At 34.8% G+C, this 57,671-nt stretch carries 56 protein-coding genes, 2 tRNA genes and 1 other RNA gene (2 of these 59 only partly in view); 48 read left to right on the top strand and 11 right to left on the bottom strand.

From position 1 onward, the window contains the following. The 20 genes from F5ESL0230_RS02930 to F5ESL0230_RS03020 all read left to right on the top strand — a co-directional run. Window positions 1–554, top strand: the 3' portion of a protein-coding gene (locus F5ESL0230_RS02930) for a YebC/PmpR family DNA-binding transcriptional regulator (RefSeq protein WP_090093156.1). The gene continues 172 nt to the left of window position 1, outside the view; 554 of the gene's 726 nt are visible here — the last part of the coding sequence; the start codon falls outside the window, past its left edge; it ends in the stop codon at window positions 552–554. 269 nt (window positions 555–823) lie between these two features. Beyond that, window positions 824–1,744 (top strand): nucleoside hydrolase, encoded by a 921-nt coding sequence (locus tag F5ESL0230_RS02935; protein WP_122021514.1) that lies wholly within the window; start codon window positions 824–826, stop codon window positions 1,742–1,744. Between the two features lie 11 nt (window positions 1,745–1,755). After that, window positions 1,756–3,162 carry a C4-dicarboxylate transporter DcuC gene (gene dcuC, locus F5ESL0230_RS02940; RefSeq protein WP_122021515.1) on the top strand — a complete coding sequence of 469 codons (1,407 nt, stop codon included), beginning with the start codon at window positions 1,756–1,758 and terminating at the stop codon, window positions 3,160–3,162. A gap of 186 nt (window positions 3,163–3,348) precedes the next feature. After that, complete coding sequence (gene comGA / locus F5ESL0230_RS02945; RefSeq protein WP_122021516.1) at window positions 3,349–4,323, top strand: competence type IV pilus ATPase ComGA; 975 nt, start codon at window positions 3,349–3,351, stop codon at window positions 4,321–4,323. Beyond that, the gene (locus F5ESL0230_RS02950) at window positions 4,289–5,293 is read left to right on the top strand and encodes a type II secretion system F family protein (protein WP_122021517.1); all 1,005 of its coding nucleotides are present in this window, start codon (window positions 4,289–4,291) and stop codon (window positions 5,291–5,293) included. Before comGA ends, F5ESL0230_RS02950 begins: the two co-directional genes overlap by 35 nt. Window positions 5,294–5,304: 11 nt before the next feature. Beyond that, window positions 5,305–5,655 carry a competence type IV pilus major pilin ComGC gene (comGC, locus tag F5ESL0230_RS02955; RefSeq protein WP_122021518.1) on the top strand — a complete coding sequence of 117 codons (351 nt, stop codon included), beginning with the start codon at window positions 5,305–5,307 and terminating at the stop codon, window positions 5,653–5,655. Next, window positions 5,627–6,067, top strand: coding sequence for a hypothetical protein (locus tag F5ESL0230_RS02960; protein ID WP_122021519.1), 441 nt, complete (start codon window positions 5,627–5,629; stop codon window positions 6,065–6,067). Before comGC ends, F5ESL0230_RS02960 begins: the two co-directional genes overlap by 29 nt. A gap of 19 nt (window positions 6,068–6,086) precedes the next feature. After that, the gene (locus F5ESL0230_RS02965; protein ID WP_147440866.1) at window positions 6,087–6,332 is read left to right on the top strand and encodes a hypothetical protein; all 246 of its coding nucleotides are present in this window, start codon (window positions 6,087–6,089) and stop codon (window positions 6,330–6,332) included. Next, complete coding sequence (locus F5ESL0230_RS02970) at window positions 6,292–6,792, top strand: ComGF family competence protein (protein ID WP_233551640.1); 501 nt, start codon at window positions 6,292–6,294, stop codon at window positions 6,790–6,792. Before F5ESL0230_RS02965 ends, F5ESL0230_RS02970 begins: the two co-directional genes overlap by 41 nt. Before the next feature lie 4 nt (window positions 6,793–6,796). Then, window positions 6,797–6,937, top strand: coding sequence for a hypothetical protein (locus F5ESL0230_RS08475; protein ID WP_199692495.1), 141 nt, complete (start codon window positions 6,797–6,799; stop codon window positions 6,935–6,937). 60 nt (window positions 6,938–6,997) lie between these two features. Then, window positions 6,998–7,999: a class I SAM-dependent methyltransferase gene (locus tag F5ESL0230_RS02975; RefSeq protein ID WP_122021521.1), complete on the top strand. Its 1,002-nt coding sequence runs from the start codon at window positions 6,998–7,000 to the stop codon at window positions 7,997–7,999. 44 nt (window positions 8,000–8,043) lie between these two features. Beyond that, window positions 8,044–9,228 carry an acetate/propionate family kinase gene (locus F5ESL0230_RS02980; protein WP_122021522.1) on the top strand — a complete coding sequence of 395 codons (1,185 nt, stop codon included), beginning with the start codon at window positions 8,044–8,046 and terminating at the stop codon, window positions 9,226–9,228. Window positions 9,229–9,261: 33 nt separating this feature from the next. Next, window positions 9,262–9,735 (top strand): HIT family protein, encoded by a 474-nt coding sequence (locus F5ESL0230_RS02985; protein WP_122021523.1) that lies wholly within the window; start codon window positions 9,262–9,264, stop codon window positions 9,733–9,735. A 307-nt stretch (window positions 9,736–10,042) separates the two neighbouring features. Further along, window positions 10,043–10,855, top strand: a complete 813-nt coding sequence (locus tag F5ESL0230_RS02990; RefSeq protein ID WP_122021524.1) for a Cof-type HAD-IIB family hydrolase — start codon at window positions 10,043–10,045, stop codon at window positions 10,853–10,855. Between the two features lie 54 nt (window positions 10,856–10,909). Next, window positions 10,910–11,275, top strand: a transfer-messenger RNA (tmRNA) gene (gene ssrA, locus F5ESL0230_RS02995). A 530-nt stretch (window positions 11,276–11,805) separates the two neighbouring features. Beyond that, complete coding sequence (locus F5ESL0230_RS03000; protein WP_122021525.1) at window positions 11,806–12,516, top strand: hypothetical protein; 711 nt, start codon at window positions 11,806–11,808, stop codon at window positions 12,514–12,516. 220 nt (window positions 12,517–12,736) lie between these two features. Next, entirely contained in the window at window positions 12,737–13,705 is a 969-nt protein-coding gene (locus F5ESL0230_RS03005) for a type I phosphomannose isomerase catalytic subunit (RefSeq protein ID WP_122021526.1), read from the top strand. Between the two features lie 25 nt (window positions 13,706–13,730). After that, complete coding sequence (locus F5ESL0230_RS03010; RefSeq protein ID WP_122021527.1) at window positions 13,731–14,120, top strand: SdpI family protein; 390 nt, start codon at window positions 13,731–13,733, stop codon at window positions 14,118–14,120. Window position 14,121: 1 nt separating this feature from the next. After that, window positions 14,122–14,847, top strand: coding sequence for a response regulator transcription factor (locus F5ESL0230_RS03015; RefSeq protein ID WP_199688756.1), 726 nt, complete (start codon window positions 14,122–14,124; stop codon window positions 14,845–14,847). Between the two features lie 2 nt (window positions 14,848–14,849). Next, the gene (locus F5ESL0230_RS03020) at window positions 14,850–16,304 is read left to right on the top strand and encodes a HAMP domain-containing sensor histidine kinase (RefSeq protein ID WP_122021528.1); all 1,455 of its coding nucleotides are present in this window, start codon (window positions 14,850–14,852) and stop codon (window positions 16,302–16,304) included. A 157-nt stretch (window positions 16,305–16,461) separates the two neighbouring features. On the opposite strand, the gene F5ESL0230_RS03025 is transcribed toward F5ESL0230_RS03020, so the two are convergent. Continuing rightward, window positions 16,462–18,645, bottom strand: coding sequence for an LTA synthase family protein (locus tag F5ESL0230_RS03025; RefSeq protein ID WP_122021529.1), 2,184 nt, complete (start codon window positions 18,643–18,645; stop codon window positions 16,462–16,464). Window positions 18,646–18,788: 143 nt separating this feature from the next. Here F5ESL0230_RS03025 and F5ESL0230_RS03030 point away from each other — a divergent pair, with 143 nt between their 5' ends. The 3 genes from F5ESL0230_RS03030 to F5ESL0230_RS03040 all read left to right on the top strand — a co-directional run bounded on the left by F5ESL0230_RS03030 (window position 18,789) and on the right by F5ESL0230_RS03040 (window position 22,168). Then, on the top strand, window positions 18,789–19,385 hold the full coding sequence (locus tag F5ESL0230_RS03030) for a VanZ family protein (RefSeq protein ID WP_122021530.1): 597 nt from the start codon (window positions 18,789–18,791) through the stop codon (window positions 19,383–19,385). A 108-nt stretch (window positions 19,386–19,493) separates the two neighbouring features. Continuing rightward, window positions 19,494–20,843: a glucose-6-phosphate isomerase gene (locus tag F5ESL0230_RS03035; RefSeq protein ID WP_122021531.1), complete on the top strand. Its 1,350-nt coding sequence runs from the start codon at window positions 19,494–19,496 to the stop codon at window positions 20,841–20,843. Window positions 20,844–21,088: 245 nt separating this feature from the next. Further along, on the top strand, window positions 21,089–22,168 hold the full coding sequence (locus tag F5ESL0230_RS03040; RefSeq protein ID WP_122022034.1) for a PTS sugar transporter subunit IIC: 1,080 nt from the start codon (window positions 21,089–21,091) through the stop codon (window positions 22,166–22,168). Window positions 22,169–22,293: 125 nt separating this feature from the next. On the opposite strand, the gene pgmB is transcribed toward F5ESL0230_RS03040, so the two are convergent. The 3 genes from pgmB to F5ESL0230_RS03055 are packed head-to-tail and all read right to left on the bottom strand — an operon-like array spanning window position 22,294 to window position 27,484. Beyond that, window positions 22,294–22,965 (bottom strand): beta-phosphoglucomutase, encoded by a 672-nt coding sequence (pgmB, locus tag F5ESL0230_RS03045; protein WP_122021532.1) that lies wholly within the window; start codon window positions 22,963–22,965, stop codon window positions 22,294–22,296. Next, the gene (locus F5ESL0230_RS03050; RefSeq protein ID WP_122022035.1) at window positions 22,946–25,762 is read right to left on the bottom strand and encodes an alpha-L-rhamnosidase; all 2,817 of its coding nucleotides are present in this window, start codon (window positions 25,760–25,762) and stop codon (window positions 22,946–22,948) included. The genes pgmB and F5ESL0230_RS03050 overlap by 20 nt, the downstream gene beginning before the upstream one ends. 18 nt (window positions 25,763–25,780) lie before the next feature. Beyond that, the gene (locus F5ESL0230_RS03055) at window positions 25,781–27,484 is read right to left on the bottom strand and encodes a glycoside hydrolase family 3 protein (RefSeq protein WP_122021533.1); all 1,704 of its coding nucleotides are present in this window, start codon (window positions 27,482–27,484) and stop codon (window positions 25,781–25,783) included. A gap of 170 nt (window positions 27,485–27,654) precedes the next feature. Between F5ESL0230_RS03055 and F5ESL0230_RS03060 the strand changes: the two genes are divergently transcribed. From F5ESL0230_RS03060 to F5ESL0230_RS08480, 4 genes are all read left to right on the top strand, one after another. Next, a complete protein-coding gene (locus tag F5ESL0230_RS03060; protein ID WP_122021534.1) occupies window positions 27,655–28,689 on the top strand; it encodes an AraC family transcriptional regulator in 1,035 nt (344 codons plus the stop codon). A gap of 131 nt (window positions 28,690–28,820) precedes the next feature. Further along, window positions 28,821–30,011 (top strand): MFS transporter, encoded by a 1,191-nt coding sequence (locus F5ESL0230_RS03065; protein ID WP_122021535.1) that lies wholly within the window; start codon window positions 28,821–28,823, stop codon window positions 30,009–30,011. A 62-nt stretch (window positions 30,012–30,073) separates the two neighbouring features. Beyond that, window positions 30,074–31,540, top strand: coding sequence for a hypothetical protein (locus tag F5ESL0230_RS03070; protein ID WP_199692496.1), 1,467 nt, complete (start codon window positions 30,074–30,076; stop codon window positions 31,538–31,540). A 267-nt stretch (window positions 31,541–31,807) separates the two neighbouring features. Then, window positions 31,808–31,984: a hypothetical protein gene (locus F5ESL0230_RS08480; RefSeq protein ID WP_165777851.1), complete on the top strand. Its 177-nt coding sequence runs from the start codon at window positions 31,808–31,810 to the stop codon at window positions 31,982–31,984. Window positions 31,985–32,015: 31 nt separating this feature from the next. Here the strand turns inward: F5ESL0230_RS08480 and F5ESL0230_RS03075 are convergent, their stop codons facing one another. From F5ESL0230_RS03075 to F5ESL0230_RS03085, 3 genes are all read right to left on the bottom strand, one after another. Beyond that, a complete protein-coding gene (locus F5ESL0230_RS03075; protein WP_122021537.1) occupies window positions 32,016–33,026 on the bottom strand; it encodes a serine hydrolase in 1,011 nt (336 codons plus the stop codon). Between the two features lie 81 nt (window positions 33,027–33,107). Beyond that, the gene (locus F5ESL0230_RS08690) at window positions 33,108–33,566 is read right to left on the bottom strand and encodes a DUF3021 domain-containing protein (RefSeq protein ID WP_122021538.1); all 459 of its coding nucleotides are present in this window, start codon (window positions 33,564–33,566) and stop codon (window positions 33,108–33,110) included. Further along, window positions 33,563–34,006, bottom strand: a complete 444-nt coding sequence (locus tag F5ESL0230_RS03085; protein WP_090093201.1) for a LytTR family DNA-binding domain-containing protein — start codon at window positions 34,004–34,006, stop codon at window positions 33,563–33,565. Before F5ESL0230_RS03085 ends, F5ESL0230_RS08690 begins: the two co-directional genes overlap by 4 nt. A gap of 208 nt (window positions 34,007–34,214) precedes the next feature. Between F5ESL0230_RS03085 and F5ESL0230_RS03090 the strand changes: the two genes are divergently transcribed. Both F5ESL0230_RS03090 and F5ESL0230_RS03095 read left to right on the top strand, forming a co-directional pair. Continuing rightward, window positions 34,215–34,286, top strand: a tRNA-Glu gene (locus F5ESL0230_RS03090). An 8-nt stretch (window positions 34,287–34,294) separates the two neighbouring features. Further along, window positions 34,295–34,366: transfer RNA gene (locus F5ESL0230_RS03095), tRNA-Gln, on the top strand. A 559-nt stretch (window positions 34,367–34,925) separates the two neighbouring features. Here the strand turns inward: F5ESL0230_RS03095 and F5ESL0230_RS03100 are convergent. The 3 genes from F5ESL0230_RS03100 to F5ESL0230_RS03110 form a co-directional block, all read right to left on the bottom strand. Continuing rightward, window positions 34,926–35,201: a type II toxin-antitoxin system YafQ family toxin gene (locus F5ESL0230_RS03100; RefSeq protein WP_090093203.1), complete on the bottom strand. Its 276-nt coding sequence runs from the start codon at window positions 35,199–35,201 to the stop codon at window positions 34,926–34,928. Continuing rightward, a complete protein-coding gene (locus F5ESL0230_RS03105) occupies window positions 35,188–35,466 on the bottom strand; it encodes a type II toxin-antitoxin system RelB/DinJ family antitoxin (protein WP_158592380.1) in 279 nt (92 codons plus the stop codon). The genes F5ESL0230_RS03100 and F5ESL0230_RS03105 overlap by 14 nt, the downstream gene beginning before the upstream one ends. A gap of 507 nt (window positions 35,467–35,973) precedes the next feature. After that, window positions 35,974–37,326: a Mur ligase family protein gene (locus F5ESL0230_RS03110; protein WP_122021540.1), complete on the bottom strand. Its 1,353-nt coding sequence runs from the start codon at window positions 37,324–37,326 to the stop codon at window positions 35,974–35,976. A gap of 146 nt (window positions 37,327–37,472) precedes the next feature. On the opposite strand from F5ESL0230_RS03110, the gene F5ESL0230_RS03115 reads away from it, so the two are divergent. From F5ESL0230_RS03115 to F5ESL0230_RS03200, 18 genes are all read left to right on the top strand, one after another. After that, on the top strand, window positions 37,473–38,081 hold the full coding sequence (locus F5ESL0230_RS03115; protein ID WP_122021541.1) for a thymidine kinase: 609 nt from the start codon (window positions 37,473–37,475) through the stop codon (window positions 38,079–38,081). A gap of 6 nt (window positions 38,082–38,087) precedes the next feature. After that, window positions 38,088–39,176: a peptide chain release factor 1 gene (gene prfA, locus F5ESL0230_RS03120; RefSeq protein ID WP_122021542.1), complete on the top strand. Its 1,089-nt coding sequence runs from the start codon at window positions 38,088–38,090 to the stop codon at window positions 39,174–39,176. Continuing rightward, window positions 39,169–40,017 (top strand): peptide chain release factor N(5)-glutamine methyltransferase, encoded by an 849-nt coding sequence (prmC, locus tag F5ESL0230_RS03125; protein WP_122021543.1) that lies wholly within the window; start codon window positions 39,169–39,171, stop codon window positions 40,015–40,017. The genes prfA and prmC overlap by 8 nt, the downstream gene beginning before the upstream one ends. Next, window positions 40,017–41,021: an L-threonylcarbamoyladenylate synthase gene (locus F5ESL0230_RS03130; protein ID WP_122021544.1), complete on the top strand. Its 1,005-nt coding sequence runs from the start codon at window positions 40,017–40,019 to the stop codon at window positions 41,019–41,021. The genes prmC and F5ESL0230_RS03130 overlap by 1 nt, the downstream gene beginning before the upstream one ends. Window positions 41,022–41,107: 86 nt before the next feature. Continuing rightward, the gene (upp, locus tag F5ESL0230_RS03135) at window positions 41,108–41,737 is read left to right on the top strand and encodes a uracil phosphoribosyltransferase (RefSeq protein ID WP_122021545.1); all 630 of its coding nucleotides are present in this window, start codon (window positions 41,108–41,110) and stop codon (window positions 41,735–41,737) included. Window positions 41,738–41,852: 115 nt separating this feature from the next. Further along, a complete protein-coding gene (gene atpB / locus F5ESL0230_RS03140; RefSeq protein WP_122021546.1) occupies window positions 41,853–42,566 on the top strand; it encodes a F0F1 ATP synthase subunit A in 714 nt (237 codons plus the stop codon). Between the two features lie 18 nt (window positions 42,567–42,584). Further along, window positions 42,585–42,809, top strand: a complete 225-nt coding sequence (gene atpE, locus F5ESL0230_RS03145) for a F0F1 ATP synthase subunit C (RefSeq protein ID WP_122021547.1) — start codon at window positions 42,585–42,587, stop codon at window positions 42,807–42,809. 49 nt (window positions 42,810–42,858) lie between these two features. Continuing rightward, window positions 42,859–43,371, top strand: a complete 513-nt coding sequence (gene atpF / locus F5ESL0230_RS03150; protein WP_118896830.1) for a F0F1 ATP synthase subunit B — start codon at window positions 42,859–42,861, stop codon at window positions 43,369–43,371. Further along, complete coding sequence (atpH, locus tag F5ESL0230_RS03155; protein ID WP_122021548.1) at window positions 43,371–43,919, top strand: ATP synthase F1 subunit delta; 549 nt, start codon at window positions 43,371–43,373, stop codon at window positions 43,917–43,919. Before atpF ends, atpH begins: the two co-directional genes overlap by 1 nt. 15 nt (window positions 43,920–43,934) lie before the next feature. Further along, the gene (atpA, locus tag F5ESL0230_RS03160; RefSeq protein WP_122021549.1) at window positions 43,935–45,446 is read left to right on the top strand and encodes a F0F1 ATP synthase subunit alpha; all 1,512 of its coding nucleotides are present in this window, start codon (window positions 43,935–43,937) and stop codon (window positions 45,444–45,446) included. 10 nt (window positions 45,447–45,456) lie between these two features. Next, window positions 45,457–46,419: a F0F1 ATP synthase subunit gamma gene (locus F5ESL0230_RS03165; protein WP_122021550.1), complete on the top strand. Its 963-nt coding sequence runs from the start codon at window positions 45,457–45,459 to the stop codon at window positions 46,417–46,419. A gap of 23 nt (window positions 46,420–46,442) precedes the next feature. Continuing rightward, window positions 46,443–47,882 (top strand): F0F1 ATP synthase subunit beta, encoded by a 1,440-nt coding sequence (gene atpD / locus F5ESL0230_RS03170; RefSeq protein ID WP_122021551.1) that lies wholly within the window; start codon window positions 46,443–46,445, stop codon window positions 47,880–47,882. An 11-nt stretch (window positions 47,883–47,893) separates the two neighbouring features. Next, a complete protein-coding gene (locus F5ESL0230_RS03175; RefSeq protein WP_122021552.1) occupies window positions 47,894–48,331 on the top strand; it encodes a F0F1 ATP synthase subunit epsilon in 438 nt (145 codons plus the stop codon). A gap of 67 nt (window positions 48,332–48,398) precedes the next feature. Further along, window positions 48,399–48,629, top strand: coding sequence for a DUF1146 family protein (locus F5ESL0230_RS03180; RefSeq protein ID WP_122021553.1), 231 nt, complete (start codon window positions 48,399–48,401; stop codon window positions 48,627–48,629). Window positions 48,630–48,711: 82 nt separating this feature from the next. Next, window positions 48,712–49,698: a rod shape-determining protein gene (locus F5ESL0230_RS03185; protein ID WP_090093233.1), complete on the top strand. Its 987-nt coding sequence runs from the start codon at window positions 48,712–48,714 to the stop codon at window positions 49,696–49,698. A 20-nt stretch (window positions 49,699–49,718) separates the two neighbouring features. Further along, complete coding sequence (gene yidD, locus F5ESL0230_RS03190; protein WP_122021554.1) at window positions 49,719–50,012, top strand: membrane protein insertion efficiency factor YidD; 294 nt, start codon at window positions 49,719–49,721, stop codon at window positions 50,010–50,012. Window positions 50,013–50,020: 8 nt separating this feature from the next. Continuing rightward, complete coding sequence (locus tag F5ESL0230_RS03195) at window positions 50,021–50,248, top strand: DUF2969 domain-containing protein (protein ID WP_090093237.1); 228 nt, start codon at window positions 50,021–50,023, stop codon at window positions 50,246–50,248. Between the two features lie 17 nt (window positions 50,249–50,265). Then, window positions 50,266–51,459, top strand: coding sequence for an FtsW/RodA/SpoVE family cell cycle protein (locus tag F5ESL0230_RS03200; protein WP_122021555.1), 1,194 nt, complete (start codon window positions 50,266–50,268; stop codon window positions 51,457–51,459). Between the two features lie 56 nt (window positions 51,460–51,515). On the opposite strand, the gene F5ESL0230_RS03205 is transcribed toward F5ESL0230_RS03200, so the two are convergent. Next, on the bottom strand, window positions 51,516–51,968 hold the full coding sequence (locus F5ESL0230_RS03205) for a universal stress protein (RefSeq protein ID WP_122021556.1): 453 nt from the start codon (window positions 51,966–51,968) through the stop codon (window positions 51,516–51,518). A gap of 1,004 nt (window positions 51,969–52,972) precedes the next feature. Between F5ESL0230_RS03205 and F5ESL0230_RS03215 the strand changes: the two genes are divergently transcribed. Beyond that, window positions 52,973–57,671, top strand: partial view of an SLAP domain-containing protein gene (locus tag F5ESL0230_RS03215; protein ID WP_122021558.1) — the beginning only. 7,274 nt of this gene lie beyond the right edge of the window; 4,699 of the gene's 11,973 nt are visible here — the first part of the coding sequence; its start codon is at window positions 52,973–52,975; its stop codon lies beyond the right edge, outside the window.

Here is a 57,671-nt window from a genome sequence, read left to right on the forward strand (position 1 = left end):
CAAATAATATGCCTAAGACCAATATTGACCGCGCACTTAAAAAGGCTGAAGGTAATTCAGATGAGCACTATGATGAAATTACCTATGAAGGTTATGCGCCAGGTGGTGTTGCTGTTTTTGTTGAAGCTTTAACTGATAACAAGAATAGGACAGCTTCTAGTGTAAGAGTAGCTTTCACGCGTAATGGTGGTTCACTTGGTGCAACAGGTTCAGTTGCCTACATGTTTAACCGTAAGGGTTATATTGTAATTGATCGCACAACTACTGATGCTGATGAAGATCAGATGTTACTTGATGTTATGGATGCTGGTGGTGAAGATTTACAAACTAGTGCTGAAGCTTACGAAATCTATACTGATGCTAAGCAGTTTGCCCAAGTTAGGGATGCTCTGGAAAAGGCAGGTTATAAGCTGGCTGATGCTGAATTAACTATGATTCCAGAAAATACAACTCCCGTGCCAGAAGATAAGAAGGAACAATTTGATAATCTGGTTGAAGCTTTAGAAGATGATGATGACGTGCAGAACGTTTATACAGCAGCTAGTGAAGAATAGGATTAATTAAGTAAGTTAGAAAGACCTTGAGCAATTATTTGCTCAAGGTCTTTTTGTTTAAATTACCTTAATTCGAGGTATAAACGATTTATTTTTGCGTTTATATACATAATAGTTCGCTTTTTGCTTGAAAAAAAGTAAATTATTTAAATTTTTATAATATAATTCGTAATATACATGGTATAATTCGTAAATATCAATTGTTGAAAATTGATGTTTTTTTAATAAAAAGCTCACAATATGAGTTATAAGGCTAAGGAGGCTATTGAATGAAGAAACCTATAATTTTGAGTACAGATCCTGGCATTGATGATGCTGTGGCAATTGCAATTTTATTGTTTAGCAAACAATTGGATGTTAAATTGATTGCTGCAGCTGCAGGAAATGTTGGAGTTGATCAAACTTTAAATAATGTTTTGAAGCTTGAAACATTATTTAAAAAAGAAATTCCAGTTGTACCAGGCTGTAGTCGTGCACTAATTAAGCACCCAATTGATGCAGTAGCAGTTCATGGAAAATCGGGCATGGATGGTTATGACTTTCCTGAGCCTAATCGGGATCTTATTCTTGAAAATAAAATAGCCCCAGTAGCATTTCACGAAGTTGTGACTGCAACGAAAAATAAAGTAACACTTGTAGGAATAGCTCCTTTAACTGATATTGCTTTATATCTCCGTCTTTATCCTGAAGATTTTAACCAAATTGAAGAAATAATAATTATGGGATGTAGTATTGGTCGAGGTAATTATGGTGTTTTTTCAGAATTTAATATTGCCAGTGATCCCGAAGCAGCTAAAATTGTTTTTGAAAGTGGATTAAAAATTCGTGTGGCGCCGTTAGAATTGGGGATGCAAGCAAAAATCCAACCAGAAATTAGTGAAAAAATCAAAAATCTAGGTAAAGTTGGTGCAATGTTTTATAGCTTATTTAAACGTTATCGTGGAGGTAGTTTTGCGACCGGATTAAAAATTTATGATGCGCTAGCAGTTGCAATGTTGCTACAACCAGATATGTTTGAATTTGTAGCAACTCATGTTGAAATAGTGACGCAAGCAGGATTTACTTATGGCGCGTCTTTAATGGACTTTAATAATAAGTTACAACAATCTAATAATGCTTTGATTGGTACTAAGGTAGATGTTGACCAATTTATTGAGTGGTTTATAAATGCTCTAAAAAAGGCTTGCTAAGGAGAGATAAAATGAATCAGCTTTTTGCAATTATTTTGACGCTATTGTCAGTAATAGTTTTAGTTTACATGTTATCTAAAAAAATGGATATCAAAATTGTATTATTTGCACTTGGGTTAGTTTTATTGTACTGTGGCGTCTTTATGGGGAATAAGATTAGCCTATTACAGCCAGTTGCCAATCAATTGTTACAGCCAATTCAAGTGATTATTGATCAATTTACAACGACTTTGTCGCAAGCAGGATTTGTTATTTTGCTACTGGCTGGATATAGTTCATATATGACTTGTATTGGAGCTAATAATGTAACCATTGGCGGTTTAACTTCGACAATGAAAGGAATTAAATCAGTATACTTATTAGTTCCAATTGTTTTTCTAATGGGAAATATTCTCTCTTTGGTAGTTCCAAGTGCTGCTAACTTGGCAATTATCTTATTGGCGACACTATATCCAGTTTTGCGGACAACTGGAATGAGTCGATTAACTGCTGCAGCTGTAATTGCTACTACTGCAACGATTATTCCCACTCCACTTGGCTCTGATAATGTCGCAATTGCTGCAGCTTTAAAAATGTCAGTAACGCAATACGTATTTAGTTATCATGCTTTAATTTCAATTCCAACCTTATTGTTAATGGCAATTGTCCATTATTTTTGGCAAAAACATGAGGATAAAAAAGATGGTCAAGGTCTTAGTTATCAAGCAGAATTAGCTCAATATGGTTTAAAAAATGATGATAAACAACAAACCCAAGTGGTCGGCAGTAAGTTTGTTCACTTTATTTACGGGCTACTGCCTTTATTGCCAATTATTATTTTAATAATAGATTTTATTTTTAATGTTACTCAAGGTCGAAATTTAACGATGAACGTGCAATCGGTGACTATTATTAGTTGGATTGTGGCGATTATAATTGAGTTAATTAATAAAAAGGATACCAAGCAAGTTTTAAACGATACCAATGCCTTTATTAAGGGAATGGGTAATGCCATGGGGATTGTTGTTTTGTTAATTGCCGCTCAAACTTATGTACAGGGGTTAAATGCTGTAGGAATTATGACCATGATTCAAAAGTTAATGACTAATATTCATGGTGCTGGAATTTTATTGCCATTAATAATGGTAATCTTGACCGCAATAATTGTCCTATTAAGTGGTAGTGGGCTAGCTCTTACCTTTGCCCTTATTCCGCTGATTGTTCCATTAGCCAAGTCAGCCGGAATTGAGCCCCAGCAATTGGCAGTACCACTACAGTTGGCTGGTAATTTGTTGCGGGCAGTTTCACCAGTAGCTGCGGTAATTTTAATTGTGGCTGGAGCAACACATTTAGAACCAGGTCAAATTATCCGTCGTACAGCTGTACCAATGATTAGTGGTGTCTTGATTATGCTGGTTTTATCATTTTGCCTACTATAAATAAAGTAAATGAAATTTAAAAATTAAATCTTAATAAGAACGCAAATCATAGCTTACTGTGATTTGCGTTTTTATTATTTTTTGAATATGGTTAAGCAATTTTATACACTGCTAAAAAATTATAATCTCGGCAAACAATTTTTTCTTTTTTGCGTATTTAATATTGACACAAAAAAGGAGGTTTTTATGCAAATCAAGCAAGTGGTTAACTCATTAATTGAAGCAGCAATTATAGCTCATGCTAGTGACCTATTTTTTTTGGTGCGTAGGACAAAGTTAGTTGTCAACTTGCGTACTACTGATGGAATTACTAGCCAGGCTGATTTTACGGTTAACGAAGGGATGGAGATTATTAATTATTTAAAATTTATAGCTCAAATGGATATTGCAGAACATAGGCGACCACAGGTAGGAGCATTCGAATATCCTTATCAAGGAGAAAATTATTTTTTGCGCTTATCAAGCATTGGAGATTTTAACGATTATGAATCTTTGGTTATTAGAATTATTTATCAAATTGATCATAGTAATTATTTTTTTCCAAATCAAATTGAACATTTAAAAATGCTGACACATCAACGCGGCTTAATAGTTACAAGTGGTCCCACAGGTTCAGGTAAGACTACGACAATGTATAAATTGGCTAAATATGTAGGGCAAAAGCAAATGGTAATGACAATAGAGGATCCTGTCGAAATTCATGAAGCTAGTTTTTTGCAAACACAGGTTAATTTAAATGCTGAAATCACATATTCAAGTTTATTAGAAGCCGCGTTAAGACATCGCCCAGATATTTTAATTATTGGGGAGATAAGAAATGAAAAAACTGCTCGCTTGGCGATTGATGCTGCTTTAAGTGGACATTTGGTATTTGCAACTGTGCATGCTAAAAGTACTTTGCAAACGATTCTGCGACTTGAAAGTCTACATGTCAATATTAATGAACTTTATAATTGCATAACAGCAGTTTGTTATCAGCGCCTCTTACCGACTAAGGATCACTTATCTTGTTTAATGGATATTGCTAGTGGGGAATTCTTACAAGAACAGCTTACTTGTAAAAAGCGTAAAGAATATATTAGCTGGTATGAAAATCTAAGTGAATTAAAAGAAAAGGGTGAAATTAGTGCGCAAGTATTTGAACAATTTAAGAAAGGATAAGTTGACACAAGAGCAACGATTAAATTTTCTTGATTACTTACATCATAGTTTAGCTAATGGTTTTTCATTAAATGCTAGCTTAGAATTAATGCCAATTTTATGGCCAAGTCGTAAGAACTTAATTGATAAGTTATATCAGAGAGTTCAAGCAGGAAATAAATTAAGTAATTTAATGCTGGAACTTGGTTTTTCAAAAACAGTAGTAACGCAAATTGATCTTGCTTTAGAACAAGGCAGTTTAGTAGAATGCTTGTCGCAGTTAGCTACACTAAATCGCTTAAAATGTGAACAAGAAAAGAAACTGAAGACGGAATTGTCTTATCCTTTTGTATTAGTAGTAATGATGATTTTATTGTTATTTTTTATGCAAACTTTCGTTTCAAACCAGTTTGCTAATTCTGATGAACACATAGGTGATCTCATGCTGTTAGGGCTATTATTCTTAAGCTTGGGCTTTGTTTATTATCTGATACGAGTCTTAATGTTATTAAAAAAGCAAGATTACCATTCTTTATATAAATTAGCTCATTACCCAGTCATTGGTTCGTTAGTTAAACTCTATGTAAAATATTTATTAATTTACGATGTAGGACTTCTGTTGGCAAGTGGGTTTTCTTTACAAAAAATATGTGAGTATGCTGAAAATCAAGAGCAAGGCTCGCTTCAGCAGTTTATAGGTGAGAAAATAGCTAGTCAGCTCGATTCTGGTAAAAAACTAGCGGACATAATTGTCCAGGAATATTTCTTACCCGATGAATTATTATTGTTATTGCGGGTAGGATCAAAAAAAGCAGATTTGAGCCAACGTTGCCTTTTATTGGGACGTACTTTATTTTCAGATTTAACAAGTGGTATTGAGAAATTGATTGTTAATGTCCAACCATTCTGCTTTATTCTAATTGGATTATGTATTATTGGGATGTATTTAAAACTATTGTTGCCAATGTATGCAATGATGCAAAATATTTGAGGTGAATTGTAATGAAAAACAGAATTAAAAAACATCTTTTAGCTATTATTACTAAGGCTGAGAAGCCTCAAGGCTTTACTTTAATTGAAATGGTAGTAGTCATTGCAATTATTGTGATGCTATTAATTATAATTGCTCCTAATTTAACTAAGCAAAAAGAAAGTGCCAGTGAAAGAACTGATGATGCTTTTAAAACTACTTTACAAACACAAGTTAATCTTTATGAAGATGATAAAGATCGTAATGGTAAAGAAATAAATTTTAAAAATATGTTTGACGATGGCTATTTGACCAAGAAGCAACTTGATAAAGCTAAAAATTATGTGGTATCTAATGGTGTGGTTGAAAAGAATTCGAATTAGAAATAGCTTACCTGCTTTTACTATTGTTGAAATAATTATTACTTTGACTATAACTCTTACCTTAACTTTATTAGGAGTAGTTCAGCTCAAAACCTATAATCAAAGATTGATTTTAGATAATACAACTAAGGAAGTTAAAAGCTCGATTGAACAAGCGGCACGGATCTCGGCTATTCGGCATCAAGCCATTATTATTAGATATTATCCAGTATCCAAAAGTCTCATTTTAATTGGTAAAAAATATTACCGAGAACTAAAGGTTGCTAATGATATAGAAATATATAATTTACCTTTATTGCAAATATCACCCAATGGCTCGCTACCAGCTCACACAATAACGATTACAAATCATAAAAATATTAGAAAAATTAAGTTACAAATGACTTGGGGGCGACCAATCGATGATACTTAATAAGCTAAAAGGTTTTTTAATGGCTGAGGGTATAACCGCCTTAGCTATTGCCATTGCTGGTGTATCATTAATGGCGTTAGTTATAGGGGAAGGTCGAAGCATAGAACAAAGGATGGAGTTAAAAACTGATCGAGCCTATGCCTGGCATATTTTAAAAAAACTCGATCTAAAGGAAGTTAAAGTTCATGATCGAGTTTATGAATTGCGAGGTGCTAGTAGTGTATATGATAAGACAAGTCAAGAAACTTATCTTGTCAAAAAATAAAGGCTTTGTATTAGCTGAGGCCATGTTTGCTGTCATAATCACACTTTTAATAGTCTTGATTTTACAAAACTTATTAAAAACTATCATGCTTTCTGACAAGGCTGACCATAAAACTGATGATGTGGTTTTTGCTTATGTTCAATTCAATCGTTTTTTACATGATGATGATACGGAACTAGCATATCCTTTTCCAGAAATATCGACTTCTAAGCAAGCTGGGATAGTAAAGGTTGATCGTGATAATAAATCAAAGATATATAAATTGAATTTTTATAAAAATATGGTACGTGTCACTACTCCAGATGGTGGTCATATGCCACTTTTACTTGAAGTTAAAAAAGCTAATTTTGTTACCACGAATAATCATATTAAAATAAGCATTACAGAAAAAGATAATCGTAGTACAGAAATATATTTTAAATTAGATGCTAAATCAAAAATAAAAGAAAGAGGGAGATAAAAAAATGAAAGTAAAAGCCAGTACTCTGCTCAGTAGTGTTTTTGTCTTAGCAACCTGTTTACTTTTTATTCGCTTTTATCAGGATATATATCATGATAGCATGCAAAATGATTTATTATTAATTGAATACTTGGTAAATAATTGATTTACTTGCGCTTGTTGCCTTAATTCTATTAAAATGGATAAAAGATAAGGGGAATAAGTGATGAATAATATTGAAGAGTTATTTGAAAATTTTTTGAATTGTGTAGAATACTTACAAAAAGCATTAAATGTATCTTTTGGTGAAGCTTTGACTGAAACCTTTGATAATCTTGAAAATAATCAAATTAAGGTTGAACTTGGCGCTCCGGATAAAGCGACTGTTATAAAATTAAGTCAAAAGTATAAAAAGTTAAATTATGATAAATTGTCACAACAATTAAAGGTACAAGTATATACTTATTTAATACTCAAGGCAGTAAACGAAGATGCTTTAGAGATTAATCAAATGCCGACACCACCAATAGTTGCAACAATAGTAGCAATGCTTATGCAAAAATTGCTACCTGACAAAAAAATAACAATTGCTGATCCAGCAATTGGAACAGGAAATTTGTTGTTTTCGGTAATTAATCAGTTAAAGCATGCAAATCATTCTAAGATGAACTATCACTTACTGGGAATCGACAATGATGAAGAAATGCTTAGCTTTGCTGATATTGGTGCCCATTTAAATAGGCTTGACATCGAATTATACTGTCAAGATGCTTTAACGCCATGGTTATTTACCAATCCAGATGTTGTTGTAGCGGATTTGCCAATAGGGTATTATCCAATTGACGAGAATGCTAATAATTTTGCAACTAAAGCGGAAAAGGGTCATTCGTTTGCTCATCTTTTATTTATTGAACAAATTATTAAAAATTTAAAAGCTGGTGGCTATGCTTTCCTCGTGGTTCCTAAAGCAATCCTTACTGGCAAAGGTGGCAGTGACTTTATGCCATGGCTATCAGATAAGGTCTTTTTAAGAGCAATTATTGAGTTGCCAGATAGTGTATTCCAAAATAAGACAAATCAAAAATCGATTTTAGTGTTTCAAAATCATGGTAATAATGTTCAAAATAGTGAAGTTTTGCTTACAAAATTGGACTCATTAAAAAAGGAAGAAGACTTAATAAAGCTTAATGTTAACCTAAATGAGTGGTATACTAAAAATATTCATTAATTTGTGAAAAAGTCAAAAGTATGTGTAGTGGAGGAATCTCATTTATGAAAAAAGTTTTAGCAATTAACTCAGGTAGTTCTTCATTCAAGTATAAGTTATTTGCCCTTCCCGAAGAACAAGTATTGGCGGAAGGAATTGCTGATAGAGTTGGCATTGAGGGCTCTTCTTTTGAAATTAAATTACCAAATGGCGAAAAGCATACTGATGAAGTCTCTATTCCAGATCAAGAGTCTGCAGTTAACTTGTTACTGGCAGCATTAAAGAAATATCAAGTTGTTACTGATCTAGACGAGATTGTCGGTGTAGGTCATCGAATTGTTGCAGGTGGGGAAGATTTTCCTGATTCAGCCATAATTGATCAAGAAAAATTACAAAAAATCTATGATTTAAAAGAATATGCACCCCTGCACAATGTTGCTGAAGGAAAAGGAATAGAAGCCTTCATGAAATTGCTTCCTAATGTCCCAGAAGTTGGCGTATTTGATACGTCGTTCCATCAAACATTAGATTCAGTTCATTATATGTATTCACTTCCTTATAAGTATTATGAAAAATATGGCGTACGTAAATATGGTGCTCATGGTACGTCAGTAAGATATATTGTTGGTCGCGCTGCAGAAATGTTAAATAAAGATCGTGTGGATTTAAAGTTAATTGTTTGTCATTTAGGGTCAGGTGCCTCTGTGACTGCTGTGAAAAATGGCAAGTCATATGATACTTCAATGGGCTTTACCCCACTTGCAGGAGTTACTATGGGGACACGTTCAGGTGATGTTGATGCATCAGTTTTACAATACATAATGAATAAGGAAAATCTGGATATTAATCAGATGATTGATATTTTAAATGACAAATCAGGGTTATTAGGAATTTCTGAAATTTCTTCTGACATGCGTGACCTAGAAAATGATTCAGATGATAAAGCAAAGTTAGCTCGTGATATTTTTGTTAATAGAGTTAGACAATATGTTGGTTCATATATTACTGAAATGGAAGGTGTTGACGCAATTATCTTTACCGCTGGAGTAGGTGAACACGATGCTGGAGTTAGAGAAAAAGTAATGCAGTCATTTGAATTTATGGGTTTAGATCCTGATTATGAAGCAAACAAATCAAATGGTGAGAAGTTTATTTCAAAACCTGATTCAAAGATAAAAGCGCTAATTATTCCAACTGATGAAGAATTAATGATTGAACGTGATGTTGTTCGTTTAGCCCATTTGAATTAGGTACAATTTATTATATAAATATGGAATTTTTATATGGATAATTGGCAAAAAGATCGAATTGCGGCAGCAATAAATGGAACTAATCCAATGGTTATGGTCGAATTAGAGGGTGGTTATGCTACTTTCGGTGATACCCAATTTTTACCTGGTTATTGTGTACTGTTACCAAAAAAGAATGTTGCATCTTTAAATGAATTAAACATTGTGGAAAGAACAATGTTTTTACGGGATATGAGCATATTAGGAGATGCCGTTTTAGACGTTTGTCATGCCGATCGAATTAATTATGATATTTTAGGTAATACTGATAAATTTTTACATGCACATGTTTTTCCAAGATATAAATTTGAAGATCCAGTTAAACGTACTAAACCAGTTTGGCTATATAATACGAAGTATTGGACTGAGAAGAAGTATCAATATAATTCTCAAAAACATGGTGAGTTAAAAGCGGCGATAACCCGATATTTAATAGCAAAAATAGGGGATAATACTGATAGTAATTGATGTTGCTGTATATTGTTGCATAGCTATGTAATAATTATTCGAATTAGCTGAAATAATTATTAAACAAGCAATTTTTAACAATTTAATATATAATAAAGGTCGTTAATAATTTTTAATGGCTTTTTATTTTGATATATACATAGATAATAATATATTTATAAAAAACGATTGGTTTATGAATGATATAATTATGTCGGTATGGTAATTAACAATAATAATTTAATATAAATATGACCATGATAAAAAGAATAAGGCTGATTAAGAAAAGCAGTCAAGAACTATTTTTAATGAAGAAAGTATAGGGAAAATGATAAGACTAGTAGCAATTGACGTTGACGATACATTGTTGAATAGCCATGGAGTACTACTTGAATCAACTAAAACAGTTATTAAGCGCGCAATTAGTCAACAAGTTAAAGTTGTTCTTTGTTCAGGTAGACCATTAGCTGGTGTTAAGCACTTTTTAGCTGAATTAGGAATTACTACAGATAATCAATATGTTATTACCTTTAACGGGGCTGTAATCGAATCAGTTACTGGGAGAAAATTAGCCGAATCTGGATTAGAATTTTCAACCTATAAAGAAATTGATCGATATTCTAATAAACACGATATTGCATATAATATTGTTGATGCTGATAGTCAAATTATTACGAGTAATCACAATGTTAGTTGGGTTACAGTTGTTCAAGCTTGGGAAAATCGAGCTGGTCTTTTAATTAGGACACCGACGGAATTAGGTGAAACTGCTCAGGTTATTAAAGCAGTGTTTGCTGATGAAAAAGACAAATTAGACCAAGTAGAAAAAGAAATAATTAAAAAATTTGGGCAAAAAAATTATGTTGTTCGGGCTGCCGATAATTTTTTAGAAGTAATGCATCAAGATGTTAATAAAGGTAATGCTTTAAAAATTTTATCAAAGAAATTAAATATTTCTGCAAATGAAATTATGGCAATTGGTGATGAACGCAATGATATACCAATGTTTAATTTTGCAGGTATTTCGGTAGTAATGGCTAATGGATCAGCAGCAGCTAAAGAATATGCAGACTATGTGACAGGATCAAATGATGAAAACGGCATTGAGCAAGCATTCAATAAATTTGTTTTATCTAAATAGATCTAACTATTAGCAGTTAATAAGATGTATGCTATAATAATGGTATCCTAAAGCGGGGGTGTTTTGGGATTCGACAGGCGTAGATTTGCATTAACTGCGGTTCGTAGGTCACGTCTACGTAAAAACGTCACAGTTTTATAACTGCAAATAAAGAAAATTCATACGCATTAGCTGCCTAATTTAGGCACATGTGTTGCTTTTTATCGGATTACTCACGTCTGGTATCAAGTATCAACTTAGTGAGTTACGTTTAACTACCTCATCTGAATAGTTAAGAAGAGTCATTGCAGATTAGCTAGCCCATTCTAGCCCTGTTATATGGCGTTTTGGACTAGTGAAGTTCAAATAATATAACTATAATCGTAGATGTTAGTGACAGGATGCGTTTGGACAGGAGTTCAATTCTCCTCACCTCCATTTTAAAAAGCTTGTAACTATTTATGTTACAAGCTTTTTCTGTGTGCAAATTCACCCAATGTTCACTGACTTTTTAAATTTCATCACGAACGCTAACAATTTGTCGGGTTTTTGTTAACCTTAAGGTCAAGGAATAGGTCTTTTGTATGTAATATACAAAGGTTTTAAGCAACCAGTTTGATAACAAATTCTTAAAGGGTGTTTGTCCTGAATGATAGTCATACTTCATTAATTTAGGCCAAGCATTCGCTGGCTGAACCTTTCTACTTGCGAATTGCTACAGGAATATCAATAGTTGACTCTTTGCTTTGCCTATCTTGTACCAATGCAGCTTTTTGCATGAGTCAACTGTCTAAAATAGAAATTCCAGTAGCAGAAATCAAAATACGATTTTATATATTTTAATAAATGTGTGCAGGTTATTACGATACTATCATTTCGCACGCAGGTAAATAAAAATTTATTTTTTATTTACAACTACCAAGCTGGCTATCAGAATCAGTTTTTTGTATGATTGCTTTGAGGTGAATAAAGTGAAAAAATTTTATCAAAAAAATAAATGGTTAATATTAGCTTTATGTACTTTTATAACAATCCCAGGCATTTTATTTTTAATTATTGGTAACTCTAAGCAAAGGACAGATTGGCTCAGTTTTTGGGGTTCATATCTTGGCAGCATAATTACAATTGCCTTTGCGTACATTAACACACAAGTTAGTAGTAAAGAGCAATCTGAAAATCTAAAATTACAGTTAGAGCAAAGTAAACAAAATGACTTAGACAATGCCATTAAACTGGATCGGATGAAAAGATTATTTTCTTTAATTGATTATTCCGATATAGTAAATCAAGAATTCAAAAGTGCAAAAATTCAAGCAGTGATAAATACCAAGAGAACAAGTTATGCTAAATTAGAGTTTGATAAAATCAAAAAAATAGTGACAGATTTAGATTTTTTTGTACAAAAGGCAAATAACATTTTTTATATAACAGATTTTGAAAATAAAATTGATTTAAAGGATATTAATAAAGAATTACTAAATTTTAAAGTAAATGATTTATTATTGATTGAATTTATTGAGTTTAAAATACCAAAAAAAGCAACAGAAAAACTTGATGTCAAAAATAAGAAACATCTAGAAGAAATCAGCCAACATATTAATAAATTAGATACAGACTATGATATTTTAGATAAAGAAATAAGAAAAGTATATAAACAAGAAACACTGATAATTAAGGATTAATAAGTAATAAAGTGGAATAAATAAAGTGACTTGTAAGCTTTAAAGTAGATTTTTTAAAAATAATCTTTTAAAGTTTTTACTAAAATATCTTTCCGCCAACTATTAATGGTTATAAACAGTATACATGTAAACTGTTATTTATTTTTAATTTTTAAATTATAAATAATGGTTTTAAATTTTTGGAATAAAAGTTTACACTTAAAGTAAGAGGTGATTATAGATGGAACCAATTTTTTTAAATCCATATTTTAGACCCAAAATTTGGGGTGGACGGAAATTAGAGACAATTTTTGATTATGACATTCCTAACGGCAAAGTTGGCGAAGCTTGGGTTATATCAGGTTATAAAAATAACGCTTCGACTGTAATTAATGGTAAGTTTAAGGGGCAAAGTTTACGTGCTGTGTATCATGAGCATCCTGACCTTTTTGGAAATCCACAGAATAAGGAATTTCCCCTTTTGGTCAAATTTTTAGATGCAAATGATAATTTATCGGTACAAGTCCACCCTAATAATGACTATGCCAGGAAAGTTGAGGGGGATAGTGGTAAAACAGAAAGTTGGTATGTTCTTCAAGCTGATCCAGGTGCTTATTTGATTTATGGTCATACTGCTAAGACACGTGCAGAGCTTGCGGATATGATTCATAATGAAAATTGGGACCAGCTCCTGTGCAAAGTCCCAGTTAAAGCAGGCGATTTTTTCTATGTACCTTCGGGAACGATTCATGCCTTAACCAAAGGAATTATGGTAATTGAAACACAACAATCAAGCGATGTGACTTACCGCTTATATGATTATGATCGTATTGACCAAAAATCAGGTAAAAAGCGGGAACTACATACGCAAAAGTCAATTGATGTTACAACAGTACCTCATATTAATCCTAAACTTGATATTAAAGTCGCTAATGATCAAGATGCAGAAATTAAAACTTTAGTTGCACCACCGGTTTCACCATATTTTTATTTATGGCAAATAAATTTAAATGGAAGTTGGACAAGTAATCTTAAAGGCCATCCTTATTTATTAGTAACAGTTATCGCGGGAACAGGACAGCTTGTACTAGATGATAAAAAGTATGATTTATCTATGGGTAGCAATTTAATTATTCCCAATAAAACAGCTTCATTTACTTTTGCCGGTAAAATGAAAATGGTGCTTTCTGCTCCTGGAAAAGAAATTTAATTCTTAACAAAGAGAGGACAAAAGTATGATTTATGTCGCATGCGGCTCAATTACACTAGTTATAGGTATACTTTGGTTAATTTCTCCAGCAAAACGACCTAACCCTTTTTATGGTTATTTTTCATACTTGTCACGAGTCAATAAAGCTAGTTTTCGTTTTGCTCAAAAAAAAGCCAGTATGTTTTTTATTATATTTGGTGTAGCACAAACCATGTTCGGTCTGGGAATACATTTTTTAAATTTGGATAGGTACTTTTTTATTTGGTTACTTACCTTTTATTTTTTTCCGTTATTTTCAATTATTTTAACGGAGAAGAGTGTAAAAAGCTTTTTACTTAAGCGTCATAAATTACCTTCAGATTATATAGATCCTGATCAAGTAAAAAGTAAGAAAACTAAAGGATTCAAAAAGTAGAATGAAACTGAAAATTTTAATGGTTGAAGACGATAAGTCACTTTCGGAAATGATGTGCATGTTTTTTGAAAAAGAAGGTTGGGAAGTTGATGTTGCCTTTGACGGTGAGCAAGCCGTTAACAAGTTTAATCAAGATCCAAATAAGTATGATTTAATTACTTTGGATTTAAATTTGCCAAAGAAAGACGGTATTCAAGTTGCCAAAGAAATTCGTGCGGTTTCAACACGTGTACCAATTATTATGTTGACTGCTAGAAATAGTGAGGAAGATCAAATTTTAGGTCTTGGTGTTGGTGCAGATGATTATGTCTCAAAGCCCTTTAGTCCGTTGGCTTTGATTGCACGAATAAAGGCATTGTTGCGTAGGATAAAGATTGAAGATAATCCTAAACTTAATAAATCGACTCAGGTTTCGCAGGCATTTGATGTTGAGACAACACACATGAAAATTTCAAAAAGTAGGCGTGAGGTTTTATTTGATGGTCAAGCTGTGGTTAATATTACGCCTAAAGAATTTTCGTTACTTTTTACAATGGCACAAAAGCCTAAGCAAGTTTTTGCACGTGGTCAGTTGCTGGAACTAGTTTGGGGTTATGATTATTTTGGTGAAGAGCGGACAGTTGATGCTCATATTAAAAAATTGCGCCAAAAATTAGAAAAAGTTGGGGCTAATGTCATTCAGACTGTCTGGGGTGTTGGCTACAAATTTGATGATTCACAGGTTTAGCTATGAAGTTGCTATATCAACATATGCTTAGTTTTTTGTTAATTATTTTGACTATAGTTTCCATTATTGGTTATTCTGAAATAAATTACGTATCTAATCAATCCTATGTTCAAAATTATCAACGAATGGAAGATTATGCGTCATCGTTGGGCTCATTAGCTGTAACTGATAAAACAGATGGTACACTAATACTTAATTCTGGATTTTTGGATCAGTTACAGTTTGTTTTACATAATGATGACCTTAATTTACGTGTTTTTAATGCGCGTGGAGAGCAGATATATCCAGAAAAAAGGAAAAATTTGCATCTGGCAGAAGATGTCTGTGCCATTCTTAAACAAGGTCAAGAAATTTATATCAAAAATAATAATGATTCCCATACTTATGTTGGTAATACTAAGAACGCCTACACTGGTATTCTTAAGCCTTGGATGAACAAGGGAAAAATGATTGGTGCAATTTGGATTGGAAGTAAAATAAAGAGTGTGGAACAGCCAATTGTGATGGCTAAACATAATTTAATTAATGCACTTGTCATTGCACTGTGTGTGGGTCTGTTATTAAGTCTAGTGTTTTCTTATTATTCAACCAGTAAAATTAAGCGATTATCGACGGCAACCAAAAAAGTAGCGTCTGGAAATTTTGATGTTCAGCTTAATTATTATGGTAACGATGAGATCGATCAATTAGCTGCTAATTTTAATCAAATGGTTAGAACACTTAGGAAGTCTAACGAAGAAATTAAAAACCAAGAAAAACGACGTGATCAATTTATGGCGGATGCAGCTCACGAAATGCGAACACCGCTTACGACGATTAATGGTATTTTAGAAGGTTTACAGTATAATGCGATTCCTGAACAATCACGATCTAAATCAATTGCGCTCATGCGTCGTGAAACTGAACGCTTGATACGTCTAGTTAATGAAAATTTGGATTTCGAAAAAATTAGAAATAATCAAATTAGTTTAGCCAAAGTAAACTTTAATGCTCAGCCACTTTTGCAAGAAGTTGCTGATGAATTAAAACAAAATGTTGAAAAAGAAAAAGATGAAATCAAAATTATGGTTCCCACGGATTTACCAATTTTTGCTGATCAAGATAGATTTCGACAGATAATGATGAATTTAGTCCAAAATGCAATTCAATTTACCCATCAGGGCAAAATTTTGATTAAAGGGTACCGTATTCAGCATGCAACGCAGATAATTGTTAAAGATAATGGAATTGGAATGAACGATGAGCAGATGAAGTACATTTTTGAGCGTTTCTTTAAAGCTGATCCTTCCCGCGCTCGCCTAGGAATTGGTGAGTCAGGACTTGGTTTGTCGATTGTTTTATCATTGATTAAACAACACGGTGGGAAAATAAGTGTTAAGTCTAAGCCGCACGAGGGGACATGCTTTACAGTCACTATTTTTGATAAAGGATATGAACAATATATTACAATTAAATGATTGCAAAAATTATTTGAAAAATTGAAGCAAAAAACTGCTAATTGACGTTTAAATAATCCTAAGTTCTGAATCTATTTAGTTTCAGAAGATATTAAAACGTAATTAACAGTTTTTTATTTTGTTGCAATTAACTTGTTTAAGAAGTATTAAGTAATAATTACTTTTTATAGTCTTTATTTGATTTACTATTTTTCTCGGTTAGATGATTGCCACTTACAGATTCTGGCACCTGTGAAATTTCTGCTTGTCGCTCTTTAAGTTCAGGAGCATCTGTTTCATACAAATTAGTAGTAGTTTTGTGCTTTTTAGTAATTAGGGCAGTAGATTTAGTTCCTAGTATTTCAAGTAGCCCCTCCATTTGTTGGAAATTAGTTAGGTAGTTAAAATTATTAACTTCAACTGGCTTAAATCCATTAGGAGTATAAAAACGCAATAGGTTATGGTTGTTTAGTAAATCAGAGTATTTCAATGAATTTTTACTTTTTTTAGTTAGCAGTGCAATTTCTGATTTTTCTTGATTAGTAAAATTAATTATTTGCTTCCCAGTTGCTCGTTCATAAACAGGTCCTTTAATTCCTTTACCACCTAAAATAATATATTTTTGGCTAATAATTGTACCGTTGCGAAATACAATCCATGGCTTATAACCTGGTGCTAGGAGGTCGCTACCAAATTGAAGGTAATCATGATTCGAAATACCTAATAAATGAAGCAAAGTAGGTAGTACATCAATTTCACCAGCCACTTTGTTGTGTATGCCTCCTTTTAAATTTGTTGCATGAATCATAAACGGTACTCGTTGCATTTGCACATTATTATAATTATTCCAAGTATCAGAACTTTCGCCAATTATTGGGGCAAGAACTTCATTTTCAGAATTGGTAAGACCATAGTGATCGCCGTAGATTACGACCATTGTTTTATTGATTAAACCTGATTTTTTAAGATAATTAAAAAATTCACGTACAGCCTGGTCCAGATAATGAGCAGTTTCAAAATAATTATTAATTGATTTATCATTAGTTTGGGCAGTTTTAAAAGCAGGATCTAAATCTTCATCATCCATTTCAAAAGGTGTGTGGTTGGTTACTGTAATGAATTTTGTATAAAAGGGCTGCTGCATTCGTTCAAGATACTTTATGCTTTCAGCAAACATGACTTTATCTTTAATACCATAACCAATATGGTCATTTTTTTCATGACTAAAATAATTTTGATCGAAAAAGTAGTTATAGCCCATGTTTTTGTATACATCATCACGGTTCCAAAATGAGCCAACATTACCGTGAAAAACAGCAGATGTATATTTGCCATTTTGCCGTAAAATTTGAGGTGCAGCTTGGAATGTATTTGAACTACCTAATGCTGTGAATAGGGAACCATCAGAAATACCATAAGTGCTTGTTTCCAACATATTTTCTGCATCACTAGTTCGACCAATTCCAACCTGATGATAAAAATTATTAAAACTAAGCGTATGCCGATTATGATAAATTGAATTAAGAAAGGGCGTGACTTCTTTGCCATTAATTTTTAAATCAATTAAAAATTGTTGAAAACTTTCTAGGTGAATTACAATCACATTTTTATTTTTTTCTTTGCCAAAATATAGACTGCTTTTAGGCAATTGATTTTTTTTAGTAAAAGAAATTATTTTATTTAAGTCAGAAGTATTTGCGTTACGATTAACTTGTTCAGTTTGCTCATTTTTAATGCCATCATAAACGGTGAAGGTATCAATTCCTAAATATTTAACAATGTAAGAACGATCAAAAGTGGTTCTTAGAAGACGAGGACGTGATGATTCTGCCAAGAAGATATTTAGGACTAAGATTAACGCGCCTAAACTAGTAATGGTAAAAGGTGTGAGCAAGTCGTAGGACTTTTGGTCAATTTTAATTTTACGCATTACTAGTAAAAGAATAACTATAATTAAGTCTAACCAGAGTAGTAAATCTGTTGGTTCCAGTAGTGCTACTGCACTTTTTCCTAAACCTGGGGCAACTTTTCCAGAATTAATGATAGTTTTGACGGTAATAAAATCTGAAAACTGGCGATAGTTTAAAATATTGGCAAAAAGCAAGCCAGTATTAGCAAAATCCATTAGAAGCATCATGCAATAAGACATAATTGGTTTAGAAAAGTAAAAACCAATATTAATTAAAATAATTGCAGTACCGATTGGACTGAGCCACATGATGAAGTGTTGATAAGGGTCAGCAAGTCCCAAATTAAAGTCATGATAAATGGCAAAGATATATTTTAGGGTATATAAAATGATTAATAAGCAAAAAAAGCCTGTACGCTTCTGGATAAAATTGATTAAATAATTTTTTTTCAAATTTAATTCTCCTTAATTAGTTATTTTAAAAGTTTCTCCCCTTTTAGACAATCTTTTCTGCATTGTTAAGTTCTTTTTTAAGAATTATTTGGTTTAATTTGAGTATAATCTAGTTAGATATAATTTTAGGAATTGACTGAGACATGATTTTTTTAGGACCGTTATACAGCACATTAGTTCATTATTTTGCAATGAAAATAAATCATTTTGCACTGATTAAGCTTACCATGGTAGCACTTGATAAGACTATTTTTTATTTTTTGCTCTTTGTTATCATCCGCTTATTATGGCTCAAGTTGTTTGGCAACTTGAGATCAATAAAAGTCGAAGTTGCGATATGGTTATTTGCCTTTTATATTATCTTATTATTAATGTTAACAACATTTCGGAAGACTTATTTTCCCTGGGAAATAAAATTCAACTTTAGGCGACCACTGAGTGATATTAATCTGATCTTTTTACGCGAAACATGGAAATTGATATATGCCAAAAGTCATATTGATTTTATTTATAATTTTTTGGGAAATATATTTTGTTTTATTCCATTTGGATTTTTAGCGCCGATTATATTTAGAAAAAAACAAACTTTTAGGCAAATTTTTTTATTAGGAATTACTCTGTCAATTGCTATCGAAAGCTTACAATTTTTGCTTGGAACAGGTATTAGTGATATTGATGACGTATTTTTCAATAGTTGTGGCGCAGCAATTGGGTATTTGATTTACTGGTTATTTATCTAATTAACCAAAACTATAAAACTATTAAAAAGAACTGGTATTTATAAAATAAGATTGCTAAAATATTCTTGTGAAATAGATATTTAAATCAGTAAGGGAAGCGTATTTAATATGAGTATAGTTAAATTTGACAGTACAAAGTTAACACCTTTTGTTCATGACAACGAACTAAATGAAATGCAAGCGATGGTCGATGCAGCTAACAAGCAATTACAAGAAGGCACTGGTGCAGGAAGCGACTTTTTAGGTTGGGTTAATTTACCAGTTGACTACGATAAAGATGAATTTGATCGAATTAAGCAAGCGGCGCAAAGAATTCAAAACAACTCTGAAGTTTTAATTTGCATAGGTATTGGTGGCTCATACCTTGGCGCTCAAGCAGCGATTGAATTTTTAAATAGCGCTTTTTACGGTAAGGGTAAAGAAAAATACCCAACTGTGGTTTTTTGTGGTAATTCACTTTCAGGCTCATATTTACACGATTTAATTGCTTGGCTTGGTGACAAAGACTTTAGTATTAATGTAATCTCTAAGTCAGGTACTACCACTGAGCCTGCAGTTGCCTTTAGAATTTTTAAAGAAAAGTTAATTGCTAAGTATGGTAAAGAAGAAGCAACTAAACGAATTTTTGCTACAACTGATCGTGCTAAAGGTGCACTAAAAACAGAAGCTGATGCTGAAGGCTATGAGGAATTTGTTGTTCCAGATGACATTGGTGGTCGTTTTAGTGTTTTATCAGCTGTTGGATTATTGCCAATTGCAGTTTCAGGTGCTGATATTGATCAATTAATGCAAGGCGCAGCTGATGCAAAAAGTGCTTATCAAGATACTGACTTGACTAAAGCCAGTCCTTACCAATATGCGGCTTTACGTAATATTTTATATCGTAAAGGTTATACTACAGAAATTGTTGAGAATTATGAGCCAACTTTAAGAATGTTTAGTGAGTGGTGTAAGCAATTAATGGGTGAATCGGAAGGTAAAGATAATAAAGGAATTTGGCCAGCAAGTGCCAACTTTACTACTGATTTGCACTCACTTGGGCAATATATTCAAGAGGGCTTACGTAATTTATTTGAGACAGTAATTAGGGTTGAAAAACCAACTAATGACGTTGCGATTCCTTCAGATGAGCACAATTTAGATCAACTAAACTTTTTAGCGGGAAAGAGCTTGAATTATGTTAATGAACGAGCATATGAAGGTGTAGTTTTAGCTCACACTGATGGTGGTGTACCGGTGATGACGGTTAATATTGCAGATCAAACCGAGCATACTTTAGGTTATCTTATTTATTTCTTTGAATTAGCAATTGCTATTTCAGGTTATTTAAATGGTATTAACCCATTTAGTCAACCTGGGGTTGAGGCATATAAGCGAAACATGTTTGGCTTATTAAACAAGCCAGGTTATGAAGAATTACATGATGATTTAACTGCACGGTTTAACGCTGAAAATTAATAAAATATTTTATATAAAGTGATACCCTCCAAGTTTTCAACTTGGAGGGTATTTATATGATATTATTATTGCTTTCATTAAATATTTTTTAATAATATTATAGACTTTTTAATTTATCATGATAAAATACTAAATAATAATTTTAAAGGAGTAATAAAACGTGAAAAATTAAAAGTAACTTTGTTTGTCAGTTGATGTGAATTTGATAGATAATTTATATGCAAAGGAGTGCTCAGATGAATAGTATGAGCAAAAATAATAATTTATCTGCTAAAACTTTTTTTAATAATGTCTTAGCTGGAACGGCAACTGGAATTATTGTTGGTTTAATTCCTAATGCAGTGGTTAACGCTATTTTAAAATTATTTGGGCAAAATACAATTACGATAGGAATTAATCAGGCATTGTTGATTTTTCAATGTACAACACCACTTTTAATTGGTGCTTTAATTGCGATTCAGTTTAAACTGGCTCCTTTAGATGTTGCTATTGTTGCTGGCGCAGCCTATGTTGGTTCTGGTGTAACTAAATTTGTACCGCAAATTGTTAATCCTGCTACCAAAGCTTCAGGAGCTCTAATTACTGCTGGCACAGGTGATTTAATTAATACAATGATTACTGCTAGCCTAGCGGTAGCCCTGCTGTTACTTGTGGGTGAGCGAATGGGTTCTGTAAAAATTGTTGCTGCCCCAATTTTGATTGGCGGTGGTGTAAGCTGGCTTGGCTTATTAATTTTGCCCTATGTTAGTAAAATCACCACTTGGCTTGGTTCCGTCATTAATTCCTTTACAAATTTACAACCACTTTTAATGTGCATTTTGATTGCCTGTATGTTTTCAGTTTTAATTATTTCTCCTATTTCAACTGTAGCAATTGGAATGGCAATTCAGCTCAATGGGATGTCGGCAGGAGCTGCTGCCATGGGCGTAGCTGCAACAACTATCGTCTTAGTAGTTCATTCGTGGCGCACTAATAAATCAGGTATTACTATAGCGGTTGCGCTAGGAGCAATGAAGATGATGATGCCCAATTTATTTAGACACCCAATTATTTTAGTACCGACGTTAATTACTGCAATTATTTCTGCTATTCCAGTTGCCCTATTTCAAATTAATGGTACTCCAGCATCAGCGGGTTTTGGCTTGGTTGGGCTGGTCGGTCCGCTTGCCTCAATGAATGCGGGTAAAGCCAGTATAAATACGGTCATGGCAATGATTTGTTGGCTTATTATACCGACATTTGTAGCGATTATTTGTCGGTTCGTTTTTGAAAAAGTATTTCATCTTTATGATGAAAAAGTCGTATTTGCCTATTTGGGTGAATAGAATCAATAAATACAAACCTATACGAAAAATACTCCTAAGTTACTATGATTGTAACTTAGGAGTATTTTTGTTATTTAATTATAAAGTAATTGAAAAACTGAAGTTTTAAGTTAAAAGTTGTAGGTTCAGTTTGAATTTTGGTTAAAATTTCGCCAAGCTTGAGCGATTTGCTGATAATTTAAATAAGAAGTATTTGGAAAAAGTAATTTGGCTTGATTTAATTCTGATTTATTGCCAACACCTACTGAAAAAGCACCAGCGTGGTTAATAGATTTAATACCGGCGATCGAATCTTCAATTCCCACACAATCTTTGGGCTCGACATTGATAGCAGATGCAGCAGCTAGGAAAATATCCGGGGCAGGTTTTCCTGCCACCACTTTGCTTGGATACGCAATTGCATCAAAAGCGGAATTTAATTGCAGTTTTTCTAAAATATAAGGCCCATTAAGACTGGCTGAGGCTAATGAAAGCTTGACATCATGTTCTTTAAATTGGGTGATTAAATCAGATATCCCTGGCAGAATATTTTGCGGTGTTAAGCTGGCAAGTAATTCGCGAAAGATTTTATTTTTTTCGTTAGTCATTTCTTGAAAATCCGCATCACTAACTTTAATATCAAGATAGTTTAAAATCGCGGTTAAAGAATCATTGCGACTAACTCCTTTGGTTTGCTTTTCCAAGGCAGCAGGCAATTCGCAGTTAAAGTGATCTTTAATTAATTTGCGCCATGCCTGAAAGTGATAAACGGCTGTATCGGCAATTACGCCGTCAAGATCAAACAGTATGCCTTTCATTTAAGAACTTCCTTTCACTTGCTAATGGTGTTTGTACCATGATTTCTTTGATTTTTGCAAAATCATTATCTGAAATATTGATAAATGGGAGCATTACGTTCAGCTCGGTTAAAGAACTACCACCAAAAGTCTCCAGATTCTTAGGATCTTGCAAAAAATTAAATACGTTATTGATTGGTGCTAAATTTTTCACTAATTCTGGGTCAGTCATAATTTGCTTAACTGGCATTGCCAAATTGTAATATTCAATGTAACTAGTTACTGGTTGGTAGCTAATAGTGTATTTTTCGCCATTAAGAGTTAGTGGCAATTCTTTATTGACACCGTTTACTTGCACTTGTCCGTTAGTTCGAGGCAGTTTCACTGTTACTGTTTGTCCAAATGGAATAGTCAAGTTAATTTCAATTGTATGTTTTTCGTCTTTTTCAAGTTGATATTCAATTTGGAGATCACCATATGAACTTTCATAATGACCTTGAACCTGCTTAAGCCGATAATCAAATTGTGGTGCAAATTCAACTTTTTGGTAGCCATTTTCTTGTTGATGGAGCCCAAGAACTTGTTGATAAACCCACTGCATGATTGCGCCGATTGAGTAATGATTTAATGAATTCATTCCCTCAGGATTCATTGAACCCTCAGGTAAAACGGAGTTCCAACGTTCCCAGATGGTAGTAGCGCCAAGGTTAACGGCATAAAGCCAACTTGGAAAATCTTCGTTTAGAAAAATTTGCATGGCTAGTTTATGCTCACCGTTTTCTGACAATACTTGACAAATCAACGGGGTACCAACAAAACCAGTCTTTAGATGATTATTATCTTTACCAAGGCGCGTTACTAAATCTTTTACAACGCGCTTTTTTTGCTCTTTGGGAATCAGATCAAAGCGTAGTGCCAATGCATAAGCCGTTTGGGTGTCAATTGCTAGGCGTCCATTTTGCGTGATATATTCAGCTCTAATAGCTTGTTTAATAGCTTTAGCTTGTTCAGCATATTGGTGGGCATCTTCTTGCTGACCTAAGACTTTTGCGCTGGCAGCAACGATTGAACTTGAGTAGTAATAGTAAATGGAGGCAATGAAGTCTTCATCAGTTTTACCAGTAGGCATTGCTGGATTTTCACCATCAAGTGATAGCCAATCACCAAATTGGAAGCAACCTGTCCAAAGATTTGGGGTTGAGGTAGATTGGCTAATCCAGTCAACCCAAGCCTTCATACTAGGATAATTTTGCCTTAAGATTGCGGGATCTCCGTATGCCTCATAAACTGTCCATGGAATGACAGTCGCAGCATCACCCCAAATAGCGGCCCCGCCACTGTCATTACCCATTGCTGGGGCATACATGGTAAGCATTCCAGTGTGCTGTTTTTGTTCAATTAACATGTCTTTAGCATATTTTTTGAAAAAGGCATAAGTATCCATATTTAAAGCGGCTGTACTTGAAAAAATGGCTGCATCACCAGACCACCCAAGACGTTCATCACGTTGCGGACAATCTGTTGGCACGTCAAAGAAATTACTTTTTTGACTCCACATTACGTTAGCTAACAAGCGGTTAACTTTTGGATTATCTGTCTTAATGGCACCGGTAGTTTTCATATTTGAATAGATTACTGCTGATCTAAAATCTGCCTTAGTTAGTGGTTTAGTATTGCCAGTAACTTTGACATAGCGGTAGCCATAATAAGTGAAGTGGGGACGCACCCATTTTTGTTCACCATTGGAAGTATAATGGAATGCTGCTCGGGCTTCCCTTAAATTATCACGGTAAAAATTACCATTTTGCAGAATTTCACCAACTTCCAATTTAAAGGTAGTACCAGTATTTTCACGGTTAAAAAATTCTGGCCATCCGGCATGATTTTGGCCGAAATCTAAGACAGTTTCACCAGCTGGCGTCTTAATTATTTCTTTCACGGGAAGATACTCATTGATTGTAAGAGGTAAACTTAAACGATCGTGTAGAATTTCCTTAGAGTGATTAAGCACGGTTACTGGCTGCCAGTTAGCTATTACATGAGTATCATCATAATCTTCACCGTAATAGATAGCCGACTTAGTGATTTTACCTGAAGTAGTTTTCCAGGAAGCATCACTTAAAATAATTTCCGTTGAATTATCAGTGTATTGAACATGTAATTCGGCAATCGCCATTTGGCGATTACCATAGATATTGTCTTGTCCACCATCGAAACCAAAGTTACCTTTATACCAACCATCCCCAAGTGAAATTAATAATTCTTGATTAGTTGACTTTTGAAGCAGTCTAGTTACGTCGTAAGTTTGAACTTGGATTAATTGATCGTATGCGGTAGTGCCCGGGGCTAGTAATTCATTGCCGACCTTTTCATTATTTAAATAGGCTTCATATACGCCCAAACCAGTCATGTAGAGACGAGCGCTTTTTACCGGCTTTGTCAGTGTGAATTTTTTGGCAAGCAAGGTGTTTTGAATATCTTTATCATTATTGCCAATCCAACTAGCGGTAAACGGCTCCGCCATTTTACCAGTTTCAAAGAAACTACTCTTACTACTTTCATCGTTAGCGTTTTTAACATAAATGGTTAATTCGTAACGAGTTCTCGGCTGCAAGTTAAGCGCAAAATCAAAAAAGTTATTTTTGTAAACTTGCCAGTTTGAATCGTAAATTTCTTTATCTGCTTTAACTACGATTCTTTTTTTTGTGTCCTGTATAGTTGCAGAATTAGTAAGATTAAAGGCAACCCGTAAATGATTATCTAAGTCATAGCCAAGGGGCTCAGTCATATGATTAATTGTAATCTGATTAATTTCAATCATTATTTTGCTCTCTTTCTATAGACGGGTATCGAAGCGACCACAGAAAGGATCTACTGGATTTTTACCAAGAAATTCTTCTTGACCCATCATTTTTTTCAGTAAGGCATCAATCGTAACTTCATTGCCTGTATAAGCATTAATGTAAGTTGAAACCATCGGAATATCAAAGAGGTGGTATGGGTTGCAAGTAGAAACAAAGACAGTTGGGATATCCTTCATGAACCATGGTGCATCAGCGGCCATCAAGTGAATCCAATCTAGTCTAGTGGTAGTCTGGTTACTTGCCGTTTCAACGTTAGCTACATAAAAGGCAAGGTCAAAGCGATCTTTTTCAAATTGAATGCCACCTTCAAAAACTTCTTGGAAATTTAGGCGTTTTCGATCAAAAACAGTGACTTGGAATCCTTTTTCTTCAAGTTTTTCTTTAAATTTAGTAGTTACTTTACCGCCTTCTTTAAAGCCACCATCATCAGTATCACCTAAAACGACAAGACGAACTCGGGGGTATTTCTTTGGCGTTAGTGGCAATAGTTGGTCGCGGTCCTTAACCAGAGTAATTGATTCTTTAGCAACTTTAGCTGCAAGCTTTTCATGTTCTGCTAATTTTAAGTCGAAATTACTTGTTGCAGGTTCACAGAGTTCGCCCGCAGTATTCATTACGCCTTGGGCAACCTTAGTTGCAATTATTCTTGTTACTGCTTCATCAATGCGGGCCATCGGAATGGTGCCATCAGTAACGGCAGCGGTAATAAATTGATAATCTTCGTCAATGTCTTTGTTAAAGAGAATCATGTCAATACCAGCATTGATTGTTGTTGGTAAAGCTTCTGAACGTTTCATTATTGCGTTATAACCAATCATTGGCGTTGCATCAGTAATCGTTAAGCCGTTGAAGTTCAAAACTTTCCGAAGTAAGCCGTTAATTAAAAGCTTAGAAGTTGATGCTGGTCTTAAGTCTTTATCTTCAATTCCTGGCTCAAGTCGACGTTCCCAAGCTGGTTGCATAATATGAGCAATCATGATACTTGGTAAACCATTATCAATTAAGTGGTGATAAATTTCTCCGTAAGACTGCATCCAATCGTCAGCGGAAAGTGAATTAATCGAACTTAACAAGTGCTGGTCGCGCTCATCGACACCATCGCCAGGGAAGTGCTTAGCAACTGGAATTACGTGATTAGCATTTAGCCCAGCAATTTGAGCATCTGACATTCTAATTACTCGTTCTTTATTACTGCCATATGTGCGAACGTTCATAATTGGATTACGGAAGTTTTGGTCAAGATCAACAATTGGAGCAAATGACATGTTGCCCCCAACCTGCTTTGCTTCGTAACCAGAAACTTCGCCTAAGTTATAAGCATTTTTAGTATCATCGGTTGCGGCAATCTGCAATGGGCGGCCAAACCATGTACCATCATTTATGAGTCCATTACCACCGGCTTCAAGGTTAGCTGCGATTAAAAGTGGAATATTACTTGCATTTTGTGAAGTTGCTATTTCATGCTGTAATTTTTTAGCATCATCAGGACGGTACATAATTCCGCCGGGTTGATATTTTTTTACAAATGCAGCTAAATCTGTGTTTTCTTCATCTTCACCGATGACAAAGAAAAGTTGACCGATTTTGGCTTCGGTTGACATACTTGCTACTTTTTGCTTAACAAAGTTAATTTGTGTAGCAGACAAGTTATAGGGTTTTTTAGATAGGTCTGTCATATTTTTCCTCCATGTGCTATAAATATTAGTGAATTTTGTTCTTATTTTAATATAGCCTTGACCCAGCTTCTATTGCTAAAATACATGATTTTTGTGTTGATTTCACAGATTTATTTCTTGATAAAAATAGTGGTTTAGCTGATTAATTCGGAAAAAGGAGAAATACTAAATTGGAAAATCAAATTTTTAAGTTGCTAAGAAAGGATAATAAGCCGAGAGAATGGCAAGACGTACTAGCAACTGTAAAAAGAAGTGGTAGTTTAATTAAAAAAGCAGGCAAAATTGGTCTGGAGCCTGTATACCGCTTTTTTGATACTTATTCGGATAATTTGGTTCTTAGTAGTAGTTCAATTTGTATCTCAGTTCAACCAACCGAATCATTTATTCCGTACCATATGCATGATTACGTTGAAATTATGATTCCCTTAGTAGATAGTTGTACAGTTGTACTAGAACATTCAGAAGTCAAGGTTAAACAAGATAACCTGATTTTTGTCGGCAATAAAACTGTGCATAGAGTTAAGCCAATAGGGAAAGAAGGTATAGTGGTTAATATTGCTCTACGAAGTTCGGCATTTTCTTTAAACGAATTGGATTACTTAAGTCATAGAGAAAATGGCTCCAATATTTCGAATATTTTATTTTCACTTCTTTCAAATGAAGAGTACGGCGAGGGGCGGTATAGTTTGTTTGAAATAAATCATGATGCCAAGATATTAACTTTGATTTATGATGTGATTTTAGAATATTATCATCCAGATATTCAGTCTAATCAGTTAATTCGTTTAGAGATGCTAACTATATTTACCCGCTTAATTCGGCAAGCTGCTAATGCAGAGATTAAAGTAAAAGGTTATCATAAACAAAGAAATAATCTATTGTCGCTTTTACTTTATATTGAAAAGAATTACAATAAAATCACATTACAAGACATGGCTAAAAGCTTTGGCTTTAATCCTAATTATCTATCTGACTATCTTAAAAAGCACACAGGAAAAACTTTTATTCAATTAGTGCATTTGCAACGGGTCAATGTGGCGGCTGAATATTTAACATACACTACTGCACCAATTGAGAGAATTTCTAGTCGTGTTGGATATGAAAATCCCTCATATTTTTATAAAATTTTCAAACTCAATTTTGGTATTTCACCAGCTGAATATCGCAGGCAGAACAATAAAAAGATTAGCAAAAACAATTGCTAATCTTTTTGATTTTAAATATTGAAAACTGGGAAATGGATATAAATGCTCTGTTTTTTGAATATGGTCATCCTCAAAGTCGACTAATATACTTTAAATGAAATTTGAAAGCGAATTCAAGGAGGATAACCTGAATGAATAAAAAACAGATACCAAAGGCAATAGGAATTTTATGCATGAACTTATTGCTAATGTTAGCTACAGCTGTAACGTCAGCCATTGCGGCAATTGCTAAATCATTTCCAAAAGAACCAATATCCAAAGTTCAGTTGATTGGATCAATTCCTCAATTAGGACAAATTATTGCAACTGCATTATTTGCTTATCTTACCTTTAAAATGACAAGAAAAAATTTAGGCTTACTAGCAGTAGCAATTGTTGGAATTGCAGGATTAGTGCCGGCTTTTTATAGTAATAGTTTAAATTTGATTTTAGCTTGTATGATATTAGTAGGTTTTGGTACAGGTACGATAACCAACGTTGTTCCAGTTCTTTTGCAAGAAAATTTTACTGGTGAAGCTAGAGCTACAGCAATGGGTTGGGCAACTGGTGTAACGAATATTGGAATGATGATTTTTACAGCATTAGGTGGTGTTCTAGGGAGTACTAATTGGAGAAACTTATTTTGGGTTTATGGTTTGGCATTAATTGTATTTATTTTAGCCCTATTACTAATACCCCAAGATAAAAAATTGTCTAATGCTAAAAATAGGCAAAATGGTGAAAAAATTAGCTTTTGGACTTTGCTTAAGAATTTTAATGGGCTAGTTTATGTACTTTATATTATCAATTTTATGCTTTCTTTAGCGATGATGACTTTTTTAGCCAATCAATCAATTGTTTTGGCAACACAAGGTAAGGGGACAGCTTATGTAGCAATGGTCACTGCATTAGGGAATATTGGTGGAATAATTACGGCTACATTATTAACTTACATTAGAAAGTTTACCAAAAGTGATACGATTGCCTGGGGATTTATTGCATTTGCACTATCATTTATCTGTATTGTTTTTTCTTCCAATATTGTAATGCACATTATTGGAAATGCCTTTTCAGGTGTTGGGATTGTCTTAGTTAATGCTACGGCACCATATGAGATGTCCTTATTGACTGATCAAAAGCAATTTACAATTGCTATATCAATTAATACTTTATTAGGTTCTATTGCTGGAATGATAGTACCAATGTTGCTAGCAGCAATCAGAATTCAACCAGGACATGATTCTTATATTGCAGGGATTTTTATTTCAATTGCTACGGCAGTAATTCTATTTGTTACTAGATTCGGCACACGAGTAGAGAAAGCACAAATTAAAAATAATTAAAACAAATCTATCATTAGGCTTATATAAATGTTTATAAATTAATGGGATTAAAAGAGGAAAAAATGTTAAATTTTAAAATAGAAGAAAATAAAATAACTCCTTTCCCACATTATTGGGAGATTTGTGTTGGTAGTTGCCATGCTTATACTGCATTAAGAGAAGATTATCGCCAACAGTTGATTAAAGCACATAATGAACTTGGTTTTAAATATGTTCGTTTTCATGGCTTATTTGATGATGAAATGAGTGTTTGCATTGAAAATTTTGATTTTAGTGGCAATTCACAGGGTATTACCTATAATTTTCTCAATATTGACAAGGTTTTTGACTTTTTGCTAAAAATTGGTATGAAACCATTTGTAGAGTTAAGTTTTATGCCAACTTGCCTTGCATCTAAAGAAAATAGAGTTTTTCCGTATGGCGGAAACAATACCATGCCTAAATCAGATGACTTATGGGAAGAATTGATTAGAGGATTTATTAAACACATTATTGACCGTTATGGTAAAGAAGAAGTTGAATCGTGGTTCTTTGAAGTTTGGAATGAGCCTAATTTGCCACTATTTTTTGCTGGAACACAAAAAGATTATTTTCACTTATATCAAATAACTGTTGCAACAGCGAAAAAAATTGATAAAAATCTTAAATTTGGTGGTCCTGCAACATCATTTAATTCATGGATTCCCGAAATGATTGATTTTTGTGAAACTAATAATGTTCCTTTAGATTTCTTAACGACGCATCATTATCCTACAGATGATCCACTTTGGCAAAGTGGGCTAGGAATCGAAGAATTTTTTAAAAATTCAGATCAGACTAAAACTGATTATCATCGTGGCATTTTAAAAGAAATGACTGCTAAAACTGTCAAGCAAGCCAAGGGTTACCCCCTTTATTATACAGAGTGGAATGTTTCAGCAATGGTAGGTGATATGATTCATGATGAACCATATGCCGCTGCAATGGTCGCCAAAACAATTGCAGATAATGATAGCATGGTAGAAGGTTATTCATTTTTTACCTTTACTGATATTTTTGAAGAGCAATCGCAAAAATTAGGTCAATTCCATGGTGGTTATGGTTTGCAAACTGTTGATGGAATTGAAAAGCCCGTTTATCGTATTTTTGAAATTTTACATAAGCTAGGTTTTAAGCGATTGGGTGTGCAAGGCAATGATCAGGGAACTGCAGAGGTTTTAGCAGTACGAAATGACGTAGATTTGCAATTACTTGCATATAATCACAATGTTCCAAGTGAAGAAATTAAAACAGAAAAAGTGCAGATAGAACTTGAAAGCAGAAAAATTTTTGAGGGAAGTTTAGAAAGAATCGATGATAGCCATGCTAACCCAATGAAGAAATGGATTGAAATGGGTAAACCGGACTACCTTAAACAGCCAGAAATAGATTTTTTGAGGGAAAATTCTAAATTACAAAAAGAACAGATTTTAGTTGAAAATGGGCAAATTATATTAAGTTTACTGCCTAATTCATGTATATTTATAACAATTCCTAATTATTTTTTGTAGAAAGATCACTCCAAAATAATTTTAATATATTGTTAAAATGGTTAATTAAATTACATAACAAGTAAATCATAATAATTCTGATAAATTGTTTTATGTTTTGATAAAAAAGTTTACTTATGCTTACGTATGTAAACATTTTGAAATAATAACATTCTAAGCAATAAAAAATTATAGTAGTGTAAAATTTTGAATAAATAACTAAAAATGCCCCCCAATTTATTAATAAAAACGGTATAATTAAGGTAAATTGAAGGGAGCATTATTCAAATGATGTGTGAAAATTTATTTTTTAAAATTTTATGGGTAATTGTCTATGGCATTACGGCTTACTTTACTTTTACTGATAAAATGATGATGGCGATGTACTGGATGGCTGGGGGAATGTTTGCCCAGGCTGTTGTTGATTTGGTTTACCATTTTTGGACAAAGAATAAAAAATGTTAATTAAAAGCAACTTCATTTTGAAGTTGCTTTTTTAATGATCATTTTCAATTAAAAAATTTTGAATAATTTTTTCGCGCATTGCTAAAAAAATTTGATTGTGACCGGTGGGATGAATTCGGTTAGTTAAAAGAATTAAGCCGGATTTTTTAATACGATCAAGAACAATTAAGGTTCCAGTATAACCAGTATGTAAAATAATTGGATAATTATCTTGCGGGTCAAAGCGTAAATCCCATCCCCATGAACGTGGCGCAACACCGCTGGGGTTCTTATTATCAAATAGTAAACTAACAGTATCTTGACTAAAGGGGAGGATATCACGATCGATTCCAAGGTAGCCTTTACAAATTTTCACTAAGTCGTTTAAAGTTGAAAACAGCCCAGCGGAGCCACAATCTTGCCCAAGTTGACGAGCTTTAGGATCATGGGGGATGCCTTGAAGAATTTTATCTTTGACTAAAGCAGTAGGAACACACAAGTTTTTATCAGGCATAAAACCTGTTTCTTTTAGCCCCATTGAATTTATAATTTCTTGCTGACCAACTTTTTGCACAGGAAGATTGTAAATTTTTTTAATGACTAGGCCTAGAAGAATAAAATTAGTATCAGCGTAACGCATTTTATGTTCAAATTCATTGGTTACCGGAAGGTGAATAATTGCGTCTAAAAGTTCATCATGGCTAAGTTCATCGCGATTTTTTATCCATCCCCGAATACCACTTGTATGTGTCATTAAGTGAAAAAGTCGCACCCGCTCATCGGTAAATTCAGGAATAAATTGGTGCAGTGGTTCGGAAAAATTTAGTTCATTTTTTTGATAAAGTTTTAATAAGATATTTTCTGTAATTAATACTTTAGTTAAACTTGCTAAATCATATTCTGCAAATGGACTGAGTTGCGTTACGGTGGGATAAATGCTTGCAAAACCAATTGTTGATGTAAAAATTTGCTCATTGTTAATAAAAGCGTAATTAACACCAGGGACTACACGGTCTGAAACCATTGATTCAATTAAATTTTGGGTAGCTGAATAATCAATCATAAAATTCTTCCTTAATTAAGTTTGCATACTCAGTCTATTATATCTAATTTGGTATCTCAATAGCCAAAATTATTCTACGGTTTAATTTTGATTTTTTTGGTGCAATTTTCGATTTAACGATTTAACAAACATCTTTGCTCTAATTAGACTTACGGACCAAACAATTAAATAAATAATACAAAAATTAATCGTAAAATCAAGTAGGTAGTACCAGTTCCATTCGTGTTCATTAACTAAAATACTCAGGATGATAAGCAAAAAATAAGTAATACAGAAATGGACCAAGGTTTGCTTAGTAATACTCCAAGTTTCAATCCGATAAATAAGACTGCTACAACCAAAAATAATTCCAATTAGTGCCCAAATAACTAAGTCTACCAAATTTACCGAAACAGAATGCTGAAAAAAGCGTTCGAAGTTTGATAGTGATGAGAAGGGATTGAAAGAGGGACTAAAAATAAGGTATGAGAATATGCCAATATTGACTCCAATTGGAGCGGACCAAAGAGCTAATTTTAAATTTTTTTTGCAAAGGTTCATGATAAAAACTCCTTTTTAATTTTTTGCATGTAACGGCGTGAACTGTAGGTGGTATGACCATTTTTAAAAATAATTTGATAAATGCCATTACGCGTAAGGGCAAATTCTTGAATACAACTAAAATTTACGATTTCAGAACTTGAAACTTGAATGAAGACTCGTTGAGGTAGAATTGACTTGATTTCATATAGTCGCTTTTTTAAGCGATAATTTCCTTGATTAGTCTCACAAATAACTTTCTTATCTTGTGTATGAATAGAAATTACATCATATAGGGCGATTACCTTTTGGCGTCCATTTTGATAACCAATCAGATTTTGTTCATTGACAAAATAAGACAAATTATCTTGTAAAGTAGTACTGTTATTATCAATTTGAGGTGTATTAACAGTCACTGATAGGTCAACTGCCTGGGGATCAATTTTTTGATTAACAAGCATAAATGCATCTCCTTTCTGTTTTTTTAAGATAGCAAAAGTAAATATGTTAAACAACAATTTAAAGATGAATGGTCATTTTTTTAGGATAAGTGGTAGATCGACTATAAAAAAAGCAATTACCTGCCAAATTAATTAAAAAAATACTTTTTTGCGATAAAAAGCACTTGACTTTACCCCTGGCTTCAAGCATAATAATTACTGTTGATTTTGCCCGTTGGTCAAATGGTTAAGACGCCACCCTCTCAAGGTGGAGTTACGAGTTCGATTCTCGTACGGGTGATTTAACACTGGGATATAGCCAAATGGTAAGGCACAGGTTTCTGGTTCCTGCATGTTTCGGTTCGAGCCCGGATATCCCAATATAAATGGCTTAACAGCAGGCTTTAAGAAAGTCTTAAAACTGCTTTGTCCATCATATTATTTGAACTAAAAAAGCTAGATGAAATAGATCATCTAGCTTTTTTTAATCTCTTTATCGCTTTTTCTCTTATCCTCATCAATATAGTAGGCATAGACGTCTAAGGCTGGCTTTCATCGCACTGATTTTAGCAGTTCACGGCTCGATTTAACTGGAATTGCCTCCCAGCGTGGTAATAGAAAATTTTAGACATGCAAAACAAATGCAAGGCTATTTATCAAGCAATAAATCATTGCTCAGATAGTTAAAGCCAGCTATTTAGGACGATTTTAAATACTGTATGATTTTAAATACTGTATATAGATGAACTTAAAGACTGGCAAGTTGCTAACAAAGTTAAATATAGTGCCCCTTGCTATAGCGCTTTGAAACGATATGCCTTATGCCAATTTGCTGATTTTATTGAAACTTGGAAGATTAAATATGATGTAGATAGACCTGAATTAAATATTTACAAATATAAAAAAGCTTAGGTAGCCATAAAAAGTTACTTAAGCTTTTTTATTTATCAAATAATTGTCTATGTGAGCCTGTATCGACTAAATAAAGGATTAGTTCGTTATTTTTGATTTGATAAGTTAATAACCAATCCGGTTCGATATGTAACTCACGAATTCCTTGCCATTTGCCTTTAAGTTCGTGGTCATGATACTTGGGACCAATGTTGTTTGTAATGATAGCTTCTACAGCAGCAAATAGTTTGTTAAGATCTTTCCCCTGTTTGACTGCTTGCTTGGCGGATTTTTTGAATTTACGTGATTGCTTAATCTTGTACATATTTACGCAAATCGTCTTCCCAATCTTTAACAGAATCAAATGATTCAATGTTACCTGATTTGATTTCATCTAAAGCTTGGTCTAATTCGCTAGTCACACGTGGCTGAAAGGGTAATTGGCGATCATCAACGGAACGCTTTAAGAACATTGTAATTGCAGAGCTTAAAGTTAAGCCCATATCTTTAAAAACTAAATCCGCTTCATTTTTTAGATCGGTATCAATTTTAACATTCAAGTTAGTTTTTTTACTCGTTTTAATTGACATTGACATTTCCCCTCTTTCTTTTATTCTAGGGATATTATATCCTTGTTTCATTCTTTAATAAAGCATTATAAATAAAAATGGATAAATGCTTGGCCTGATTTTTAAAAATCGGGTCAAAATTGGTGCGGAATCGGAGATGAATCCGTAATTAATGGGTGTTATATTAATATTGTCGGTAGTAGTATTAATAATCATTATGGTAATAATCTTGCTACAATATTTAGAAATTATGGTTTAGTAACTTTGAGAATAGCTAGGCTATAAACTAGTATACATGGAGGATAAAGCAATGAGTAAATGTATGGCTTGGACAATAATATTAATAGGTTCAGTAATAACAATAATTTTAAAAGTATTGATGATGGCAAGGGGATAATCTGTTCCAGCTTATGCAATTAAAGTAGCTTAAATAATAGAAATAAATTTAAGTAATAATTATTTCATCGCCCTTAGTCCCAATAACAAGAACCTAAGCAAAAACGGTAAGCAATCAGTGCTTACCGTTTTTTACATCCCAGCTTGAATAATATTCTTATCGGCCATTGACTTACGCAATGAAAGTAGGGCCGTGTAGGTTGATAAAATATAGACTTTCTTAGTTGGTAATTTGGCTAATTGCGCGATGACATCATTATCAGTTTTGCAGGTAGTCATCTGAGCTGGATTAAAGCCAGCAACTTCCAAACGAAAGCTCATATCATGCCAGCGCTGACCCCCGACGATGACCTTTTTAATTTGAGACTGGTGTAATTCTTCAAATTGCCCATCCCAAATCCATGAAGTATCAATTCCGTCAGCATGATTAGCATTCAGCAGCGTGACTAATGAATAATCTTCTTTTTCTGTATTTAATAAGTGGAGTACTTCATCTAGACCTACTGGGTTTTTAACTAAGATCAAATCAATTTCTTTATCGGCATAGTTAATCAATTCTTGCCGCCCAAAGACACGCTTGTTTTTAGCAAATGCACTGGCGACTTCGTCATCGCTAAGACCAAAATAACGGGCAACGGCATAGGCGGCTAGGGCATTGTAAATATTATAGGTACCGCCAATATTGATACTGTACTCTTTAGTTCCCATTTGAAACTTAAGGTGGTTGGGGCTTTGCTTAATAATTTGGTTAACTGAATAGGTTAACTGCGGACGCTGATAATCGCAATTAAGGCAGAAAAAGTCGCCGAGATTTGCGTAGATTCGATCGTGAAAGTGCAAGATATGGTTGCATTGCGGGCAAAGGACACCGTCTGTGTTAACCGGTGCAATGAGATTATTTTCTGCTTGATCGCTAGGTAAGTTAAAACCATAAAAAATCTTCGGATTAGGTAAATCGACAGCAGAAAAGATACTGGCATCGCCATTGGCAATTACGGTTGCTTTCGGTTCAAGTTTGATGCCGTCTAGAATCTTTTCATAGGTTGTATAAATTTCGCCATAGCGATCCATTTGATCACGAAAAATATTGGTCAGAACAAAGCAACTGGGGTGCAATAATTCAGTCACCAGCTTCACGTTGGCTTCATCAACCTCTAACACGGCAATTTTGCGTGAAGCTGCCTGGTCTCTATGTGCTAAAAAGGCAGTTACAATTCCTTGTTGCATGTTTGAACCAGATGGATTAGTTAAAACATCACCATATTTTTCACGTAAAGATTCAACAATTAACGCCGTTGTCATTGTTTTCCCATTCGTGCCCGTTACAATTACCGTCTCATAATCATTGGCTAAAGTATTTAAAATTTTAGGATCAATTTTCATAGCAATTTTACCTGGAAAACTAGTCCCACCTTTAAGGATATTATGTAAAAACCAGTAACTTAATTTTCCAGTAAATTTAGCAATTCTAGATTTTAATTTCATGTTTATCCCTCGCTTTAAAATCAATATCAACTATAGCATAGGCGACAAACTAAAACGAGTTTTTGGTTATAATTTAACTGCACAGATTTTGATTTTCATCTATACTAGATAAGTTAGGTAAATTTAATTTGAACAAAGGAGCAAAAATGGCACAGTTATTTTTTCAATACGGCGCAATGAATAGTGGTAAAACCATTGAAATTCTCAAAGATGCGCACAATTATGAGGTGCAAGGTCGTAAAATTGCACTTTTGACAAGCGCTCTTGATACTCGTAATGGTGTTGGTAAAATTGTTTCAAGAATTGGTCTTCATCGTGATGCTATACCAATTAGTCACGAGATGAATCTTTTTACTTATATTCAAGAATTAAATGCTCAAGACGAAGCCCAAGGGGATGGACCAATTGCGTGTGTCTTTATTGATGAAGCTCAATTTTTAGAACGACATCACGTTATTGAATGTGCCCGAATTGTTGATGAGCTTAATATTCCGGTGATGACTTTTGGTTTAAAAAATGATTTTCAAAATAATTTATTTGAGGGAACTAAAAATCTTTTACTTTTTGCAGATAAAATTAAGGAAATTAAAACAATTTGCCACTACTGTGGCCATAAAGCTACAATGAACTTGCGTATTCATAATGGAAAGCCGGTTTATGAGGGCGAACAAGTCCAAATTGGCGGGGACGAAAGTTATCACCCAGTTTGTCGTTTTCATTATTTTCACCCCAAAGCAAGAATAGAGAGGGATTAAAACAATATGGATAAAATTATGGCACAGCTTGAAGGTCTGATCGCGCATTATGAAGAGTTACAAGAGATGATGGCCGATCCTGAAGTGATTAATGATACTAAGCGCTATATGGAAATTTCAAAAGAAGAAGCTGATTTGCGTGAAGTAGTCGAAAAATATAAAAAGTTTAAAGCAGATAAGCAAGAAATAGCTGATAATAAGGAAATGATGGCTAGCGAAAGTGACCCTGACTTAATTGAAATGGCCAAGGCAGAAAATACTGAGCTGGAACAAGAAATCGTTGCCTTAGAAGATCAGATTAAGCTGTTAATGCTACCTAAAGATCCCAATGATGATAAGGACATTATCATGGAAATTCGTGGAGCAGCTGGAGGAGACGAAGCGTCACTTTTTGCAGCAGATTTGCTTCGAATGTACGAAAAATATGCCGAACAACAAAATTGGCAAGTTTCAGTAGTTGATAGTGAGCCCACTGAAGTTGGTGGTTATAAGCACATTGCCATTATGATCAATGGTAATAAGGTTTATTCTAAGCTTAAATATGAAAATGGTGCCCACCGCGTTCAACGAATCCCAGTAACCGAATCTCAAGGACGAGTGCACACTTCTACGGCTACTGTTGCTGTAATGCCGGAATATGAACAAGTTGACTTTGAAATTGACCCTAAGGATTTACGAGTTGATGTTTATCGGTCAAGTGGCGCCGGTGGTCAGCACATCAATAAAACTTCTAGTGCCGTACGGATGACCCACTTACCGACTGGCATTGCTGTTGCAATGCAGGATCAGCGTAGTCAGCAACAGAACCGGGAAAAGGCTCTGCAGATTTTGACTTCACGTGTTTATGATTATTATGAAAGCCAAAATCGTAATCAATATGATGCTAAGCGAAAAGATGCTGTTGGAACTGGTGACCGTTCTGAGCGAATTAGAACCTATAATTACCCGCAAAACCGGGTAACTGATCATCGGATTGGGTTGACAATTAATAAATTGGATCGCGTAATGAATGGCGAAATGGATGAAATTATTGATGCTTTAATTTTATATAATCAGACAAAACAATTAGAGGAGTTGGCCGACCAAAATGGCTAGAATTAATACTTTAAATGATTTAAATACCTGGGCAACCCAAGCAGCTGCCAATCAGCGGCCAGAAGATATTGCCTTTTTATTGGCAGAAAGATTAGGCTTAAGTCCAAGTGAATTTCAACTTAAGCAGGAGCTAGAACTTTCATTAGACCAAGTCCAACAAGCTCAAAAAGATATCAAAAAATTAGCTAGAGGGATTTCACCGCAATATATCTTGGGCTATTCTTGGTTTTTAGGTTATAAAATCATGGTTCAGCGTGGAGTATTGATTCCGCGTTTTGAAACTGAAGAATTAGTGGAATGGGCTTTGCAGAGTTTGCAAGCAAACGATAAGATCCTTGACTTAGGTACAGGTTCTGGTTGTATTACGGTTGCGCTAGCTAAAGAAGCAGCCAAAAAGGGTTTTACTGATCTTAATTTATACGCATCTGATGTTTCAGATGTAGCTTTAAGGACTTCTGAAGAAAATTTCTTAACCTATCAGGTAGATGCAATAGTTCGTAAGGCTAATGTTTTAATTGGCTTAGAAAAATTTGACAAAATTATTTCTAATCCGCCCTACATAAAAGATACCGAGCGCGCAGAAATGGATCAAAATGTTTTACAAAATGAGCCCGAAGAAGCCTTATTTGGTGGTGTAGATGGTCTTAACTTTTATCGCAAATTTGTCCAGCAAGTACGTGAACACCTGAATAGTGGCGGTGAATTTTTCTTAGAGTATGGCTATAACCAAAAAGAGCAACTACAAGACCTATTTGTGCAAGAACTACCAGACTTTACAATTGAATTTAAAAATGATTTAGCAAATAAGCCACGCATGGTGAAGGGAAAGTGGAACAACTAATGGAGACCAAAATATTCTTACGCGAAGAAATTGATGCTGCAGCCAAATTACTTTTAGCTGGTGAATTAGTTGCGTTTCCTACGGAAACGGTCTATGGGTTAGGCGCTTTAGCAACTAACGAAAAGGCTGTTAAAAATGTATATGCGGCTAAAGGTCGTCCAAGTGATAATCCCTTGATTGTAACCGTAGCCGATGAAACTATGATGAGTAAGTATGCCAAGGCTGTTCCTAAGAGAGCTAAAAAATTACTTAAAAAGTTTTGGCCAGGTCCGCTTACTATTTTATTAGAAGTTAAACCTGGTTCTTTACCAGAAGCGGTAACTGGTGGATTAAAGACAGTAGCATTTCGTTGCCCTGATAATAAACTGACACATGCGTTAATCACTAAGCTAGGTTATCCAATTGTCGGCCCATCGGCCAATACTTCTACTAAACCTAGTCCAACTACCGCGCAGCATGTTTTTCACGATCTTAACGGAAAAATTGCCGGTATTATCGATGGTGGTCCCACCAAGGTAGGGCTTGAATCAACTATTATTGACTTATCTGTGGCAACTCCTATAGTTTTGCGCCCAGGTGCAATTACGCCTGAGGAATTGGGGACCGTCTTACAGGAAAAGGTTTTAATTAATAGTGGCAAAGTTAGTGAAAAAGATGTCCCTAAAGCTCCTGGCATGAAGTATCGCCATTATGCTCCTAGTGCGCCAGTAATTATTGTTGATAATTTAGCTGATTTTAAAGCAATTACTTATGACAAGCAAACAGCAGTAATGGCGTTAAATCCGGTTTTAGCTGAAATTGATTTACCGCAAGTAAATAAGTTTAATTTGGGTGATAATCTAAGTGATGCTGATCATAATTTGTTTGCGGGCTTGCGTTATTTTGATGATCAACCAAAAATCAAACAGATTTATGTTCAAGGTTTTAATGGTAGTCAAGCGACCATGGCTTACATGAATAGATTAGAAAAAGCTGCTGCTGGTCATCATTATCGGGTAAAATAAAAAATATTTAGAAAAAAGCTTTAAAGCGTTTGCTTTTTTGATTAAAATAGCAATGGATTTAGAGTAATTACGTATAGGAGGAAAATATGGGCAAGTTTACAGTTTTAGATCATCCGTTAATTCAACACAAGTTGACGATTATCAGGCGTAAGGAAACAAGTTCAAACGAATTTAGACGCATTGTTGGTGAAATTGGTGGCCTTATGACCTATGAAATCACCCGCGACTTACCTTTGAAAGATGTCGAAATTGAAACCCCAATGGGTAAGACAACGCAAAAGGAAATCGCCGGGAAAAAATTAACTATCGTACCAATTTTGCGTGCTGGAATTGGGATGCTTAACGGTGTCTTAGATATGATTCCGTCAGCTAAAGTAGGTGTCATTGGGATGTTTCGCGATGAAGAAACCTTAGAACCCCATGAATACTTTTGCAAACTGCCTAATGATGTTGCAGAACGCGAGTGTTTAGTAGTGGATCCTATGCTAGCAACTGGGGGTTCGGCCAATATGGCAATTGCAGCCTTGAAAAAACGCGGCGTTAAGGATATTAAACTAGCGGTGTTAGTTGCTGCACCTGATGGTGTCAAAGCTATTCAAGCTGAACATCCAGATGTAGACATTTATGCCGCCGCCGAGGATGATGATTTATTGGATAATGGCTACATTTTCCCTGGTTTAGGAGATGCGGGCGATCGGTTATTTGGCACTAAGTAGAAGTTTTAAACAAATATTTACGGAATTCGCTTACATATTTACACAAATTTATTGAAAGTGTTAATATTGTATTAGTGTTCGATAAACTGGACACCAGAAGGGAGGTCACGAAGTAATGGAGCAACCATTTGTATTTAACTTCTTGGGTTTAAACTTTGATCTTGCAGGGATGATTGGCTCAACATTGATGGCAGCCGTAATCCTATTTGTTTGTATCTGGCTTTCACGCAAGGTTGAAATGAAACCAAATAAAAAGCAGAATGTTCTTGAATATTTACTTGACTTTACTGATAACATTGTCAAGGATAACGTTAGCGATGTTGATGCCCAAAAGCATTTATCGCTTTACGCTTTTGTTTTGTTTCTCTTTATCTGGTTTATGAACCAATTGGGTTTGTTTATGGAAATAAAAGTTGGTGATTTCATGTTTGTAAAATCGCCAACTGCAGATCCCGTAACGACAATGTCATTTGCAATGATGACCTTGCTTTTATCATTTACTTTTGGAATACAAAAATTTGGTACTGGTGGCTACTGGCGTAATTATGCCGAACCAGTTAGTTTCTTATTTCCAATCAATATGATTGAAGAAGTAACTAACTTCTTAACGCTATCGTTACGTTTGTATGGTAATATTTATGCAGGTGAAGTTTTATTAACATTGATTGGTAATCGTCTAGCACCGAGCTTTGGGATTACTACGATGGTTTTATCAGCTCCACTCGCCATGATTTGGCAAGGTTTCTCTGTCTTCATTGGCTCTATTCAGGCATATGTTTTTGTAACGCTATCGATGGTTTACGTTGGTAAAAAGGTTACAAAAGAATAATTTTTTGGAGGTTTAAATATGTCACAAGCTTTTAAATATATTTCTGCAGCACTTGCAGCTGGTATTGCTGCCTTAGCTGCTTCTTGGGGTAACGGTAAGGTTATTACTAAAACCATTGAAAGTATGGCTCGTCAACCTGAAAGTGCCGGCAATTTGAGATCAACTATGTTTATCGGTGTTGGTTTGATTGAAGCCGTTCCTATTTTAGCGATTGTTGTTGCCTTTTTAATTCTTTTCCTTTAATTTTTTTATTTGAAAGAATTTAGGCTAAAAAAGATAAGAAGGGCAGTAAATGACATTTCAAACTTTATTTGCAGCCTCAGCGAATCATATATATATCGGCAATACGCTATGGTATTTAATTGTATTCGTAATTTTGCTTCTCTTGGTAAAACACTATGCTTGGGGACCAGTTTCCGACATGATGGAAAAAAGACGGCAAAAAGTGATCAATGATTTGGATGCGGCTGCTGACAATCGTAAAAAAGCTGAAGTATTGGCTAATGAGCGCGAAGCTGCCTTGAAAAATTCAAGACAAGAGGCAACACAAATTATTTCTGAAGCAAAAGTAAGTGCTCAGAAAACGAGTAGCCAGATTGTAGCTGATGCTAACAAAAATGCCACTTCAATTCATGAAAAGGCAAAAGCTGACGCTGCTCAAGCAAAAGCCGACGCTTTAGATGAAGCGCGTTCACAAGTTGCTGATCTTTCAGTTGCAATTGCAGAAAAAGTAATTGCCAAAAATTTATCAGCGACTGATCAAAAAGATCTAGTCGATCAGTTTATTAAGGGGCTGAATAAATAATGGCCTTAAGTAAAGAAGAGATTGCTGCACGATATGGTACTGCACTGTTTGATTATGCGCAGGACATGCATGCTGAGGATACTGTTCACGAGGATTTAGTAGAACTGCTAAAAGCTATTTCTACTTATCCGCAAATCTTAAAAGTTTTTAGTGATCCAATTTTTAATAGCGATGAAAAAAGGGCTTCTCTTGCGATAATTACCAAAGGCTTATCTCAAGAGGTGCAGACTTTTTTGAAATTATTGTTGGAATATAACCATTTTTTAGAGTTACCTGATATTATCATGTACTATGATGATTTGTACAATAAGGATAAGCAGGTGACTAGGGGACTTGCAATTACTGCGGTCAAATTGACTAGGCAACAACTTAAGCAGTTGGGTGATAGTTATGCCCAGAAATATGGTTTTAGTAATGTTGAACTTGAAAATCAAGTTGATGAAAGCATTATTGGCGGCGTAATTTTAAAAGTTGGCGATTATGTGATTGATGGTTCAGTTAAAAATAAGCTTAAAAAGATTCGTGCGCAGTTAATTAACAAAGATTAAAAAGAGGTGAAACCATTGAGCATTAAAGCAGAAGAGATTAGCTCTTTGATCAAGCAACAGCTTGAACACTATGATGACAAACTCGACGTTAATGAAGTCGGTGTTGTAACATACATAGGTGATGGTATCGCCCGTGCTCACGGATTAAACAATGTTCTAGCGAATGAACTATTAGAATTTGATAATGGTTCATATGGTATTGCTCAAAACCTTGAATCAAATGATGTTGGTATCATTATTTTGGGTAATTTTGATGATATTCGTGAAGGCGACCAAGTTAAGCGAACTGGGCAAATTATGCGTGTACCAGTTGGCGATGAATTAATTGGTCGCGTAGTTAACCCTTTGGGTCAACCAGTTGATGGGCTAGGCGATATTAAAACGACTAAAACTCGACCAATTGAGGATTCAGCACCAGGTGTTATGGAGCGCCAGTCTGTTAATCAGCCGTTACAAACCGGAATCAAAGCGATTGACGCCTTGGTGCCAATCGGTCGGGGTCAGCGTGAGTTGATTATTGGTGACCGTAAAACTGGTAAAACTAGTTTGGCTGTTGATGCAATTTTGAATCAAAAAGGTCAAGATGTAATTTGTATTTATGTCTTTATTGGTCAAAAAGAATCAACAGTTAGAACTCAGGTTGAAACATTAAAACGTTTTGGCGCAATGGATTATACGATTGTGGTTGAAGCGGGACCAAGTGAACCAGCACCAATGCTCTATATTGCACCTTATGCTGGTACTGCGATGGGTGAAGAGTTTATGTATAATGGTAAGGATGTTTTGGTAGTCTTTGATGACTTATCTAAGCAGGCTGTGGCTTACCGTGAACTTTCTTTATTACTTCGTCGTCCGCCTGGTCGTGAAGCATATCCTGGTGATGTTTTCTATCTTCATTCACGTTTATTAGAGCGTAGTGCTAAATTAAGTGATAAACTTGGTGGCGGTTCAATGACTGCGTTACCATTTATTCAAACGGAAGCTGGAGACATTTCCGCATATATTCCAACTAATGTAATTTCAATTACTGATGGACAAATTTTCTTGCAAAGTGATTTGTTCTTTGCAGGAACTAGACCAGCGATTGATGCGGGTAATTCTGTTTCCCGTGTTGGTGGTAGTGCGCAGATTAAAGCCATGAAAAAAGTTGCAGGTACTTTGCGCACAGATTTAGCTGCTTTTCATGAATTAGAAAGTTTTGCTCAATTTGGTAGTGACTTAGATCAAGCAACGCAAGCTAAACTTAATCGTGGTCGGCGAATTGTCGAGGTTCTAAAACAGCCTTTACATGATCCAATTCCAGTTGAAAAACAAGTTATCATTTTGTACGCTTTGACTCACGGTTATATTGATGCAATTCCAGTTGAAGATATCGCTCGTTTTGAGAAGGAATTATACGATAACTTCGACAGTAGTCATGCGGATTTACTAGAACACATCCGTCAAACTGGTGAGTTACCGGATGAAAATGAATTAAAAGATGCAATTGCAAAATTTGCTGATAGTTTTTCACCAAGTAGCAAATAGGAGGTAGCTTATGCCTGCATCTTTACTTGAGTTGAAGAAAAAGATTGCTTCAGTTAAGCAAACTGGTAAAATTACCGAAGCGATGCGGATGGTTTCGGCATCAAAATTAAATCAAACTGAAAAGCGAGACGAAGGTTATACAGTATATAACAATCATATTAGGCAAACTTTATCTCGTTTGATGAGTGCAGAGGTTATTAACCATTTGCATAAAGAAAATTTAGTTGTTGATGAAGATAGCATTAGTAAAATTGATTATGAAAATGTTTTTGGCTTAGGTATTGTTTCAAACCTAGTGCAGTCGCGCAAAGAAATTAAATCAACCGGATATTTAGTTATTACTGGTGATCGCGGACTAGTCGGTTCATATAATAGTGCTGTCATTAAAAATATGATGGGTTTAGTGCAAGATGCCAAAGCTGAACATAAGGATATTAAAATTTTGGCAATTGGTTCCGTCGGTGCAGAATTTTTTAAGAAAAACAACTTAAATGTTGTATATGAAAATAATGCAATTTCGGATGTGCCAACTTTTGAAGAAATTTTACCGATTGTTTCAACTGCAATAAAAATGTATTTAAATGGCGTATATGATGAATTGTACGTGTGTTATACGCACCATGTTAATACTTTATCATCAGCGTTTAGAGTTGAAAAAATGATGCCAATCAATAATCTTGATATTGGTGTTAAAGAAGCTGAAGCACATAAGAATTTAGAATATGACATCGAACCTGATGTAAACACTGTTTTAACTACTTTAATTCCACAATTTATTCGTTCTGGAATTTATGGCGCGATTTTGGATGCCAAGACTGCTGAACATGCAAGTTCCATGACCGCCATGCAAAGTGCAACGGACAATGTTGATGAATTAGTTTCGAGTTTAACTACTAAATTAAATCGTGCAAGACAAGCAGAAATTACTACTGAAATTACCGAAATTGTCAGTGGTGCTAATGCTTTGAAATAATATGAGAAAAGGAGGTAGATGTTTTGAGTGAAGGTGAAGTTGTTCAAGTAATCGGCCCAGTGGTCGATGTTAAATTTCCACTTGATAAAAACCTACCTGATATTGACAATGCTTTGCGCGTAATTAAATCTGAGGATGAGACAATTATCCTTGAAGTTACGCTAGAGCTTGGTGATGGTGTCCTAAGAACTATTGCAATGGAATCCACTAATGGATTAATGCGTGGAATGAAGGTTGAAGATACTGGTAAACCTATTTCCGTGCCTGTTGGTAATGATACATTGGGTCGCGTTTTCAATGTTTTAGGGCAACCAATCGATGATGGTCCTAAATTTGATAAAGATCACGCCCGCGAAAGTATCCATAAAAATGCACCAAAATATGATGAACTAACCACTAGTCAAGAAATACTTGAAACTGGTATTAAAGTTATTGACTTGCTCGAGCCATATGTTCGAGGAGGTAAGGTCGGTCTGTTTGGTGGGGCTGGTGTTGGTAAGACAACCATTATTCAAGAATTAATTCATAACATTGCTCAAGAACATGGTGGTATTTCTGTTTTCACTGGTGTTGGAGAAAGAACTCGTGAAGGTAATGACCTTTACTTTGAAATGAAAGCATCTGGTGTTTTAAGTAAGACGGCAATGGTCTTTGGGCAAATGAATGAGCCGCCTGGTGCCAGAATGCGGGTGGCTTTAACTGGCTTGACTTTAGCTGAGTATTTCCGTGATGTTGAGGGACAAGATGTTTTGCTGTTCATTGATAACATCTTTAGGTTTACCCAAGCAGGTTCTGAAGTTTCTGCTTTGCTTGGTAGAATGCCGAGTGCCGTTGGTTATCAGCCAACTTTAGCCACAGAAATGGGTCAATTGCAAGAAAGAATCACTTCAACCAAGAAGGGTTCAATTACTTCAATTCAAGCCGTTTATGTGCCAGCTGATGACTATACTGATCCTGCCCCAGCTACTACTTTTGCCCATCTAGATGCTACAACCAACTTGGAGCGTAGCTTGGTTGAACAAGGTATTTATCCAGCGGTTGATCCTTTGGAGTCAACTTCAAGTGCCTTGGATCCAGAAGTTGTCGGTGTTGATCACTATGAAACTGCTACACGTGTGCAACATATTTTGCAAAGATACCATGAATTACAGGATATTATTTCTGTGTTAGGTATGGATGAATTATCAGATGAGGAAAAGGTAATCGTTAGTCGTGCCAGAAAGATTCAATTTTTCTTATCTCAAAACTTCTTTGTAGCAGAGCAGTTTACTGGTGTTCCGGGTTCTTATGTGCCAATTAAGGAAACAATCAAGGGCTTTAAAATGATTCTGGATGGTCATTTGGATGATTTACCAGAAGATGCTTTTCGTAGTGTTGGCCCAATCGAAGATGTTTTGAAAAAAGCACAAAAGATGGGCGTAACAGCTAGTGATCCAGAAGCTAAAGCATTGTTAGAAAAGTAGGGTGATGTCCAATGGCAGATCCAGAAAAACTTTTTATCGTTAATGTTGTAACTCCTGATGGTTTGATTTTTTCACATCATTGTAGCCTTGTTGAAATGCGCGCAATTGATGGTCAACGTTCAATTATGTATAATCACTTACCGATTTTGACCCCATTAACAATTGGTGAAATTAGAGTCAAACGTGGTCGTGAGATGAATGAAACAGTAAATCATATCGCTATCAGTGGTGGTTACTTTGAATTTTCTAATAATGTCGCCACAATTATTGCAGATAGTGCAGAACGTTCGACTAAAATTAATCTTTCGCGAGCAGAAGCTGCAAAGAAACGTGCCCAAAGCGAATTGGAAAAAGCTAAAACTACGCATGATCAACGTTCCCTTGAACGCGCACAAGTTGCATTAAGAAGAGCCGTTAATAGAATTAGTGTTTATAATTCAGATAATTAAGATAGTTTTAAACGGATGCACAAAGGTGTGTCCGTTTTTATTTAGCTAAAGTAAAGTGAGAAATAAAATGTTCCAACTCGGCGTTCATGCCTTAGTTAGTATTGTAATTTATTTAATTACAATTGCTTTATCTTTTCAAATCATGAAAAGTGTACAAATTGAAAAAATTATTCGGAAAAATAAAGTTTTTGAGGCCCAACTTTTATTGGTTTTTGCGGCAATTGCAATGGGTTTTTTAGTAGGTAATTTTCTAATTACCTTAATTGATACTTCCTTACAGTTAAGTAATTTCTTTTAAAACTTGCTTAAGTAAACGAAGTCAACAGCAAACTTATTATCTTTATGGTAAAATATACAATGAATATTTATGGAGGGTTATTGTGGCACGAGATATAGGAATTGATTTAGGGACAGCGAATGTGCTGATTAACGTCTCAGGCAAAGGAATCGTTTTAAATGAGCCATCAGTCGTTGCTGTCAATACAAGTACAAATAAAGTTGTAGCGGTTGGTACTGAAGCATATAAAATGGTTGGTCGTACACCTGGTAATATACGAGTTATTCGTCCCTTAAAAAATGGTGTGATTGCTGATTTTGACATAACTGAAGCAATGCTTTCTTATTTTATTGAAAAGTTAAATGTTAAGGGCTTTATGTCTAAGCCAAATATACTAGTTTGTGCCCCAACTGGTGTGACCTCAATTGAGCAAAAGGCAATTATTCAAGCTGCAGAAAAATCTGGTGGTGGTAAAGTATATTTAGACTTTGAACCCAAAGTAGCTGCTGTTGGTGCTGGGCTTGATATTTTTAAGCCACAAGGTAATATCGTAATTGATATTGGTGGTGGGACAACTGATATTGCAGTTTTATCCATGGGTGAAATTGTTACCAGTCAATCATTGCGTTATGCGGGTGACCATATGAATCAGGCCGTTGTTGCTTATATCAAGAATAAGCATAACTTGTTAATTGGTTCACGAACGGCTGAACAAATTAAGATTGAAATTGGTAGCGCTTTTGAACCTGATGAAGATGAGACCATTACAGTGCGCGGTCGCGATATGGTTGATGGTTTGCCAAAGCAAGTTACAGTTTCTGCAACTGAAATTCAAGAAGCTTTATCTGACGGGTTAATGACGATTGTTGCGGCAACAAAAGAAGTTTTAGAAAATACTCCGCCAGAGTTGTCAGCTGATGTTATTGATCGCGGCATTATGTTAACTGGAGGAGGCGCCTTATTAAAGAATCTTGACAAATTAATTTCTTATTACCTGAAAGTCCCAGTTTTAACAGCAGATCATCCTCTAGAAGCGGTCGCTTTAGGTACAGGTATTTTACTTAAAAATATTGAAAAGCATCAACGATAATAATTTAGTAGGAGGCTGGTTTGCGTAAACTTTTAATTTTTTTAGTAAGATTTTATCAAAGGATTATCTCTCCAGCATTGCCTCAAAGTTGTCGCTATTATCCGACTTGTTCAACTTATATGATTGATGCTTTAACTAAATTTGGTTTAATTAAAGGCTTGATTATGGGTACTTGTCGCATATTACGTTGTAACCCATTTGTGCGTGGTGGGGTCGATCCAGTTGCGGATAAATTTACTATTTTTCGTAATCCTCACCCAGAAAAGTATGAAGATGAAATTATTGCTAAAAAGTTTCATCCTTCTGTAAAGTAGGAGTTATTATGTCAAGAAAACCCGAAAATATTAATGTAGAGATTAATGAAGTCAAGAATAGGGAAAATCCGACTTGGGAAGTGGTTATCCCCCATAAAAAAACGATCGGTCTAATTGAAAAATTATCTGGTCGCTACCGAGCAACTTCAACTAAGAATAGTAGCATTTTATATGCTAAGAGTTTAGAGAGTAGTATCAATGACTTGCTTTCATACTATGTCTTACATGAAAAATAATAGGCAGTGATAATTAAATGGTAAAAGTTGAAAATAAAACAAACTTATTTAATCGAATTGCATGGAATATTGTCATCCCTGTTTTATTGCTAGCGGCAGTTGGTTTATATTCAATTTATTTTGCCGCCATTGATGATCCGAGTCATATGGGTAGTCCGGTAAAGGCCGTTTTAATGCAAGGAATGTGGTATATCATTTCGGTAGTAATTGTTTTATTCGTAATTCAATTTGATGCCGATCAGTTATTCCGCATTGCGCCTTATGTCTATGGCTTTGGGATTGTCCTTTTGATTGCAGTTTTATTCTTTTATAATCGGAGTATTGCCGCTGATGCAGGAGCGAAAAGTTGGTTTAAATTGGGTCCAATTTCCTTTCAACCCTCTGAAGTCATGAAACCGGCTTTCATCTTAATGTTGGCTCGAGTAGTTCATCAGCACAACCAGAAATTCGAACATACGATTAGAAATGATTGGAACTTAATTGGCAAAATTATTGCTTGGTTGATTCCTATTGCAATTCTATTAAAACTACAGAATGATTTTGGGACCATGCTAGTTTTTGTTGCAATTACTGGTGGGGTAATTTTAGTTTCTGGTATTTCTTGGAAAATTATTACCCCAATGTTTATTGCTGTCGCAATTCTCGGAATAACCGTCATTATCATGGTTACTACACCACAAGGTCAAGTTCTCTTAAGTCATTTTTTCCAACCATATCAGTTTAAGCGCATTATGTCCTGGCTTAACCCCTCATCTGACACTTCAAAAGATGCCTATCAGTTGTGGTTAAGTATGCAAGCAATTGGCTCTGGTCAAATATTTGGTAATGGCTTTGGCAAATTAAGTGTTTATGTTCCAGTTCGTGGCTCAGATATGGTCTATTCCGTAATTGGCGAGTCGTTTGGCTTTGTCGGTAGTGTAGCAGTTATTTTGTTATATTTATATTTGATTGTCCAGATGGTTCGAATTACCTTTGATACTAAGAATGCTTTTTATTCTTATGTTTCAACCGGTGTAATCATGATGATTTTGTTTCATGTATTCGAAAATATTGGCATGAGTATTGATTTGTTACCGTTAACAGGGATTCCGCTACCCTTTATTTCACAAGGTGGTTCAGCCCTAATTGGTAATATGGTCGGCGTTGGCATGATCCTATCGATGAAATTCCATAATAAAGATTACATGTTTAGTAAAGCCGGCGACTTTTAGAATTTAATTTAAATAATAAAAAAAGCATTTCAAGCTTGAAATGCTTTTTTTATTATCTAAATTCTTGTTGGCTTAGTTGAACGACAAACTAATACGTCACAAGGGGCAGTTCTAGTTACATAATCGGTCACACTACCAATTAACATGCGCTCGACTGCATTTAAACCAGTTGAACCAAGAATAATTAGATCAATCCGGTGCTCTTTAGGGAATTGCTGGGCAATAATTGCTTTGGGAGAACCAAATTCAATGGAAAAATGAACTTCCTTGATTCCCGCATTTTGCGCTACTTCATAATACTTTTCCAATTTTTCTTTTGCATCGTTAGCAACTTGTTCGACCATATCAGAGTCAAAACTTGAAACATTTTGAAATGACTTTGTATCAATGACATAGAGAATTTCTAAAGTGGCATTATTACGCTGAGCCACTTCAATTGCTTTCTGAAAAGCTAATTCTGCTTCCTTGGAGCCATCAACAGCAACTTGTATTTGATGATATTGTTTCATAATTAATACCTCTCTTGCTTTTATTCTACCAAATTTTTACCTGAATTATTCGTTCTTTTGATTAATTAGGAGGGTAAAAATTAAAATAGTAAAACAACTTAGAAAAATTGTAATTAAATTATAGTATTTGTTGGTAAATAGTAATAGTAAGATGAAGCCGAGTATGCTTTCGAGACAGAGCAGAATAGCGGTGTAGGTCATGATTGCTTGAAAGTTAGTATTGGTTCGGTTATTAAATATTAAAAAGTGATCCTTGCGTTTTTGCCACAGATAATAAGCAGTTAGCAAAAGTAAGCAGAGGTAAGCTAAAACGACAATTTTTAAAATCATAAAAATCTCCATTAAAAAAGCGGTCCTCGTGACCGCTTCTATTATTTTCTAAAAAATCTAAGTTGAATTAACAGTGCAAAACAGTGCTGTTGAACCCGCAGTGTTCAAATAAATGAGTAGTATCGCAACGAATATGGATCCTATGCAAAATGGGTGATAGTGTTCCGATCCGACAGTTATTTACAGACTCGCACGTTTTTAGTTTGACCGGTCAACTTATACAATTAAGCTTGTTAATCAACTTAGACCATAGTTATACTATCTAATCCATTTTAGTTTGTCAAGAATAAATTCCAAGTGGCAAGCAGACACATAAAGTAACTAGGCATAATTTAAAAAAATACTAAATAAAAAAATTTTAAACTAAGTTTAGATATTTTTTTTATATTTAAATAAGAATAATCTAAATGTGTTGGTATATAAAATTAAACTTAATAATTTATAATATAAATTTGTTATAAATTTTATTATAAATGTTATTTAACTTGTTAATAAAAAGTCATGTTTAACAGGATAATAATACTAAGATAAGTTCTTTAATTTCCAAATCAATAAAATCCAGAAAAATGGTTATTTATAATTGCTGATTAATTTCGGATTTTATATTGCTAATTTTGTACTTAACGTCTAAAATAATTCATGTATAGGTTTGGAAAATAGGAAAGGATATTTTAATGTTAGGTAAAAATAATTATAATGAACGTCTAAAGAGAATGGAAATGCAAGCAAAGCGAGATCGATTCTCAATTCGTAAATTAAGTATTGGAACTGCTTCAGTATTCTTAGGCTTTACTTTTTTTGGTTTAAACAGTCAAGCAGTTAAAGCTAATTCTGTTATTCCAGAACAAAACGCTACAGAAGAGGCTAATCAGCAAGCAACCGATAATAACCAGAGCAATGCTACACCGCCAAGTCAAGCGGCAACAGCCTCAGCTACTAAGAATCAGGATGCAGCTACTAGTAATGCGCCAACCGCTACTAAGGCTAATAGTAATCCTTTGTCCGAAAAGACGGATGATAAGCAAGCTAAGTTATCAACTTACACAGGATTGAGCACTTTTTTGAAGGATACAGATAAGGCAACTGCCGCCCCAACTGCTCCTGCTCAGAATACAAAAGCAGACTCACTTAAGGTTGACAATAGTAATAACGCTCAAGCAGAAGTAAATCCTAATGGTACTTCTGCTTCTATTAATACTGCTAATAGCCAACAGGCAATTACTGCAGGGAATAATGTCCAAGGGACAACTAATCCTACGGGGTCAACTAATGTCCCTGCTGGGAGTGCTACAAATAATGGCGTTCCTCAAGCTGATGCTAATAGTAATCCTGATTTAACGGGACCGGCTAAAGATAGTGATCAACAGGCGAAGCTACCCGCTGATTCGGTCGCTGATGCTAATCAGAGGCCCAATTCAACTAAGGTACCTAGTCCGGTTAAGCCTTTGACTCCAGCTGATCAAGATAAGGATATGACACCTAAAGTTGGGGTACAAGATGCTTACAGTGGTAGCACAGCTAAAGTAAATAATTGGCAAGACTATGTTAAAGCCTTACAAGATTCAACAGTATCTGAAATTATTATCGTGAATGATATTAAGGCAGATAGCTGGGGGGGCTTAACTCCAATATATTTTCCTAATCGTGATTTAGTGATTAAATCAGCTGATTCCGGTAAATATACAATTGACTATAGGTACAGTCATCTGATAATTAATTCGACTGTAACTACGTTTCACCTAACTTATGAAAATGTGAATCTAAAGTGTGCCGACTATTATGGAGTTATTGATACAGAGACTTTATCGCCTACATTGGCAAATGCTTATATCACTTTTAAAGATACTACTTTTCGTGGTAACCAATTGGCCTATTTAGGACCCAATACGCATGTTACTTTTGAAGGTACTAATGATATGGCAACCATTCACTCCGGCTATGAACCAGGTAGAAATGGTAGTGATGATGGGCAACAATTATTGGAGTTCTCAGGTTCTGGTTGTAGTATCGACTTTAATGGTCAGTTTACTGGTAGTACCATTGGAGGTAATGTCCTCCAAACGACAGCTGCTAATGGTACTATAAATATTAATAAGGGTGCCAACGTTACTCTTAGACCCGGTGGTAGTGATCAAACTGGGCGAGACAATGTTGGGGCCCAAGGTGGATACGGAATAAATGGAATTGTAATGGCGGGAGCAAACTCAGTTGCTAATGTTCAAGGTACTTTGAATATTGAAGTTGGTTCTAGTACTTACCAAGGTAGTGTCGCAGATAGACAGGCAGCCACTGCTATTAATATTAATAGTACAAATTCAGGCATGACAGTTACTAATGGTGGTTCTATAAATATTAAAACAAATGGTGATATTAATACAATAACACCTTACAACAGTCTAGTTTACGTAGGTGGTAATTTAAATATTGAACCTAAGAGTTCACTAAAAATTACTGGTACCAACATGGGTAATTATTCAGGTACATTATTTTTGATTAGAGGTAATGCCCAAGTTAACAACGGTACTTTTGAAATGACTTTAGGTGACAGTTTAGGGCAAGGAGCGGGTATCGGAGCCATCATTCTAGTTGATATTCAAAGTGGTACACTTACCGTTAATAACCCCCAATCATTAGTTTTAAATGCGAATTCTAACCATAATCTATCTACTGCAATAGTTGGAAACAATAAGATTACCTTAAATAATGTAAGTCAGATTTTGAATATTAATAAAGAGGATATAGTCCTGCCGCCTTTCCTTGAATTAGGGTTAAAAAGAAGCACATTTACGCCAACAGGAATGGCTTTAGATGTTCCATCTCTAGTCTTGCTTAATGGACAAAGAAAATTAACGAAAGAAATAATAACTAATCTCCCAGAAGCTTACCAGAAGCTACTTAACCCATTAATGACACTCGGTTTGGTTAAGGAAGGTATGACTTATGATGATATCTTTAAGAATATTATTATAGCTGCCTTCGGTAATAGGGCCCTGCTTCCTACGGGGTATAACAATGTTCGCTTTAAGTCAGCTAATCCTGATGGTTTCTTAGATCTTGAGAGGGTAAATGTAGCTGTTAATGGTGATGGAAGTCGAACTGTTACGGGTCATATCGTCAATTATACTGAAGAGAAAGATGGTCCTGGGAGTGATGGCATTTTTAGTAGAATTTTGCCAGGTGGAACTCATGCTTATATTAGCGCCAAGATTGGTAATACCGTTATCACTAATAAAGTGGCTGATTCTAATCCTTATAAAGATACTAAAATTGATTCTAATGTTTTACCGAATGAGTTTGCGGCTCAAGCCGATGGAAACGGCAACTTCAGCTTTACAATTCCCGCTGATCAGGTCAATAAACTCACTCCAGGTACGAAAATTGAATTAACCCCCCATGCTAACTTCATTGGTTATGATCCAAACAATAAGAATGACCATACTTATGATTTGTTGATTAAAGATATTAGTAAAGTCAGAACAGATGCCGCCACGGCAATTAAAGATGCTATTAGTGCAGCTAAAACCAAAGTAGGCAATAATCCTAATTTAACGGAGCAAGCTAAAACAGATTTTAATGCTGCTATGGATAAATATGGCCAAGATGCAATTTCTCCTACTCCTGATAAGCATCAGGGTACGTCGGTTTATGACCCAAGTGCTAATGATGAAGTGGCAATTAACAACCGCCGCAATCAGGCTGTACAAGGGATCAATGCTGCCTTGACTAATGCAATGAAGGCCATTGCCAAACAAGAAGTTACTAATGCGGCTACAGATGCTAAAAATAACTTCCCGACAATAACAGATAAAATTACCGAGGCCATTAAGGATGAATCAGCCATTGATAATGTGCCTGGAGTTGACGCTGATAACAAAGTTGACGTTGTGCAAGGCAAGCTTAATGATGCTAAAAGCGGCCTAACAGCTAAAATTGACCAAGTAATTAAAGACTATAAAGACGGTATCAGAAATGATATTAACCAAAAGATTAATCAAGCCCAAAAGGATATTGATCAAATTGCTGAAGACCCTAATATAAGTCAAGCGGCTAAAGCTGCGATTACTAAGCTTAAAGATCGAACCGAATTAAGTGATGCTGCTGCGATTGCTAAAGATGGCGGTAAGATTGCCCAAGGCGCTGACGAGAAAGCTGTTAAAGATAATCAAGATTTAGCTAACAGCGAAATTAAAAAGATTACTGATATGATTGATGCCATTAAAAAGGTGGAACAAGCTGCTCAAGACCAGATTACTAAACATCCAGAAGATAAAGACGACATTCAGGACAGTTTGAATGACATCATTAATAATATTACTAACGGTAAAGACGATGGTAAAGGCGCTGACATCATCAATAACATTCCCGTAATTAAGGAAGGACAAAAGAAAGCCGCTGCCGAAATTGATAAGGCTGCCACAACTGCAATTGAGCAAATTAGTAAATTAGGCCTAAGTGATGCTGATAAGCAAAATTATATTGATGCAATTAATGCGGCTAAGGATCTAGCCACTGCTAAGCCGAATGATTCTAAGTTTGATAAGGATAAGTCTGTTTATGGGCAAAACACTCAACTAGGTATTGATCAGATTGTCACAGCAGCAAAGAATACCTTTAATAAAGCGGCTGCTAAAGCTGATTTGGCTAATACAGCTAAGTCTTATCTAGATAGTATCGGGTTAACGACAGATACAGAGATGGCTAATGCCCTAAAGCAAGGACAAGACCAGATTGATGCTGTTCTTGATGGCGTACCAGTGGCAGATAATGCGACTGCCGTTGCTACTGCTAAAAAGTCAGCAGAATCAAGCCTCCTTGTAGCTGCCAAACAAGCTGCTAAAAATCAGCTGATTGCTTATGAAAGTCAGATTGAAACTAATATAAAAAACCTACACTTACCAAGTGATGCTGAAACTATAGCCATTAATAAGGCTAAAGCAGTAATTAGTGACCAAGGTGAAGATTTTACTGCTATTAATAAGGCATCTGATAAAACTGGTCTACACGATGCGTCTGAAACTGGTCACGCTAAGTTAAGTGACATTTTTGCACAAGCAACTAAAGATGCTCTTAAGAGTAATGCCATTCAGCAAATTCAAAATAAGCAAGCTGAAATTAAGAATAATATTGCTGATCAGAGCAAGTATCCAAATCTTGATCCAGACAATGTTGCTAAACTGCAAAAAGACGTGGATGATGCGGCTCAAACTGGTATTGAAAAAATCACAAACGAGCGAGATAATAATCAAATTACACCCGATCTTAATGAAGCACTAAATAATATCGCTGGAGTTGCCGTTGACGCTGCTAATTTAAATGATTTAATTGGTCAACGGAAAGCTGCTATTGCAAAATTACAGCAAAAAGCGCAAGCAG

The sequence above is a fragment of the Lactobacillus sp. ESL0230 genome, assembly GCF_003692805.1.
GTDB classification, from domain to species: Bacteria; Bacillota; Bacilli; order Lactobacillales; family Lactobacillaceae; genus Lactobacillus; species Lactobacillus bombicola.

Coding starts and splice junctions, on each gene's coding strand:
- F5ESL0230_RS02935 (WP_122021514.1), top strand. CDS start 824: ATGAAGAAACCTATAATTTTGAGTACAGATCCTGGCATTGATGATGCT.
- dcuC (WP_122021515.1), top strand. CDS start 1,756: ATGAATCAGCTTTTTGCAATTATTTTGACGCTATTGTCAGTAATAGTT.
- comGA (WP_122021516.1), top strand. CDS start 3,349: ATGCAAATCAAGCAAGTGGTTAACTCATTAATTGAAGCAGCAATTATA.
- comGC (WP_122021518.1), top strand. CDS start 5,305: ATGAAAAACAGAATTAAAAAACATCTTTTAGCTATTATTACTAAGGCT.
- F5ESL0230_RS02960 (WP_122021519.1), top strand. CDS start 5,627: ATGGTGTGGTTGAAAAGAATTCGAATTAGAAATAGCTTACCTGCTTTT.
- F5ESL0230_RS02965 (WP_147440866.1), top strand. CDS start 6,087: ATGGCTGAGGGTATAACCGCCTTAGCTATTGCCATTGCTGGTGTATCA.
- F5ESL0230_RS02970 (WP_233551640.1), top strand. CDS start 6,292: ATGATAAGACAAGTCAAGAAACTTATCTTGTCAAAAAATAAAGGCTTT.
- F5ESL0230_RS08475 (WP_199692495.1), top strand. CDS start 6,797: ATGAAAGTAAAAGCCAGTACTCTGCTCAGTAGTGTTTTTGTCTTAGCA.
- F5ESL0230_RS02975 (WP_122021521.1), top strand. CDS start 6,998: ATGAATAATATTGAAGAGTTATTTGAAAATTTTTTGAATTGTGTAGAA.
- F5ESL0230_RS02980 (WP_122021522.1), top strand. CDS start 8,044: ATGAAAAAAGTTTTAGCAATTAACTCAGGTAGTTCTTCATTCAAGTAT.
- F5ESL0230_RS02985 (WP_122021523.1), top strand. CDS start 9,262: ATGGATAATTGGCAAAAAGATCGAATTGCGGCAGCAATAAATGGAACT.
- F5ESL0230_RS02990 (WP_122021524.1), top strand. CDS start 10,043: ATGATAAGACTAGTAGCAATTGACGTTGACGATACATTGTTGAATAGC.
- F5ESL0230_RS03005 (WP_122021526.1), top strand. CDS start 12,737: ATGGAACCAATTTTTTTAAATCCATATTTTAGACCCAAAATTTGGGGT.
- F5ESL0230_RS03010 (WP_122021527.1), top strand. CDS start 13,731: ATGATTTATGTCGCATGCGGCTCAATTACACTAGTTATAGGTATACTT.
- F5ESL0230_RS03015 (WP_199688756.1), top strand. CDS start 14,122: ATGAAACTGAAAATTTTAATGGTTGAAGACGATAAGTCACTTTCGGAA.
- F5ESL0230_RS03020 (WP_122021528.1), top strand. CDS start 14,850: ATGAAGTTGCTATATCAACATATGCTTAGTTTTTTGTTAATTATTTTG.
- F5ESL0230_RS03030 (WP_122021530.1), top strand. CDS start 18,789: ATGATTTTTTTAGGACCGTTATACAGCACATTAGTTCATTATTTTGCA.
- F5ESL0230_RS03035 (WP_122021531.1), top strand. CDS start 19,494: ATGAGTATAGTTAAATTTGACAGTACAAAGTTAACACCTTTTGTTCAT.
- F5ESL0230_RS03040 (WP_122022034.1), top strand. CDS start 21,089: ATGAGCAAAAATAATAATTTATCTGCTAAAACTTTTTTTAATAATGTC.
- pgmB (WP_122021532.1), bottom strand. CDS start 22,965: ATGAAAGGCATACTGTTTGATCTTGACGGCGTAATTGCCGATACAGCC.
- F5ESL0230_RS03055 (WP_122021533.1), bottom strand. CDS start 27,484: ATGACAGACCTATCTAAAAAACCCTATAACTTGTCTGCTACACAAATT.
- F5ESL0230_RS03065 (WP_122021535.1), top strand. CDS start 28,821: ATGAATAAAAAACAGATACCAAAGGCAATAGGAATTTTATGCATGAAC.
- F5ESL0230_RS03070 (WP_199692496.1), top strand. CDS start 30,074: ATGTTAAATTTTAAAATAGAAGAAAATAAAATAACTCCTTTCCCACAT.
- F5ESL0230_RS08480 (WP_165777851.1), top strand. CDS start 31,808: ATGATGTGTGAAAATTTATTTTTTAAAATTTTATGGGTAATTGTCTAT.
- F5ESL0230_RS03075 (WP_122021537.1), bottom strand. CDS start 33,026: ATGATTGATTATTCAGCTACCCAAAATTTAATTGAATCAATGGTTTCA.
- F5ESL0230_RS08690 (WP_122021538.1), bottom strand. CDS start 33,566: ATGAACCTTTGCAAAAAAAATTTAAAATTAGCTCTTTGGTCCGCTCCA.
- F5ESL0230_RS03085 (WP_090093201.1), bottom strand. CDS start 34,006: ATGCTTGTTAATCAAAAAATTGATCCCCAGGCAGTTGACCTATCAGTG.
- F5ESL0230_RS03100 (WP_090093203.1), bottom strand. CDS start 35,201: ATGTACAAGATTAAGCAATCACGTAAATTCAAAAAATCCGCCAAGCAA.
- F5ESL0230_RS03105 (WP_158592380.1), bottom strand. CDS start 35,466: ATGTCAATTAAAACGAGTAAAAAAACTAACTTGAATGTTAAAATTGAT.
- F5ESL0230_RS03110 (WP_122021540.1), bottom strand. CDS start 37,326: ATGAAATTAAAATCTAGAATTGCTAAATTTACTGGAAAATTAAGTTAC.
- F5ESL0230_RS03115 (WP_122021541.1), top strand. CDS start 37,473: ATGGCACAGTTATTTTTTCAATACGGCGCAATGAATAGTGGTAAAACC.
- prfA (WP_122021542.1), top strand. CDS start 38,088: ATGGATAAAATTATGGCACAGCTTGAAGGTCTGATCGCGCATTATGAA.
- prmC (WP_122021543.1), top strand. CDS start 39,169: ATGGCTAGAATTAATACTTTAAATGATTTAAATACCTGGGCAACCCAA.
- F5ESL0230_RS03130 (WP_122021544.1), top strand. CDS start 40,017: ATGGAGACCAAAATATTCTTACGCGAAGAAATTGATGCTGCAGCCAAA.
- upp (WP_122021545.1), top strand. CDS start 41,108: ATGGGCAAGTTTACAGTTTTAGATCATCCGTTAATTCAACACAAGTTG.
- atpB (WP_122021546.1), top strand. CDS start 41,853: ATGGAGCAACCATTTGTATTTAACTTCTTGGGTTTAAACTTTGATCTT.
- atpE (WP_122021547.1), top strand. CDS start 42,585: ATGTCACAAGCTTTTAAATATATTTCTGCAGCACTTGCAGCTGGTATT.
- atpF (WP_118896830.1), top strand. CDS start 42,859: ATGACATTTCAAACTTTATTTGCAGCCTCAGCGAATCATATATATATC.
- atpH (WP_122021548.1), top strand. CDS start 43,371: ATGGCCTTAAGTAAAGAAGAGATTGCTGCACGATATGGTACTGCACTG.
- F5ESL0230_RS03165 (WP_122021550.1), top strand. CDS start 45,457: ATGCCTGCATCTTTACTTGAGTTGAAGAAAAAGATTGCTTCAGTTAAG.
- F5ESL0230_RS03175 (WP_122021552.1), top strand. CDS start 47,894: ATGGCAGATCCAGAAAAACTTTTTATCGTTAATGTTGTAACTCCTGAT.
- F5ESL0230_RS03180 (WP_122021553.1), top strand. CDS start 48,399: ATGTTCCAACTCGGCGTTCATGCCTTAGTTAGTATTGTAATTTATTTA.
- F5ESL0230_RS03195 (WP_090093237.1), top strand. CDS start 50,021: ATGTCAAGAAAACCCGAAAATATTAATGTAGAGATTAATGAAGTCAAG.
- F5ESL0230_RS03200 (WP_122021555.1), top strand. CDS start 50,266: ATGGTAAAAGTTGAAAATAAAACAAACTTATTTAATCGAATTGCATGG.
- F5ESL0230_RS03205 (WP_122021556.1), bottom strand. CDS start 51,968: ATGAAACAATATCATCAAATACAAGTTGCTGTTGATGGCTCCAAGGAA.